Annotated in this window: 66 protein-coding genes and 5 tRNA genes (2 of these 71 cut by a window edge); 8 read left to right on the top strand and 63 right to left on the bottom strand. The window is 42.8% G+C overall.

The features are described from left to right. From gpmI to H9626_RS08575, 43 genes are all read right to left on the bottom strand, one after another. A protein-coding gene (gene gpmI, locus H9626_RS08785; RefSeq protein WP_191710235.1) for a 2,3-bisphosphoglycerate-independent phosphoglycerate mutase crosses the window boundary here: on the bottom strand, positions 1 to 288 show its start. It extends 1,227 nt beyond the left edge of the window; the window shows 288 of its 1,515 coding nt (coding positions 1-288); it begins with the start codon at positions 286 to 288; its stop codon lies off the left edge, out of view. Between the two features lie 378 nt (positions 289 to 666). Beyond that, positions 667 to 2,280 (bottom strand): RagB/SusD family nutrient uptake outer membrane protein, encoded by a 1,614-nt coding sequence (locus H9626_RS08780; RefSeq protein ID WP_191710234.1) that lies wholly within the window; start codon positions 2,278 to 2,280, stop codon positions 667 to 669. 17 nt (positions 2,281 to 2,297) lie between these two features. After that, the gene (locus tag H9626_RS08775; RefSeq protein ID WP_191710233.1) at positions 2,298 to 5,384 is read right to left on the bottom strand and encodes a SusC/RagA family TonB-linked outer membrane protein; all 3,087 of its coding nucleotides are present in this window, start codon (positions 5,382 to 5,384) and stop codon (positions 2,298 to 2,300) included. 396 nt (positions 5,385 to 5,780) lie between these two features. Beyond that, on the bottom strand, positions 5,781 to 6,383 hold the full coding sequence (gene rnhB / locus H9626_RS08770) for a ribonuclease HII (protein ID WP_191710232.1): 603 nt from the start codon (positions 6,381 to 6,383) through the stop codon (positions 5,781 to 5,783). A 98-nt stretch (positions 6,384 to 6,481) separates the two neighbouring features. Beyond that, a complete protein-coding gene (gene rplQ / locus H9626_RS08765; RefSeq protein WP_191710231.1) occupies positions 6,482 to 6,979 on the bottom strand; it encodes a 50S ribosomal protein L17 in 498 nt (165 codons plus the stop codon). A 6-nt stretch (positions 6,980 to 6,985) separates the two neighbouring features. Then, complete coding sequence (locus H9626_RS08760; protein WP_191710230.1) at positions 6,986 to 7,978, bottom strand: DNA-directed RNA polymerase subunit alpha; 993 nt, start codon at positions 7,976 to 7,978, stop codon at positions 6,986 to 6,988. An 11-nt stretch (positions 7,979 to 7,989) separates the two neighbouring features. Next, positions 7,990 to 8,595 (bottom strand): 30S ribosomal protein S4, encoded by a 606-nt coding sequence (gene rpsD, locus H9626_RS08755; protein WP_191710229.1) that lies wholly within the window; start codon positions 8,593 to 8,595, stop codon positions 7,990 to 7,992. 121 nt (positions 8,596 to 8,716) lie between these two features. Further along, on the bottom strand, positions 8,717 to 9,106 hold the full coding sequence (gene rpsK, locus H9626_RS08750) for a 30S ribosomal protein S11 (protein WP_007567382.1): 390 nt from the start codon (positions 9,104 to 9,106) through the stop codon (positions 8,717 to 8,719). Between the two features lie 11 nt (positions 9,107 to 9,117). Next, the gene (gene rpsM / locus H9626_RS08745) at positions 9,118 to 9,498 is read right to left on the bottom strand and encodes a 30S ribosomal protein S13 (RefSeq protein WP_191710228.1); all 381 of its coding nucleotides are present in this window, start codon (positions 9,496 to 9,498) and stop codon (positions 9,118 to 9,120) included. 34 nt (positions 9,499 to 9,532) lie between these two features. Then, on the bottom strand, positions 9,533 to 9,649 hold the full coding sequence (gene ykgO / locus H9626_RS08740; RefSeq protein WP_002558051.1) for a type B 50S ribosomal protein L36: 117 nt from the start codon (positions 9,647 to 9,649) through the stop codon (positions 9,533 to 9,535). Between the two features lie 14 nt (positions 9,650 to 9,663). After that, positions 9,664 to 9,882, bottom strand: coding sequence for a translation initiation factor IF-1 (infA, locus tag H9626_RS08735; protein ID WP_002558052.1), 219 nt, complete (start codon positions 9,880 to 9,882; stop codon positions 9,664 to 9,666). A 1-nt stretch (position 9,883) separates the two neighbouring features. Beyond that, positions 9,884 to 10,681 carry a type I methionyl aminopeptidase gene (gene map, locus H9626_RS08730; RefSeq protein ID WP_191710227.1) on the bottom strand — a complete coding sequence of 266 codons (798 nt, stop codon included), beginning with the start codon at positions 10,679 to 10,681 and terminating at the stop codon, positions 9,884 to 9,886. Between the two features lie 11 nt (positions 10,682 to 10,692). Next, positions 10,693 to 12,039 carry a preprotein translocase subunit SecY gene (gene secY, locus H9626_RS08725; protein WP_191710226.1) on the bottom strand — a complete coding sequence of 449 codons (1,347 nt, stop codon included), beginning with the start codon at positions 12,037 to 12,039 and terminating at the stop codon, positions 10,693 to 10,695. Between the two features lie 4 nt (positions 12,040 to 12,043). Continuing rightward, entirely contained in the window at positions 12,044 to 12,490 is a 447-nt protein-coding gene (gene rplO / locus H9626_RS08720; RefSeq protein WP_191710225.1) for a 50S ribosomal protein L15, read from the bottom strand. A 24-nt stretch (positions 12,491 to 12,514) separates the two neighbouring features. After that, on the bottom strand, positions 12,515 to 12,691 hold the full coding sequence (gene rpmD / locus H9626_RS08715) for a 50S ribosomal protein L30 (RefSeq protein WP_191710224.1): 177 nt from the start codon (positions 12,689 to 12,691) through the stop codon (positions 12,515 to 12,517). A 13-nt stretch (positions 12,692 to 12,704) separates the two neighbouring features. After that, on the bottom strand, positions 12,705 to 13,220 hold the full coding sequence (rpsE, locus tag H9626_RS08710; protein ID WP_191710223.1) for a 30S ribosomal protein S5: 516 nt from the start codon (positions 13,218 to 13,220) through the stop codon (positions 12,705 to 12,707). Between the two features lie 6 nt (positions 13,221 to 13,226). Beyond that, positions 13,227 to 13,568 carry a 50S ribosomal protein L18 gene (gene rplR, locus H9626_RS08705; protein ID WP_191710222.1) on the bottom strand — a complete coding sequence of 114 codons (342 nt, stop codon included), beginning with the start codon at positions 13,566 to 13,568 and terminating at the stop codon, positions 13,227 to 13,229. Positions 13,569 to 13,589: 21 nt separating this feature from the next. Beyond that, entirely contained in the window at positions 13,590 to 14,159 is a 570-nt protein-coding gene (rplF, locus tag H9626_RS08700) for a 50S ribosomal protein L6 (RefSeq protein ID WP_191710221.1), read from the bottom strand. Positions 14,160 to 14,175: 16 nt separating this feature from the next. Beyond that, entirely contained in the window at positions 14,176 to 14,571 is a 396-nt protein-coding gene (gene rpsH / locus H9626_RS08695; RefSeq protein WP_191710220.1) for a 30S ribosomal protein S8, read from the bottom strand. A 55-nt stretch (positions 14,572 to 14,626) separates the two neighbouring features. Next, positions 14,627 to 14,926: a 30S ribosomal protein S14 gene (rpsN, locus tag H9626_RS08690; RefSeq protein WP_191710219.1), complete on the bottom strand. Its 300-nt coding sequence runs from the start codon at positions 14,924 to 14,926 to the stop codon at positions 14,627 to 14,629. A gap of 6 nt (positions 14,927 to 14,932) precedes the next feature. Next, positions 14,933 to 15,490, bottom strand: a complete 558-nt coding sequence (gene rplE / locus H9626_RS08685; RefSeq protein ID WP_007559375.1) for a 50S ribosomal protein L5 — start codon at positions 15,488 to 15,490, stop codon at positions 14,933 to 14,935. 2 nt (positions 15,491 to 15,492) lie between these two features. After that, on the bottom strand, positions 15,493 to 15,813 hold the full coding sequence (gene rplX / locus H9626_RS08680; protein ID WP_191710218.1) for a 50S ribosomal protein L24: 321 nt from the start codon (positions 15,811 to 15,813) through the stop codon (positions 15,493 to 15,495). Between the two features lie 20 nt (positions 15,814 to 15,833). Beyond that, on the bottom strand, positions 15,834 to 16,199 hold the full coding sequence (gene rplN, locus H9626_RS08675; RefSeq protein ID WP_191710217.1) for a 50S ribosomal protein L14: 366 nt from the start codon (positions 16,197 to 16,199) through the stop codon (positions 15,834 to 15,836). 2 nt (positions 16,200 to 16,201) lie between these two features. Further along, positions 16,202 to 16,459, bottom strand: coding sequence for a 30S ribosomal protein S17 (gene rpsQ, locus H9626_RS08670; protein WP_191710216.1), 258 nt, complete (start codon positions 16,457 to 16,459; stop codon positions 16,202 to 16,204). A gap of 11 nt (positions 16,460 to 16,470) precedes the next feature. After that, positions 16,471 to 16,665: a 50S ribosomal protein L29 gene (rpmC, locus tag H9626_RS08665; RefSeq protein WP_191710215.1), complete on the bottom strand. Its 195-nt coding sequence runs from the start codon at positions 16,663 to 16,665 to the stop codon at positions 16,471 to 16,473. Positions 16,666 to 16,671: 6 nt separating this feature from the next. Continuing rightward, the gene (gene rplP, locus H9626_RS08660; RefSeq protein ID WP_191710214.1) at positions 16,672 to 17,103 is read right to left on the bottom strand and encodes a 50S ribosomal protein L16; all 432 of its coding nucleotides are present in this window, start codon (positions 17,101 to 17,103) and stop codon (positions 16,672 to 16,674) included. A gap of 21 nt (positions 17,104 to 17,124) precedes the next feature. After that, a complete protein-coding gene (gene rpsC, locus H9626_RS08655) occupies positions 17,125 to 17,856 on the bottom strand; it encodes a 30S ribosomal protein S3 (RefSeq protein ID WP_191710213.1) in 732 nt (243 codons plus the stop codon). Between the two features lie 6 nt (positions 17,857 to 17,862). Then, positions 17,863 to 18,270, bottom strand: coding sequence for a 50S ribosomal protein L22 (rplV, locus tag H9626_RS08650; RefSeq protein ID WP_191710212.1), 408 nt, complete (start codon positions 18,268 to 18,270; stop codon positions 17,863 to 17,865). Positions 18,271 to 18,312: 42 nt separating this feature from the next. After that, positions 18,313 to 18,582: a 30S ribosomal protein S19 gene (gene rpsS / locus H9626_RS08645; protein ID WP_013618002.1), complete on the bottom strand. Its 270-nt coding sequence runs from the start codon at positions 18,580 to 18,582 to the stop codon at positions 18,313 to 18,315. A 22-nt stretch (positions 18,583 to 18,604) separates the two neighbouring features. Then, positions 18,605 to 19,426 carry a 50S ribosomal protein L2 gene (gene rplB / locus H9626_RS08640; protein WP_191710211.1) on the bottom strand — a complete coding sequence of 274 codons (822 nt, stop codon included), beginning with the start codon at positions 19,424 to 19,426 and terminating at the stop codon, positions 18,605 to 18,607. A gap of 7 nt (positions 19,427 to 19,433) precedes the next feature. Beyond that, positions 19,434 to 19,724 (bottom strand): 50S ribosomal protein L23, encoded by a 291-nt coding sequence (rplW, locus tag H9626_RS08635; RefSeq protein ID WP_178255866.1) that lies wholly within the window; start codon positions 19,722 to 19,724, stop codon positions 19,434 to 19,436. 17 nt (positions 19,725 to 19,741) lie between these two features. Continuing rightward, positions 19,742 to 20,371 carry a 50S ribosomal protein L4 gene (gene rplD, locus H9626_RS08630; RefSeq protein WP_178255865.1) on the bottom strand — a complete coding sequence of 210 codons (630 nt, stop codon included), beginning with the start codon at positions 20,369 to 20,371 and terminating at the stop codon, positions 19,742 to 19,744. Beyond that, complete coding sequence (rplC, locus tag H9626_RS08625; protein WP_178255864.1) at positions 20,371 to 20,988, bottom strand: 50S ribosomal protein L3; 618 nt, start codon at positions 20,986 to 20,988, stop codon at positions 20,371 to 20,373. The genes rplD and rplC overlap by 1 nt, the downstream gene beginning before the upstream one ends. A gap of 20 nt (positions 20,989 to 21,008) precedes the next feature. Beyond that, positions 21,009 to 21,314 carry a 30S ribosomal protein S10 gene (gene rpsJ, locus H9626_RS08620; protein ID WP_002558075.1) on the bottom strand — a complete coding sequence of 102 codons (306 nt, stop codon included), beginning with the start codon at positions 21,312 to 21,314 and terminating at the stop codon, positions 21,009 to 21,011. Positions 21,315 to 21,408: 94 nt separating this feature from the next. Then, complete coding sequence (fusA, locus tag H9626_RS08615; RefSeq protein ID WP_178255863.1) at positions 21,409 to 23,526, bottom strand: elongation factor G; 2,118 nt, start codon at positions 23,524 to 23,526, stop codon at positions 21,409 to 21,411. 38 nt (positions 23,527 to 23,564) lie between these two features. Next, positions 23,565 to 24,041, bottom strand: a complete 477-nt coding sequence (rpsG, locus tag H9626_RS08610; protein WP_178255862.1) for a 30S ribosomal protein S7 — start codon at positions 24,039 to 24,041, stop codon at positions 23,565 to 23,567. 148 nt (positions 24,042 to 24,189) lie between these two features. Further along, complete coding sequence (gene rpsL / locus H9626_RS08605) at positions 24,190 to 24,597, bottom strand: 30S ribosomal protein S12 (RefSeq protein ID WP_013618009.1); 408 nt, start codon at positions 24,595 to 24,597, stop codon at positions 24,190 to 24,192. A gap of 180 nt (positions 24,598 to 24,777) precedes the next feature. After that, a complete protein-coding gene (locus tag H9626_RS08600; RefSeq protein WP_178255861.1) occupies positions 24,778 to 25,698 on the bottom strand; it encodes a sugar phosphate isomerase/epimerase family protein in 921 nt (306 codons plus the stop codon). Positions 25,699 to 25,707: 9 nt separating this feature from the next. Continuing rightward, a complete protein-coding gene (locus H9626_RS08595; protein ID WP_178255860.1) occupies positions 25,708 to 26,583 on the bottom strand; it encodes a 3-keto-disaccharide hydrolase in 876 nt (291 codons plus the stop codon). Between the two features lie 42 nt (positions 26,584 to 26,625). Continuing rightward, on the bottom strand, positions 26,626 to 28,113 hold the full coding sequence (locus H9626_RS08590; protein WP_178255859.1) for a glycoside 3-dehydrogenase: 1,488 nt from the start codon (positions 28,111 to 28,113) through the stop codon (positions 26,626 to 26,628). Between the two features lie 77 nt (positions 28,114 to 28,190). After that, the gene (locus H9626_RS08585) at positions 28,191 to 29,267 is read right to left on the bottom strand and encodes a disaccharide 3-dehydrogenase (RefSeq protein WP_178255858.1); all 1,077 of its coding nucleotides are present in this window, start codon (positions 29,265 to 29,267) and stop codon (positions 28,191 to 28,193) included. Between the two features lie 82 nt (positions 29,268 to 29,349). Then, positions 29,350 to 30,186, bottom strand: coding sequence for a twin-arginine translocase subunit TatC (gene tatC / locus H9626_RS08580; RefSeq protein ID WP_178255857.1), 837 nt, complete (start codon positions 30,184 to 30,186; stop codon positions 29,350 to 29,352). Positions 30,187 to 30,211: 25 nt separating this feature from the next. Further along, positions 30,212 to 30,442, bottom strand: a complete 231-nt coding sequence (locus tag H9626_RS08575; RefSeq protein WP_178255856.1) for a Sec-independent protein translocase subunit TatA/TatB — start codon at positions 30,440 to 30,442, stop codon at positions 30,212 to 30,214. 276 nt (positions 30,443 to 30,718) lie between these two features. On the opposite strand from H9626_RS08575, the gene susR reads away from it, so the two are divergent. Beyond that, positions 30,719 to 32,359, top strand: a complete 1,641-nt coding sequence (gene susR / locus H9626_RS08570) for a SusR family glycan utilization regulator (RefSeq protein ID WP_191710210.1) — start codon at positions 30,719 to 30,721, stop codon at positions 32,357 to 32,359. Between the two features lie 97 nt (positions 32,360 to 32,456). Here the strand turns inward: susR and H9626_RS08565 are convergent, their stop codons facing one another. Beyond that, positions 32,457 to 32,783 (bottom strand): DUF3467 domain-containing protein, encoded by a 327-nt coding sequence (locus tag H9626_RS08565; protein ID WP_178255854.1) that lies wholly within the window; start codon positions 32,781 to 32,783, stop codon positions 32,457 to 32,459. A gap of 405 nt (positions 32,784 to 33,188) precedes the next feature. Between H9626_RS08565 and H9626_RS08560 the strand changes: the two genes are divergently transcribed. Further along, positions 33,189 to 33,830: a hypothetical protein gene (locus H9626_RS08560; RefSeq protein ID WP_178255853.1), complete on the top strand. Its 642-nt coding sequence runs from the start codon at positions 33,189 to 33,191 to the stop codon at positions 33,828 to 33,830. A 437-nt stretch (positions 33,831 to 34,267) separates the two neighbouring features. Here H9626_RS08560 and rpoC read toward each other — a convergent pair whose 3' ends face one another. From rpoC to rpsU, 17 genes are all read right to left on the bottom strand, one after another. Beyond that, complete coding sequence (gene rpoC, locus H9626_RS08555; RefSeq protein WP_178255852.1) at positions 34,268 to 38,554, bottom strand: DNA-directed RNA polymerase subunit beta'; 4,287 nt, start codon at positions 38,552 to 38,554, stop codon at positions 34,268 to 34,270. A gap of 117 nt (positions 38,555 to 38,671) precedes the next feature. Then, the gene (gene rpoB / locus H9626_RS08550; RefSeq protein ID WP_178255851.1) at positions 38,672 to 42,484 is read right to left on the bottom strand and encodes a DNA-directed RNA polymerase subunit beta; all 3,813 of its coding nucleotides are present in this window, start codon (positions 42,482 to 42,484) and stop codon (positions 38,672 to 38,674) included. Between the two features lie 139 nt (positions 42,485 to 42,623). Next, positions 42,624 to 43,001: a 50S ribosomal protein L7/L12 gene (gene rplL, locus H9626_RS08545; protein ID WP_007564160.1), complete on the bottom strand. Its 378-nt coding sequence runs from the start codon at positions 42,999 to 43,001 to the stop codon at positions 42,624 to 42,626. A gap of 81 nt (positions 43,002 to 43,082) precedes the next feature. Further along, a complete protein-coding gene (rplJ, locus tag H9626_RS08540) occupies positions 43,083 to 43,598 on the bottom strand; it encodes a 50S ribosomal protein L10 (RefSeq protein WP_191710209.1) in 516 nt (171 codons plus the stop codon). 14 nt (positions 43,599 to 43,612) lie between these two features. Then, the gene (gene rplA, locus H9626_RS08535) at positions 43,613 to 44,311 is read right to left on the bottom strand and encodes a 50S ribosomal protein L1 (protein WP_191710208.1); all 699 of its coding nucleotides are present in this window, start codon (positions 44,309 to 44,311) and stop codon (positions 43,613 to 43,615) included. Positions 44,312 to 44,328: 17 nt separating this feature from the next. After that, positions 44,329 to 44,772, bottom strand: a complete 444-nt coding sequence (rplK, locus tag H9626_RS08530; protein ID WP_191710207.1) for a 50S ribosomal protein L11 — start codon at positions 44,770 to 44,772, stop codon at positions 44,329 to 44,331. 58 nt (positions 44,773 to 44,830) lie between these two features. After that, positions 44,831 to 45,370 (bottom strand): transcription termination/antitermination protein NusG, encoded by a 540-nt coding sequence (gene nusG, locus H9626_RS08525; protein ID WP_191710206.1) that lies wholly within the window; start codon positions 45,368 to 45,370, stop codon positions 44,831 to 44,833. A 12-nt stretch (positions 45,371 to 45,382) separates the two neighbouring features. Beyond that, positions 45,383 to 45,577 carry a preprotein translocase subunit SecE gene (gene secE, locus H9626_RS08520; protein ID WP_191710205.1) on the bottom strand — a complete coding sequence of 65 codons (195 nt, stop codon included), beginning with the start codon at positions 45,575 to 45,577 and terminating at the stop codon, positions 45,383 to 45,385. A 16-nt stretch (positions 45,578 to 45,593) separates the two neighbouring features. Beyond that, positions 45,594 to 45,666, bottom strand: a tRNA-Trp gene (locus H9626_RS08515). 58 nt (positions 45,667 to 45,724) lie between these two features. Next, a complete protein-coding gene (gene tuf / locus H9626_RS08510; RefSeq protein WP_191710204.1) occupies positions 45,725 to 46,909 on the bottom strand; it encodes an elongation factor Tu in 1,185 nt (394 codons plus the stop codon). A gap of 48 nt (positions 46,910 to 46,957) precedes the next feature. Further along, a tRNA-Thr gene (locus tag H9626_RS08505) sits at positions 46,958 to 47,029 on the bottom strand. 23 nt (positions 47,030 to 47,052) lie between these two features. Next, positions 47,053 to 47,125, bottom strand: a tRNA-Gly gene (locus tag H9626_RS08500). Positions 47,126 to 47,138: 13 nt separating this feature from the next. After that, positions 47,139 to 47,221: transfer RNA gene (locus tag H9626_RS08495), tRNA-Tyr, on the bottom strand. 44 nt (positions 47,222 to 47,265) lie between these two features. Beyond that, a tRNA-Thr gene (locus H9626_RS08490) sits at positions 47,266 to 47,339 on the bottom strand. A 99-nt stretch (positions 47,340 to 47,438) separates the two neighbouring features. Beyond that, positions 47,439 to 47,738, bottom strand: a complete 300-nt coding sequence (gene hpf, locus H9626_RS08485; RefSeq protein WP_191710253.1) for a ribosome hibernation-promoting factor, HPF/YfiA family — start codon at positions 47,736 to 47,738, stop codon at positions 47,439 to 47,441. Between the two features lie 16 nt (positions 47,739 to 47,754). After that, positions 47,755 to 48,636, bottom strand: coding sequence for a tyrosine recombinase XerC (locus H9626_RS08480; protein ID WP_191710203.1), 882 nt, complete (start codon positions 48,634 to 48,636; stop codon positions 47,755 to 47,757). 78 nt (positions 48,637 to 48,714) lie between these two features. Next, positions 48,715 to 48,906 carry a 30S ribosomal protein S21 gene (rpsU, locus tag H9626_RS08475; RefSeq protein ID WP_191710202.1) on the bottom strand — a complete coding sequence of 64 codons (192 nt, stop codon included), beginning with the start codon at positions 48,904 to 48,906 and terminating at the stop codon, positions 48,715 to 48,717. A gap of 171 nt (positions 48,907 to 49,077) precedes the next feature. Between rpsU and H9626_RS08470 the strand changes: the two genes are divergently transcribed. After that, positions 49,078 to 50,859: an aminopeptidase P family protein gene (locus tag H9626_RS08470; protein WP_191710201.1), complete on the top strand. Its 1,782-nt coding sequence runs from the start codon at positions 49,078 to 49,080 to the stop codon at positions 50,857 to 50,859. 21 nt (positions 50,860 to 50,880) lie between these two features. Further along, positions 50,881 to 51,438, top strand: coding sequence for a gamma carbonic anhydrase family protein (locus H9626_RS08465; RefSeq protein ID WP_178255951.1), 558 nt, complete (start codon positions 50,881 to 50,883; stop codon positions 51,436 to 51,438). Between the two features lie 136 nt (positions 51,439 to 51,574). On the opposite strand, the gene H9626_RS08460 is transcribed toward H9626_RS08465, so the two are convergent. Next, complete coding sequence (locus H9626_RS08460; protein WP_178255950.1) at positions 51,575 to 51,913, bottom strand: translation initiation factor; 339 nt, start codon at positions 51,911 to 51,913, stop codon at positions 51,575 to 51,577. A 136-nt stretch (positions 51,914 to 52,049) separates the two neighbouring features. Here H9626_RS08460 and H9626_RS08455 point away from each other — a divergent pair, with 136 nt between their 5' ends. From H9626_RS08455 to ispF, 3 genes are read left to right on the top strand one after another with little or no spacing between them, the layout of a single operon-like run. Beyond that, positions 52,050 to 52,697, top strand: a complete 648-nt coding sequence (locus H9626_RS08455) for a redox-sensing transcriptional repressor Rex (protein ID WP_178255949.1) — start codon at positions 52,050 to 52,052, stop codon at positions 52,695 to 52,697. Positions 52,698 to 52,713: 16 nt separating this feature from the next. Then, positions 52,714 to 53,331 (top strand): fumarylacetoacetate hydrolase family protein, encoded by a 618-nt coding sequence (locus H9626_RS08450; RefSeq protein WP_191710200.1) that lies wholly within the window; start codon positions 52,714 to 52,716, stop codon positions 53,329 to 53,331. Beyond that, complete coding sequence (gene ispF, locus H9626_RS08445; protein ID WP_191710199.1) at positions 53,328 to 53,807, top strand: 2-C-methyl-D-erythritol 2,4-cyclodiphosphate synthase; 480 nt, start codon at positions 53,328 to 53,330, stop codon at positions 53,805 to 53,807. Before H9626_RS08450 ends, ispF begins: the two co-directional genes overlap by 4 nt. A 58-nt stretch (positions 53,808 to 53,865) precedes the next feature. On the opposite strand, the gene H9626_RS08440 is transcribed toward ispF, so the two are convergent. Then, entirely contained in the window at positions 53,866 to 54,930 is a 1,065-nt protein-coding gene (locus tag H9626_RS08440; RefSeq protein WP_191710198.1) for a M20 family metallo-hydrolase, read from the bottom strand. 424 nt (positions 54,931 to 55,354) lie between these two features. On the opposite strand from H9626_RS08440, the gene H9626_RS08435 reads away from it, so the two are divergent. Beyond that, a protein-coding gene (locus H9626_RS08435; protein WP_191710252.1) for a glycoside hydrolase domain-containing protein crosses the window boundary here: on the top strand, positions 55,355 to 56,466 show its 5' portion. The gene runs 856 nt beyond the window's last position; the window shows 1,112 of its 1,968 coding nt (coding positions 1-1,112); it begins with the start codon at positions 55,355 to 55,357; its stop codon lies beyond the right edge, outside the window.

The following is a 56,466-nucleotide window of genomic DNA, read 5'->3' as shown; positions in this document are numbered from 1 at the left end:
GATTTCCTTGTTATTCAAGATACTGCCGTCTGCACAAGCACGGTTAATCTTCACCAAGTCTTGATAAACGATACGTCCGGCACCGATATTCAGGTGACCTACTTCAGAGTTACCCATTTGTCCGTCGGGCAAACCTACGTTTTCACCGCTTGCCTGAAGTTCAGAATGCGGATAAGTAGCCAGCAGAGAGTCCCAGTAAGGAGTCGGAGTGTTGAAGATTACATCGTCTTTCTTGTGGTCGCCACATCCCCAACCATCAAGAATCATTAAAAGAGCTTTCTTAGCCATAGTTATATTGTTTTTAAAAGTTATACTTAGCTGTATGTTTTCCAACATGCAAAAATACAAAATATCCCGCTGAGCGCGAAACTTTTTACTATTTTTAGTAGGCAGGAACAGGCGATGATGCAAAAAATGCAAAAGTCTCGCCTCAACAAGCGCCATGAACCACACGGCGATGTGAAGAGCGAGACTTCTGCATTCTTTCTATACCCGATATTGTGATTTATCCCACAACAATTAGCCGCGCAAAACGCTTCGGTTAGTGTTTGTTGTTTCATGCGGATAAGTTACCTAACTCTACCCATAGAATTCCCCTGTTCTACGGGTAGAATTTTCTAAAAGATAAGCATCTGTTTATCAAACAAATGCAATTACACTTTCAGCTTAATACCCCGGATTCTGCTCCCAGTTGGTATTGGTGTTCATAACGCCCGTAGGTATCGGGAAGATACGGCGGTAGAGCTGTGTTTTGGCAGCCGGATTGATGATGTGTTTCCATCCCCAGTCGTCTTCAAACTTACCGAAACGAATCAGGTCGTTGCGTCGCCAGCTTTCATCGGCAAACTCACGTCCGCGTTCGTCGAGAAGGTCATCGAGCGTTACCGAATCCGTTACTTTTTCTTCTGCTCCCACATAATCGCGAATCTGGTTTATCAACGACATCGGGGTATCGCCGTTTGTGGCAGTAGCTCCGCGCAGGATGGCTTCCGCCTTCATCAGCAACACGTCGGCATAGCGGAAGATAGGCACGTCGTTACTCTGGCTACGCGATTGGGCTGCCGTGGTCTGCAAGTCCATGTAGAATTTGATGGAACGGTAACCCACAGAACGTCCGCCGTGAGGTGTATTGTCTACCCCCATGATTTCGTCTACCGGATTCAAAGGTATGTCGCGCGTCAGAACCACCTGCTGTCCGTCTACCATCCACGGCGTATCGGTTTCTTCGTAAGTGTACGGGTCGCGCACGTAAAGCGGTCCGCCGATAATGGTTTCATTACGCTCATCGTTAGTCAGACAGAACAGGTCGAGAAAATCCGGAGTAACACCGAAGATACCTCCCACGCTGCTGGGCAAATCCACACCGTAGAAACCGATGTTACCCGAACGGTGTGTCCACCAGCGGGCATAAGTCATACCTTGCTGGGTTTCACGGTCGAAAGGCATGGCGTAAATGAAGTCGCGAATCTGATAACCGTTATCAGGATAAAACTTAGAACGGTAATCGTCGCTCAAGTCAAACCGCCCCGAAGCAATAATCTCGTCGCATACTGCCACAAGGTCGTTCAGCTTCTCGTTCGGCAGGTCGGGTGTATATTGGGTTACATCGCCACAAGTATAAACCGCCCAGTTCAGGTACAGTTTGGCAAGCAAGGCATCCGCCATCCAGCGCGTCGGCATTCCGTAGGTAGAAGCATTCACCTCTTCGCTGAGCTGGTCTCTTACCTCCAGCAACTCTTTTTCAATGAAGCGGGCTATGTCTGCACGCGGAGAACGGTCTATCCTTTCATCGTCTGCCAGCTTATGGTCTAACAGCGGAACATCGCCGTAGCTATCCATCAGCACGAAGAAATAGTAAGCACGCACGGCGCGCAGCGATGCGATGGTAGGCGCAACGTTTTCCGCATCTCCGAATTCTGCTATCAGATTGTTACAAGTGGTTATACCTCCCGCCACTGTTTCCCAATAGCCGATGCAGGGGTCGTCCGGCGTCCATGAGTGAAGGAACATGTGGGTATAACGTCCGTTGTCGTAATAATCGTTCGCACCGTATGAGTGTGGAGTTACTTCATCAGACGACAGTGACTGGGCATGGTTATAGTCGCGCGACAACGGGCCACGCATTGCATAATACGCATTGGCAGCTCTTGCCTCACTTGCCAGCTCCGAGTCGGGGAACTCCGTGTATTGTGACTGAATATCCACATCAAGGTCGGTACAGCTTGCGGCGAACGTCAGCAAAGCTGCCGGTAATATTGATTTTAAGTATTTAGTTTTCATAAGACTCTGTTGTTTTATTAGAAGTTGATATTAACACCAAACATGAAAGTACGTGTGCGAGGATAAGTCTGGCGGTTGTCGATACCCGGTTCGATACCTCCCAAGTTTACTTCGGGGTCAAGTCCGTCGTAACCGGTTATAGTAAAGACATTATTACAAGTAGCATACAGGCGAAGCCCCTTTACCCATTCATTGATTCTACCAAAGTCATAACCCAATGAAAGGCTTGATAAACGCAGGTAACTGCCGTTTTCCAAATAACGGTCGGAAGGAGCATGTGCGCCACCGTCGGTGATAGGAATATCTGTGAGGTTAGAAGCCAATACATTCTTTCCGGAAACCACATTACCCACATTGGTCAGATAAGCGCGTGAGGCATTCAAGATTTTGTTGCCGAACACACCTTGAAAGAAAGCTGTCAGAGTCCATTTCTTCCACGTAAACGTATTGTTCCATCCGAGGTTGAGCTTCGGCTGTGCCGAACCCGTAGCTACACGGTCTTTATCTCCCGGAGTGGTTGTGGTTACGTATTCTCCGGTATTCTTGTCTATCCAGCGTCCGTTTTCTTGCTGAACGGCGTTGGCATCGGCACCTCCCGCATCAGCGTAAACCGTTTCTACCGTTGATTTATCGTAGGCGTAGAAGTGAGAACGTCCGTCTTTCACTCCTGCCCACTGCCATGTGTAGAACTGTCCGATGGGATAACCTTCCATGATACGCTGGTTGCAGGCGGTTGAATATCCGGCAGCATCTACATTACCTTTATCCATATATTCGGTAGAATACATTTCGTTTGACAGTTTTACCACCTTATTCTTGTTATGCGACAGGTTCAGAGAGGTAGTCCACGTAAAATCTTTCGTCTGTACCGGTACGGCATTGATGGTAATTTCGATACCCTTGTTGCTGATTTCGCCCACATTAGCCGTCAGCCAGTTATATTGATAGCGGCTTGTAGATACGGCATAATCGGCAATCAGGTCTTTGGTACGCTTGTCATAATATTCGATTGTTCCGCTCAAGCGGTTGTTGAAGAATCCGAAGTCGATACCGACATTCAACATCCCCGTGCGTTCCCACTTCAAATCGGGGTTGGCATTACGGATAGCACCAAGAATGTGGATGTTTTCAATATCGCCCGACGCATTTACATGTTGGAACCAACCCGTTGAGCCATAAAGCTGAGAAGCTGTAAACACATCAAATCCCAATGAGTTTCCGCTGACACCGTAACCCACGCGCAGTTTCAAATCGTCGAACACATTCAAATCTTTAATGAATTTTTCTTCTGAAAGTCGCCATGCAGCAGAGAAAGACGGGAAGGTAGCCCAGCGGTTATTCTTTCCAAAAGCCGAAGAACCGTCGCGACGGACTGTTGCCTGAAGCAAATACTTACTGTTATACGAATAGTTGGCACGGGCGTAGAAAGAAATCATACGCAAGGTAGACAGGTTATAATCGCCAAAGCCATTCAAATCTACTTTATTCGCCATACCCATGTTGTGATAAGTCAGCGCATCGTTATAGAAATCATAGGTAGTCAACTGGAAACCGTCGTTATCATTTCCTTCTTCCCATGAATATCCTGCCATGACTCCCAACTTATGAACATCGTTAAACGTTTTGTCATAATTCAGATAAGTTTCCAGCACTTTTCTGTTATTGGTTACCGAAGCACGCTGGGCTCTACCGTTCATATTATTAGCAATCAGAGAGTTATGCGTATTATACTTATTGTAATTATACTGCTCGTTCTGATAAGCCAAGCTTAAATTATACACCAGACCATCGATTATCTTTAAAGACGCCTTCGCATTTGCCTGAATACGTTTTGACTCGGTCTTGTCGATATTCTCGCTATACAGCGCTACCGGGTTATAGTTTTGAGAGATACCCGGATCTTCGTACCAGCTTCCGTCTTCGTTACGCACCGGAACAAGCGGAGAATAATAGTACATCGCGTCATAGATACTTGAGCCCTGAGCATCGGCAGGATTTCCGCTGGGAACATTATTCTGATTTGTTACACTTGCATTCAAATTGAACGACAGTGTCAAACGGTCTTTCAAGGCTTTCGTTTCAACAAAAGCACGCCCGATTAAACGGTCCATATCCGTACCCCGGATAGTACCTTGCTGATCCATGAAGTTGATGCTGGCGTTATACACCGTATGCTCGTTTCCTCCGCTAATCGAAACATTATGATTATGGCTGAATCCTACACGTTCTACTTCGTCGGCCCAGTTCGTATCATAACCTAAATCGTTGGGCAGCATCGTATTCTCACCCGTCGCAGCGTAACTGCGAAGCTGGTCGGCATTCATCATATCATAATTCTTCATAATCTTATCTATGGCAACATAGCCATTGTAGCTCACTTGGGCGCTTCCTGCCTTGCCTCTCTTGGTTGTGACGATGATAACACCGTTGGCAGCCTTCGAACCGTAGATGGCTGTGGCAGAGGCATCGCGAAGCACATCAATGCTCTCAATGTCATCGGGCGATACCAGCGAAAGCGACATGCCCGGAACACCGTCTATCACGTAGTAAGGTTCTTGGGCAGCTCCCTCACGGATGGTAGACGCACCGCGCAGCGTAATAGAAGGAGTAGCATTCGGGTCACTGCTTTGGGTAATGGTTAATCCCGGCACCTTTCCTTGAAGCAACTGAGCCGGATTTGAATAAACACCGATGTTCAAATCTTCCGACTTCACTGTGGTAATAGAGCTTGTAACGTCTTTACGCTGCATACTACCGTAACCCACTACTACGACTTCATCCAGCGTCTGTGTATCTTCGCTCATCACAACGTTGATTACCCGCTGCGTTACTTTCACTTCTTGTGGCGTAAAGCCAATGAACGAGAATACAAGCGTTTTGCCATTCTGTACGTCGATAGAATACTTTCCGTCGACATCGGTAATATTACCATTCGTAGTACCTTTTTCTACCACGTTGACACCTATCAACGGCATTCCCGACTTATCGGTCACAACTCCAGTCACCTTGTTTTGCGCGAAAATCAAGGTACTGCTCAGCAGAAACATTACGAAGAACAGTTTCCTCATAATTTTCCCCTCCTGTAATAAATGTACATTCAGCATAGAATTCAGTTTTCGTTAATTAATAATAAGGATTTGATTATCTAATTCGGTTACTTTGGTTTCAAACAGAGTTTTTTAAACTTCTTTTTCGGAAGCCCTTAACGCAAATTTGGAATTTTTTATTGATGATAAGGGAGAAAATAGTTCAAAATAAGGGGAAAATAGTAAAGCCCCGCCGTATAGAACTCCTGTGGGGAAGAAATCTGTTACAATATTATTACATGTAATGGAATTGAAATATCCGGGATGGAAGAATGTTTTTCTCCATCAAAACAATAAAGACAACGGCAAGATTACGGCACTGTCCGTCTTTTTTCCACCGCATAAAAAGCAGAAAGGTTGCCGCAAGAATATGCAACAACCTTAAACAAAAGAAATGTCTTTACCAACGGGGTATTAGAAATCGAAAGAGAGCTGACCGTCACCCAACAAGTTGAAACTCATCCGATGATAAGGAGTGACACCGTAACGGTGAATGGCATCGCGGTGTTTCTTTGTAGGATATCCCTTGTTGTCCTTCCAGTCGTACATGGGATATTCTTCATGAAGCCGATTCATATAATCATCACGATAGGTCTTGGCGAGAACCGATGCCGCAGCTATGGAGAGATATTTGCCATCGCCTTTAACAACCGTGGTGTGTGGGATATCCGGATAGGGATTAAATCGGTTTCCGTCAATTAACAAGTGTTGGGGACGCAAAACAAGCCGATCTATCGCACGGTGCATAGCTAAAAAAGAGGCATTCAGGATATTAATCTTATCTATCTCCTCCGGCAAGACAACACCTACCGCCCAAGCTAAAGCATCACGCTCAATAACCTCACGGAGTTTATAACGCTGATTCTCTGTCAGCTTTTTCGAATCGTTTAACAATTCATTCTTATAGTCGGCAGGCAAAATAACAGAAGCCGCATATACAGCACCTGCCAAACATCCTCGTCCGGCTTCATCACATCCGGCTTCAATCAACTCTTTATGCAAATACGGTAATAACATCTCACACTCTTTTACCGGCAAAGATACGACAGTTTAAGCAATAAAAAAACCGAAGCCCGTTTCGAGCTTCGGTTTTTATCATATAGTGTTTTACAGAATTATTCAGCTTTAGGGGCTTCCTCTGTAACAGTAGCTTCTGCAACAGGTGCTTCAGTAGCTTCAGCAGCAACAGCAGATGCAGATTTCTTAGAACGACGGGTGCGAGTTGCTTTCTTAGCAGCAGTCTTAGCCATGTTCTCATTATAGTCAACCAATTCGATGAAACACATTTCAGCGTTGTCTCCCAAACGGTGACCGGTCTTGATAATACGAGTGTAACCACCCGGACGATCTGCAACCTTTACAGAGATTTCTTTGAACAGTTCAGTAACAACAAACTTGTCTTGCAAGTAGCTGAATACAACACGGCGTGAGTTCGTGGTATCATCCTTCGATTTTGTAATCAGCGGTTCAACGAACTTTTTCAAAGCTTTAGCCTTCGCAACAGTCGTAGTGATTCTTTTGTGCTTAATCAAAGAACATGCCATGTTTGACAGCATTGCATTTCTGTGAGAAGCAGTACGACCTAAATGGTTAAATTTCTTATTATGTCTCATTAGTTTTTATTCTTTATCTAATTTATACTTAGAAATATCTGTTCCAAACGACAGATTCAGACTCTCGAGCAAATCATCAAGCTCCGTGAGCGATTTCTTACCGAAGTTACGGAATTTCAACAGGTCGGTCTTATTGAACTGAACCAAATCGCCAAGTGTTTCCACATCGGCAGCCTTCAAACAGTTCAACGCACGCACTGACAAATCCATATCAACCAATTTGGTCTTCAGCAACTGGCGCATGTGCAATACTTCTTCATCGAATTCTTCATTGCCGTCTGCATCTGCAGTTTCCAACGTAATCTTTTCGTCAGAGAAGAGCATGAAGTGATAAATCAATATCTTAGCAGCTTCTTTCAGTGCTTCCTTCGGGTGAATGGAACCATCCGTCGTAATTTCAAGTACCAACTTTTCATAGTCAGTCTTTTGCTCTACACGGTAATTTTCTACCGCATATTTCACGTTACGAATCGGAGTGTAAATAGAATCAATAGGAATTACATTCACATCGGTGCAGAATTCACGGTTTTCATCAGCCGGAACATATCCGCGACCTTTGTTGATTGTAACATCCATTTGAAGAGTTGTTTTTGAATCTAAATGGCAAATAACTAATTCAGGATTTAACACTTCAAATCCGGTCAAATATTTACCAATATCACCTGCCTTAAATTCAGTAGAATTTTCAACGGTAATGCTTACTTTTTCGTTTTCAAATTCTTCAACTACTTGCTTGAAGCGTACTTGCTTCAGGTTCAAGATAATGTTAGTAACATCTTCTTTTACTCCCGGAATGGTAGCAAACTCATGTTCTACACCATCGATACGAATCGTATTGATAGCATAACCTTCCAATGAAGAAAGAAGAATACGGCGCAAAGCATTACCTACGGTAATACCGAAACCGGGCTCCAGCGGACGAAATTCAAATTTACCGAATTTGGAATCCGCTTCCAACATTAATACTTTATCAGGTTTTTGAAATGCTAATATCGCCATGAAATTAATTATTATTTAGAGTACAATTCAACGATCAAGTGTTCTTTAATGTTTTCAGGAATGTCGGCTCTTTCAGGAACATGCAACATTTTACCCGTCTTAGAGTTTTCATCCCATTCCAACCAAGGATATTTGCTGTGATTGAAACCAGCCAATGAGTTTGCGATAACTTCCAAAGACTTTGATCTCTCACGAACACCTATCAACTGTCCCGGTTTTACTGCGTATGAAGGAATATTAACCACTTTACCATCTACAGTAATGTGCTTATGTCCGACCAATTGACGGGCAGCAGCACGTGTCGGAGCAATACCCAAACGGAACACAACGTTGTCTAAACGAGATTCAAGGCCCTGCAACAAAAGTTCACCGGTAATACCGTTCATTCTTGCAGCCTTTTCAAACATGTTACGGAATTGTTTTTCCAATACTCCGTAAGTATATTTTGCTTTCTGCTTTTCAGCCAGCATGACACCGTATTCAGAAGTTTTTCTACGGCGGTTATTTCCATGCTGTCCGGGAGGATAGTTTTTCTTAGATAAAACTTTATCTGCTCCAAAGATTGCTTCACCAAATTTACGTGCAATTCTTGTTTTTGGTCCAGTATATCTAGCCATTTCTTTTTAATGTTTAATTGTTACTCATGAACTCAATTTGTTGCAGCCGCGATTACAGAAAGGAAATGCAATCCATTATTAACAAAATCAAGTTACATCTAATTAAAATAGGTTACCTTTATTATACTCTTCTTCTCTTCGGAGGACGACAACCATTGTGCGGCAACGGAGTTACATCGATAATTTCAGTAACTTCAATTCCTGCACCGTGCACAGTTCTGATAGCAGACTCACGTCCGTTACCCGGTCCTTTTACGTAAGCCTTCACCTTTCTCAGGCCAAGATCATACGCTACTTTTGCACAATCCTGAGCGGCCATTTGCGCTGCATAAGGAGTATTCTTCTTAGAACCTCTAAATCCCATCTTACCTGCTGAAGACCATGAGATAATCTGACCTTCACTGTTTGCTAAAGAAACGATGATGTTATTGAATGAAGAATGAACGTGCAACTGTCCATTAGCATCAACCTTCACATTTCTTTTTTTAGCTGCGACTGTTTTTTTTGCCATATTAACAATTATTATTTAGTAGCTTTTTTCTTATTTGCAACGGTTTTCTTTCTTCCCTTACGTGTACGAGCATTATTCTTGGTGCTCTGACCTCTAACGGGCAGACCCAAACGGTGGCGTATGCCACGATAACAGCCAATATCCATCAAACGTTTGATGTTCAATTGGATTTCTGAACGAAGATCACCTTCCACTTTATATTCAGCACCAATGATTTCACGGATTTTAGCTGCCTGATCATCAGTCCATTCCATAACTTTCAGGCTACGGTCAACACCTGCTTTATCCAAAATTTTTGCTGAACTACTGCGTCCGATACCATAAATGTATGTCAACGCAATCTCGCCTCTCTTATTCTGAGGCAAATCTACACCAACTATTCTTATAGCCATATACTAAGATTATTTTTTTTGCAAAAATAATAAATTATCCTTGACGTTGTTTATACTTAGGATTTTTCTTGTTAATAACATACAAACGGCCATTACGTCTAACGATTTTGCATTCCGGCGTACGTTTCTTTAATGATGCTCTTACTTTCATATCTTATATTTCTTTTATTTATATCTAAAAACAATTCGTCCCTTTGACAAATCATAGGGAGACATCTCTACCCTCACCTTATCTCCGGGTAATATTTTAATGTAATGCATTCTCATTTTGCCAGAAATATGAGCGGTAATCTCATGTCCGTTTTCCAGCTCAACACGAAACATTGCATTCGACAATGCTTCAACGATAACTCCATCTTGTTCTATTGCAGATTGCTTTGCCATATTAAATTGCTTTATCTCCTAATACTTGTTCTATAAATTCAAATGATGACAATATATCAGCTTTATCCAAACCAATAGCCACCGTATGTTCAAAATGGGCAGCCCACTTACGGTCACGTGTACGTACCGTCCAATTATCACTTTCCATTACAATTTGACGATTACCTTGTGTAATCATCGGCTCAATGGCGATGCACATTCCTTTTTTCAACATCGTTCCTGTTCCTCGCTTTCCATAGTTAGGCACTTGAGGGTCTTCATGCATTTCTTTACCAATACCATGACCGACAAATTCACGTACCACACCATAAGAATGAGCTTCACAATGCTGCTGAACGGCATACCCAATATCACCTAAACGCTTGCCATGAACAGCTTGTTCAATTCCCTTATAAAGAGCTTCTTTGGTTGTTTTCAACAGTTCCAATATCTCCGGAGCAACCTCTCCTACACAAAAAGTATAGGCGGAATCACCACAGAAACCATTCATATACGTGCCACAATCAACAGAGATAATATCACCCTCCTTTAAAGGAATATCATTGGGGATTCCGTGAACAACTTGTTCATTAACCGAAGCACAAATCGAACCCGGAAAAGGACCGCCATAAGGATTAGGAAATCCCTTGAAAGTAGGAACAGCACCATGATCGCGAATAAATTCTTCCGCTACCTTATCCAACTGTTTCGTTGTTACACCCGGCTTTATCATTTTAGCCACTTCGGCCAAAGTTCTCCCCACGAGGAGATTACTTTGGCGAAGCAACTCTATTTCATCATCTGTCTTAAGAAATATCATTCGATATTATTTTAATATGCACCTATATTTCCTGAACGTCCTCTTATTCTTCCCGAACTCAAGAGACCGTCATAGTGACGCATCAACAAGTGGCTTTCAACTTGCTGCAGCGTATCAAGAACAACACCTACAAGAATCAGCAACGATGTTCCGCCGAAGAATTGAGCAAACTCGGCCTGAACTCCGAAGACTCCTGCAAATGCAGGTAAAATAGCAATAATAGCCAAGAAGATAGATCCCGGTAACGTAATGCGTGACATGATCGTATCAATGTAATCGGCAGTACTTTTACCCGGCTTTATCCCCGGAATGAAACCGTTATTTCTCTTCATATCTTCCGCCATCTGATTAGGATTAATCGTAATAGCTGTGTAGAAATAGGTAAATACAATAATAAGAATTGCAAAAATCAGATTATACCAAAAGCTGGTATGGTCAATCAAAGCACGAGCCACACCCGTTGCACTTTCCATGTTAGAAAATCCAACAATCGTAATAGGAATAAACATAATTGCCTGAGCAAAAATAATAGGCATTACGTTTGCAGCATTTACTTTCAGCGGAATGTACTGGCGAGCACCTCCATATTGTTTATTACCTACAATTCTTTTTGCGTACTGTACAGGAATCTTGCGAACTCCCTGAACCAATAAAATTGCAGCAGCTATTACAGCAAGCAAGCAAACAAGTTCAATCAAGAACATGATGATACCACCCGCTCCCGGAGAAGCTAAGCGTGATACAAATTCACCGGAAAATGATTGAGGCAAACGGGCAATGATACCCACCATAATTATCAATGAAATACCATTACCAATTCCTTTATCCGTGATTCGCTCACCAAGCCACAAGATGAACATACTACCTGCTGCCAAAATGATGGTAGAAGTAATAATAAAGAATGTCCAATCTAATGAAGCATTAAGGGCAGGACCTGCTTGCATTTTCAAATTTATCAAATAAGAAGGAGCCTGGAAAATCAGAATAATAATCGTCAAGATACGTGTATACTGATTAATCTTACGACGTCCACTTTCTCCTTCACGCTGAAGTTTCTGGAAATAAGGAACAGCAATAGCCAGCAACTGAATCACAATAGACGCAGAAATATAAGGCATAATTCCCAATGCAAAGATGGAAGCATTAGAGAAAGCTCCACCGGAAAACATATTCAGCAAAGCAAGAAGACCTTCACTCGTTTGTTCATGCAATCTTGTTAACATAGTAGGATCAATACCGGGCAAAACCACGTACGAACCAAACCTGTAGATTGCAACAAACAATATAGTAATGAGGATCCGCTTTCTCAGATCCTCAATATTCCATATATTCTTTAATGTTTCAATAGATTTTCTCATTGAATCAGAGTTTTACTGCATTACCACCAACGGCTTCGATTGCAGCTACCGCACTTTTAGAGAAAGCGTTTGCTTCCACTTCAAGTTTGGCAGTTAAACTACCGTTACCAAGAACTTTCACTAATTGATTAGAAGAAATGAAACCAGCTTCAATAAAGTCTTTCAATCCGACCTTAGACAGATTTTTAGCTTCTGCTAACTTCTGTACCACATCAAGATTAATGGCTTTGTATTCAACACGGTTAATATTCTTGAAACCAAACTTCGGAACACGACGCTGAAGAGGCATCTGACCACCTTCAAAACCGATTTTCTTAGAATAACCCGATCTTGACTTTGCGCCTTTATGACCTCTCGTAGAAGTACCGCCTAAACCAGAACCAGCACCACGACCAATTCTTTTTCTTGTTTTGACAGCACCTTTTGCAGGACGTAAACTATTTAAATTCATATTGCAAAATTCTTTAAATAACTATTACTTAACGATGGTAACCAAGTGTCTCACCTTTTCAACCATACCTAAAATTGAAGGATTCTCTTCGTGTTCAACCACACGATTCATCTTACGAAGTCCCAATGCATCCAAAGTCTTCTTCTGATCTTTCGGAGCACCAATTCTACTTTTTATCTGTTTGATCTTAATAGTTGACATGTGTTTATCCTCCTTATCCTCTAAATACTTTTTCTAAACTTACACCTCTATTTTGAGCAATCATGCGAGCATCTCTCATTTCACTCAAAGCCAAGATGGTAGCTTTAACAAGATTATGCGGGTTTGACGAACCTTTTGATTTTGCCAAAACGTCAGTAATACCTACACTTTCCAAAACGGCACGCATTGCACCACCAGCAACAACTCCAGTACCGGTAGAAGCCGGTTTAATGAAAACCTTTGCACCACCGAATTTTGCAGATTGTTCATGAGGAACAGTTCCTTTCAAAACCGGAACACGAGTCAGATTTTTCTTTGCAGATTCTACACCCTTTGCAATAGCTGCTGTAACTTCACCTGCCTTACCAAGTCCCCAACCAATGATACCATCTTCATTACCAACTACTACAATAGCAGAGAAACTGAAAGTTCTACCACCTTTAGTAACTTTAGTAACACGGTTGATTGCAACCAATCTATCCTTTAATTCTATATCATTAGTGATCTTAACTCTATTATAAACTGCCATAATTCATTAAAATTTAAGTCCACCGTTACGAGCGGCATCAGCCACTTCTTTTACTCTCCCATGATACAAGTAACCGTTACGGTCGAATACGACAGTCGTAATACCGGCTTCCTGAGCTTTTTTTGCGATCAGTTCGCCAACTTTAGCAGCTTGTTCTTTTTTCGGCATAACTTCCATGCCCAAAGAAGATGCAGCAGCCAACGTTCTACCGCTCAAATCGTCAATAAGCTGAACATAAATCTGCTTATTACTTCTAAACACACTCATACGCGGACGTTCAGACGTTCCTGAAATCTTATTGCGTACTCTATATTTAATCTTGATTCGTCTTTCTATTTTTGTTGTCATAATTATACGATTTTATGTGAATTACTTAGCGCCAGCTGATTTACCAGACTTTCTACGAATCTCTTCACCAACAAATTTAATACCTTTTCCTTTATAAGGTTCCGGCTTACGGAAAGAACGTATTTTTGCACAAACCTGACCAAGCAACTGTTTGTCACAAGATTCCAATATAATAAGTGGGTTTTTGTTTCTTTCTGATTTTGTTTCGACCTTGATTTCAGGCGGTAACTGCATAAAGATATTATGCGTATAACCCAATGCGAAATCAATAACATTACCATTATTTGAAGCACGGTAACCAACACCTACCAACTCCAATTCTTTCTTGTAACCTTCAGAAACACCTACTACCATGTTGTGAATCAAAGCACGATACAAACCATGATAAGCATGACGCTGTTTCGGGTTATCAAGCATTGCATTTTCATCTTCTTTCAACACCACATGACCGTCTGCAACCTCTACTGATATCGCGGGATTTACAAACTGGCTCAATTCACCTTTAGGGCCTTTAACGTTTACTACGTTATCCTTCAGAGTAACTGTTACTCCAGCAGGAATACTAATGGGTAATTTACCTATTCTTGACATTGCTTATCCTCCTACATTAATATACATAGCAAAGAACTTCACCACCTATCTTCAAAGCTGAAGCCTCTTTGTCTGTCATCACACCTTTGGAAGTAGATATAATAGCAATACCTAATCCATTAATAACTCTCGGCATGTCTTTGTAGCCGGTATACTTACGCATACCCGGAGTAGATACTCTTTCAAGTTTCTTGATAGCGTTAACTTTATTAACGGCATCATACTTCAAAGCAACTTTGATAGTACCCTGAGGACCATCTTCTACAAATTTGTAGTTCAGAATATAACCTTTTTCAAACAAGATTTTAGTGATCTCCTTTTTCAAGTTTGAAGCAGGTACTTCCACTACTCTGTGCTTAGCACTAATTGCATTTCTCAATCTAGTGAGATAATCTGCGATTGGATCTGTCATATATTTAACTGTTAAATTAATCAGGACTACCCTGACAATATTTAATAATAAAAAATTACCAGCTTGCTTTCTTTACCCCCGGAATCAAACCATTAGAGGCCATTTCACGGAACTGAATACGTGAAATTCCGAACTGACGCATATAACCTTTCGGACGTCCAGTCAACTTACAACGGTTATGCAAGCGAATCGGATTAGCGTTCTTAGGAATAGACTGCAATTTCTGAGCAGCTTCAAAAGCTTCTGCAGGATCCCCTGTCCGTACAATCTTCTTCAGCGCAGCACGTTTTTCAGCATATTTGGCTACCAGCTTAGCTCTCTTGACTTCGCGAGCTTTCATTGATTCTTTTGCCATATCTTATCAATCTTTTTTAGCGTTTTTAAACGGTAAACCGAACTCTTTCAACAAAGCATAACCTTCTTCGTCTGTTTGCGCAGAAGTTACAAAGGTAATGTTCATTCCGAGAATCTTCGTAATGCTATCAATATTGATTTCAGGGAAAATTATTTGCTCCTGAATACCCAACGTATAATTACCTCTTCCGTCGAATTTGCTTTCGATACCTTTGAAGTCACGAATACGCGGCAAAGCTACACGAACCAATTTTTCAAGGAATTCGTACATTCTCTCGCGACGCAAAGTTACCATCACGCCGATAGGCATTTTTTTACGCAACTTGAAATTCGCGATATCTTTACGAGATACTGTCGCAACAGCTTTCTGACCCGTGATTGCAGTCAATTCATTGATAGCAACATCTATAATCTTCTTATCAGCCACAGCCATACCCAAACCCTGATTAATAACAATTTTTTTCAAAACAGGGATCTGCATAGATGAAGAGTATTGGAACTGATTCTTCAACGCAGGAGCAATGCGCTCTGCATATTCTTTCTTAAGGCTTGCAGTATTACTCATTATTAAATCTCCTCTCCTGATTTTTTAGCATAACGAACAAATGTTCTTCCATCAGAACTTTCTCTTCTACCTATACGAGTCGGTTTTCCCGTTTTCGGATCAACCGGATTCAAGTTGGAAATGTGAATAGGAGCTTCCTGCTTCACAATACCGCCCTGAGGATTTTTAGCATTAGGTTTGGTATGCTTTGATACCATATTAATACCTTCTACCAGAGCACGTCCTTCTTTAACGAGAACTTTCAACACACGGCCAGTTTTCCCCTTGTCTTCACCGGAGTTTACATAAACTGTATCGCCTTTTTTAATATGTAATTTACTCATTACTTAAATCTTTTACAAAATTAAAGTACTTCAGGTGCAAGTGAAACCACTTTCATATTGACAGCACGCAATTCTCTCGCTACCGGGCCAAAGATACGACTTCCCCTAATTTCGCCTGCGTTGTTCAACAGAACACAAGCATTATCATCAAAACGAATATAAGAGCCGTCAGCACGACGAATCTCTTTCTTTGTACGCACGATCAAGGCCTTAGATACCGCACCTTTTTTAATATCACTTGAGGGGATAACGCTTTTTACAGCAACAACAATAACATCCCCAACAGAGGCGTAACGTCTTTTTGTACCGCCCAAAACACGAATACAAAGAGCTTCTTTTGCGCCGCTGTTATCACATACTGTAAGTCTGGATTCTGCTTGTATCATAATTACTTAGCTCTTTCGATAATTTCAACCAATCTCCATCTCTTCATTTTGCTCAAAGGACGAGTTTCCATAATGCGAACGGTATCACCCATCTGACATTCATTCTTTTCGTCATGAGCATAGTATTTCTTCGTTTTAGAAACGAACTTTCCATAAATAGGGTGTTTCTCTTTAAACTTAGCAGCAACAGTAATGGTCTTGTCCATTTTATTGCTAACCACAACACCCGTTCTTTCTTTTCTTAAATTTCTAGCTTCCATGAGGACCATTATTATTTGTTAAGTTCTCTCCGACGCAACTCACCCTTCATACGCGCAATCGTCCGACGCAACTTCGCAATCTGCATAGGATTTTCCAACGGAGAGATCGCATGATTTAAAACCATCTGATTGTAATTGGCGATTTCAGTTTGAACTCTTTCTGCCAATTCGTTGGTAGCTAATTCTCTAATTTCTGCAATCTTCATAATTCATTAAGCATTTTGACTTGCGTCGTAATCACGTCTAACAATAAACTTAGTAGTAACAGGAAGTTTCTGAGCTGCAAGACGCAGAGCTTCTTTTGCTACATCAAAAGATACACCTTCTACTTCGATCAATATACGACCCGGAGTTACAGGAGCCACAAAACCTTCCGGAGCACCTTTACCTTTACCCATACGTACGTCTGCCGGCTTACGAGTAATAGGTTTATCCGGGAATATACGGATCCAAATCTGACCTTGACGTTGCATATATCTTGTTACAGCAATACGAGCTGCTTCAATTTGGCGACCTGTGATCCATTTCGTTTGCAATGACTTAATACCAAATGAACCAAAAGCCAACTGATGACCTCTCTGGGCATTGCCTTTCGCGCTACCTTTCTGCTGTCTTCTGAATTTTGTCTTTTTCGGTTGTAACATAATTCCTAAAATTCAAATTCGTTAGCGATTGTTGTTTTTCTTTCTACGGAAATTCTTTCCGCCATTGTTACCGTTTCCGCCACGGCCATTGTCTTTTGTTTGAGTAAAGTTTGGAGCCAATTCACGTTTTCCATAAACCTCACCACGACAAATCCAAACCTTAATACCTAACAAACCAACTTTAGTCAACGCTTCTGCATGACAATAGTCGATGTCAGCACGGAAAGTGTGCAGCGGAGTACGTCCTTCCTTATACATTTCAGAACGCGCCATTTCTGCTCCGTTCAAACGACCAGAAATAAGCACCTTGATACCCTCAGCACCCATACGCATGGTATTCGCAATAGCCATCTTAATAGCACGACGATAAGCAATCTTGCCTTCAACCTGACGCGCAATATTATTAGCAACAATCACTGCGTCAAGTTCCGGTCTTTTTACTTCAAATATATTAATTTGGATATCCTTATCGGTGATCTTCTTCAACTCTTCTTTCAACTTATCAACTTCTTGACCACCTTTACCAATGATAATTCCCGGGCGAGCAGTACAAACAGTAATTGTCACCAATTTCAGCGTACGTTCAATAACAATTCTTGAAACGCTGGCTTTTGCAAGTCTGGCGCTCAGATACTTACGAATCTTGCTATCTTCAACCAAAGCATCGCCATAATTTTTGCCACCGTACCAGTTAGAATCCCATCCTCTGATAATTCCTAAACGGTTGCTTATCGGATTAACTTTCTGTCCCATCTACTCTTAATTTTTATCATTAGTATTTTTAGAATCAACGAACAAAGTCACATGATTTGAACGTTTGCGAATTCTGTAACCTCTACCCTGCGGAGCCGGTCTCATTCTTTTCAGAGTTGCTCCTCCATCAACAAAAATCTTAGATACAAACAATTCGCCGTCTTCAGCTTTACGTTCGTTTTTCTGTTCCCAATTAGCAATAGCAGAGCGCAACAGTTTTTCCACTCTTGCAGAAGCCTCTTTTGAAGAGAATTTCAAAACGCCAAGTGCACGGTTTACTTCCATACCGCGAATCATGTCAGCCACGAGACGCATTTTACGCGGAGAAGTAGGCACATTTCGCAATTTTGCAAAATACATGGTTTTAAGGGCTTCTTTTCTTTTTTCAGCCGATATTCTTTTTCTTGCTCCCATTATATTTATTACTTTATTATTTCAATTTAAAGTATCCTGCTATTATTTTTTCTTGTTACCAGCATGACCACGGAATGTACGTGTTGGAGCAAACTCACCCAACTTATGTCCAACCATGTTTTCAGTAACGTAAACAGGAATAAATTTGTTTCCGTTATGAACTGCAATAGTATGCCCTACGAAATCAGGCGAAATCATTGAAGCTCGAGCCCAAGTCTTAACAACTGATTTCTTGCCGCTTTCATTCATAGCCAGCACCTTCTTTTCCAGTTTTACATTAATATATGGACCTTTTTTTAATGAACGACTCATAATTTACTCAATTAATCAGTTATTACTTTCTTCTCTCAATAATATACTTAGAAGATTGCTTCTTAGGTGCTCTTGTCTTCAAGCCCTTAGCATACAAACCTTTGCGTGATCTCGGGTGTCCTCCAGAAGCACGTCCTTCACCACCACCCATCGGGTGATCAACAGGGTTCATAACCACACCACGGTTGTGCGGGCGACGTCCTAACCAGCGAGAGCGTCCAGCCTTACCTGAAGCTTCCAAAGCATGGTCAGAATTACCAACACTACCGATAGTAGCCTTACAAGAGCTCAAGATTTTTCTTACCTCACCAGAAGGCAATTTAATCACACAATACTGACCTTCACGAGAAGTCAACTGAGCAAAATTTCCAGCCGATCTTACCAAAGCAGCACCTTGTCCCGGACGCAATTCAATATTATGAATCACCGTACCTACAGGGATATTCTCCAAAGGAAGAGCGTTACCAATCTCAGGCGCCGCATCTGCCCCAGACAATATTGTGCTACCTACCTGTAATCCATTAGGAGCAATAATATATCGTTTTTCACCGTCAGCATAAAACAACAAAGCGATACGAGCCGAACGATTCGGATCGTATTCAATTGTTTTAACCACTGCCGGAACACCGTCTTTATTTCTCTTAAAATCAATAACACGATATTTTCTCTTGTGACCACCACCGATATAGCGCATGGTCATTTTTCCTACATTGTTACGGCCACCCGTAGAACGTTTTCCATATACAAGAGATTTTTCTGGTACCGATGCAGTAATTTCTTCAAAAGTACCAATAATTTTGTGTCTCTGCCCCGGTGTCGTGGGCTTAAATTTACGTACTGCCATCTTCTACTTAAATATTGCTATAAAAATCAATAGTATCACCTTCTTTCAACGTAACAATCGCTTTCTTATAAGCATTTGTACGTCCTTTGATAAGACCCGATTTTGTATAACGAGTCTTATTCTTGCCTGCATAACGCATCGTATTTACAGCAAGAACAGTCACATTATATAAAGCCTCGATTTCACGCTTAATTTCCAATTTGTTAGCGTCAGGACGAACAATAAACCCAAAACGATTGAGTTTATCGGTCAACTTCGTCATTTTCTCCGTAACCAACGGTTTAATAATCATTCCCATATTACTTCTGCCTCCTTTTATTTAACTAAGGTTTCCTCGATAGCTTTCAAAGCACGTTCTGTAACGACAAGAGTTTCCGCATTCAATACAGCGTATGTATTCAGTGCAGAAGCTATCGCCAAATTAGTGCGCTCCAAATTACGAGCCGACAAATATACGTTTTTATTTGCTTCAGGCAAAACCATAAGCAGCTTTTTGCCAGCTACTTTAAGATTATTCACAACATTTACAAAATCTTTTGTTTTAGGAGCTTCAAAAGAGAAGTCTTCAACAACTACGATGTTATTAGCCTGAGCCTTATAAGACAATGCTGACTTACGAGCCAAAACTTTAACTTTCTTGTTAAGTTTGAAGCCATAGTCACGAGGTTTCGGACCAAAAACACGAGCACCGCCTACCAACAACGGAGAATTAATATCACCGCGACGTGCGCCGCCGCCACCTTTCTGACGTCCTAATTTACGCGTAGACCCGCTGATTTCGCTTCTTTCTTTAGACTTATGAGTTCCTTGACGTTGGTTAGCCATGTACTGCTTTACGTCCAGATAGATAGCGTGGTCATTCGGAGCGATTCCGAAAACAGCTTCATTCAAAGCCACTTTTCTTCCGGTATCTTCACCCTTGATATTTAATACGTTAACTTCCATTATTTCTCAATTAATACGATTGAACCTTTGCAACCCGGAACAGAACCCTTAATCAACAGCAAGTTATGTTCAGGAATTACTTTTAATACCTGCAAGTTATGAGTTGTTACTCTGTCGCCGCCCATGTGACCTGCCATACGCATTCCTTTGAATACTTTTGCAGGGTATGAACATGCACCGATAGAACCCGGTTTACGGGCACGGTTGTGCTGACCGTGAGTAGTCTGACCCACACCACCGAATCCATGACGTTTTACTACGCCCTGAAAACCTTTACCTTTAGAAGTACCAACAACATCAACATAAGCTGCATCGTTGAACAGTTCTACGGTAATAGTGTCACCTAAATTCAATTCCTCTGAGAAATCTTTGAACTCGGCCAAGTGTCTCTTAGGAGTTACTCCTGCCTTTTTAAAATGACCCATCAACGGTTTGGTAGTATGTTTCTCTTTCATGTCTTGGAAACCTACCTGAACGGCAGCATAGCCATCTTTTTCTACAGTCTTAATCTGAGTAACTACACAAGGACCAGCTTCGATAACAGTGCATGGCACATTTTTGCCATCAGCACTGAAAACGGATGTCATTCCGATTTTCTTTCCTAATAATCCTGGCATTTCAATTAAATTTTAATTCATTAAACTTTAATTTCTACTTCTACTCCACTCGGCAATTCCAATTTCATCAAAGCATCTACTGTTTTTGCAGTTGAGCTATAAATGTCGATCAGCCGTTTGTAAGAAGACAATTCAAACTGTTCACGTGACTTTTTGTTAACGAAAGTCGAACGGTTTACGGTAAAAATACGCTTGTGTGTAGGCAATGGAATCGGACCACTTACAATAGCACCCGTAGCCTTCACAGTTCTTACAATCTTTTCAGCTGACTTGTCTACCAAGTTGTGATCGTAAGATTTCAGTTTAATTCTGATTTTCTGACTCATGTGTTATTTATTAAATAATTAAATGTTATAAATAAATGAAGCATGAGGGTTAAGAGTCATTCGCTAACCCTCATCAGCTTCAAATTTTCTATTGTTATACCAAGTCTACGCGACCTTTAACTTCTTCCAACACAGTCTTAGCGATAGAGCTTGAAACCTGTGAATGATGATCATAAGTCATTGAAGACGTAGCACGACCTGAAGTAATCGTACGCAAAGCTGTTACATAACCGAACATTTCTGCCAGCGGAACCATTGCTTTAACGATACGAGCACCAGAACGGCTGGTTTCCATACCTTCTACCTGACCACGGCGTTTGTTCAAGTCACCGATAACATCACCCATGTTTTCTTCCGGAGTTACAACTTCCAGCTTCATAATGGGCTCCATCAATACCGGTCCTGCCTTCACGCACGCATTCTTGTAGGCTTGGATTGCACAGATTTCGAAAGACAACTGGTCAGAGTCTACCGGGTGGAAAGAACCATCCTTCAACACAACCTTCAATGAATCGAGCGGGAAGCCTGCCAAAACACCATTCTTCATAGCTGTTTGGAAACCTTTCTGTACAGAAGGAATAAATTCCTTAGGCACATTACCACCCTTCACTTCATCAATGAATTGCAGACCACCTTGCTTCCAGTCTTCATCAACCGGACCTACGGTTACAATAATATCGGCGAACTTACCGCGACCACCAGACTGCTTCTTATAAACCTCGCGCAGTTCAACAGTCTTCGTAATTGCCTCCTTATAGTTAACTTGCGGACGACCTTGATTACATTCTACCTTGAACTCACGTTTCAAACGGTCAATGATGATATCCAAGTGAAGCTCACCCATACCAGAGATAACCGTCTGACCTGTCTGTTCGTCGGTACGAACTGTAAATGTCGGGTCTTCTTCTGCCAATTTAGCCAAACCGTTAGAAAGTTTATCAAGGTCTTTCTGAGTCTTAGGCTCAACAGCGATACCGATAACCGGTTCAGGGAAGTCCATAGATTCAAGAACGATAGGAGCTGTTTCATCACACAGCGTATCGCCTGTACGGATATCCTTAAATCCAACACCGGCACCAATATCTCCTGCTCCGATTACTTCTACCGGATTCTGTTTGTTTGAGTGCATCTGGAACAAACGAGAAACACGTTCTTTTTTACCAGAGCGAGAGTTGTAGATATAAGAACCAGCTTCAACCTTACCTGAATAAACACGGAAGAATGTCAAACGTCCTACATACGGGTCAGTGGCAATCTTAAATGCCAAAGCCGCAGTTTTTTCGTTTTCATCCGGTTTGCGGTCTTCTTCAGCACCTGTATTCGGATTTGTACCGACAATGTTCGGAGTATCCATCGGCGACGGCAAGAATGCACACACATAATCCAGCAAAGTCTGAACACCCTTGTTCTTGAATGAAGAACCACACAACATCGGAACGATTTCCATCTTCAAAGTTCCGGCACGCAACGCACGCAAGATTTCTTCTTCGGTAATCGTTTCAGGATCTTCGAAGTATTTTTCCATCAGCGCATCGTCGAACTCGGCAACTTTTTCCAACATTTTGCCTCTCCACTCTTCTGCTTCAGCCAACAGATTTGCCGGGATTTCCTCTACGTCGTAATCAGCACCCATCGTTTCATCGTGCCACAGGATAGCTTTCATCTTAATCAGGTCTACTACCCCTTTGAAGTTTTCTTCTGCACCGATAGGAATTACTACAGGACACGGATTAGCGCCTAACACGTCTTTCATCTGGCGAACCACTTCAAAGAAGTCGGCACCTGAACGGTCCATCTTATTTACATAACCGATACGAGGCACATTATATTTATCAGCCTGACGCCATACGGTTTCTGACTGAGGTTCAACGCCACCTACCGCACAATAAGTTGCCACTGCACCGTCAAGCACGCGCAATGAACGTTCAACTTCTGCAGTAAAGTCCACGTGTCCCGGAGTATCAATCAAGTTGATTTTATACTTATTACCTGCATAGTTCCAATATGTGGTTGTAGCAGCCGAAGTAATGGTAATACCACGCTCTTGTTCCTGCTCCATCCAGTCCATCGTAGCCGCACCATCATGAACTTCACCGATTTTATGAGTCAAACCGGTATAGAACAGAATACGTTCAGAAGTCGTAGTCTTACCGGCGTCGATGTGCGCCATGATACCGATGTTACGGGTCAAATGCAAATCATGTTTAGCCATTTTGTTTCCTTCTTTAATTTATTGTTATACTTGATTGATTAGAATCTGAAGTGAGCGAATGCACGGTTAGCTTCAGCCATACGGTGCATGTCTTCCTTACGTTTAAATGCTCCACCCTGTTCGTTGTAAGCGTCAAGAATTTCAGCACACAATTTGTCTGCCATTGACTTACCGCCACGTTTGCGGGCAAAAGAAATCAAGTTTTTCATTGAAATCGATTCCTTACGTTCAGGACGAATTTCAGTCGGAACTTGGAAAGTTGCACCACCGATACGGCGAGATTTAACTTCCAGTTGCGGAGTTACATTATCCAAAGCTTTTTTCCAAACATCCAAAGCTGATTTTTCTTCACCCGGAAGTTTGTTTTCAATTGCTTTCAGTGCATTGTAGAAGATTTCGTAAGCAGTATTCTTTTTACCGTCATACATCAGATGATTCACGAATTTTGAAACCTTCTGTTCATTGAATACCGGATCCGGCAGGATCACACGTTTTTTAGGTTTTGCTTTTCTCATTTTGTTTGATAATAATGTTTAAGTTTGGGGCTGCATTTTTGTTTTCTTCAACGCTTCCTCCGAAGCATTTACTCAACCTTAAAGCCTTTCCTGCAAACCAAAACGAATTAATAAAAGTCTTTTCTAAAGGATTGACTCGGCAGGTTTATTATTTCTTACCCTTTCCTGCCGGAGCTGCTTGTCCCGGTTTCGGACGCTTAGCGCCGTATTTTGAACGTCTTTGCGTACGTCCTGCTACACCGGCAGTATCCAATGTACCGCGAACGATGTGATAACGTACACCCGGAAGGTCTTTCACACGACCACCGCGTACCAATACGATTGAGTGCTCCTGCAAGTTGTGACCTTCTCCCGGAATATAAGAGTTCACTTCCTTAGAGTTTGTCAGACGTACACGGGCAACTTTACGCATTGCTGAGTTCGGTTTTTTCGGAGTTGTAGTGTAAACACGCACGCACACACCACGTCTCTGCGGACATGAATCCAGCGCCGGAGATTTACTCTTGTCAACCAAAACCTTTCTTCCTTTTCTTACTAACTGTTGAATAGTAGGCATTTTGTTTGATTTTTAATTATTATTATATTGTTTATTGTTTTTCCAATCCTTGTCGAAACTATACATTTCGGGCTGCAAAATTACAAATAACTTTTTAATTGACAAACAGTTTTCTAACAAAAAAGTCCATCATCCCATTTTTTGGAATGATGGACTTCTTTTTATAGAGCTTTTATGAGGTTATTTGCGATAAGATGCCTTTACAAACGGAGCTTCCAGCAAATAATCCAAACTTTCTTTAACACTTTTCAGGACATCAGAAGTGCTGTAATTTTCTATTTCGGCTACAAGATCTTGTGTTCCTGCCACATCGGTATTCCCGAATATGGCATCATAACCTACCATGCCGCTCTGCCCGATTTCCCGATGGTCTTTGATGTGGAGCATCTTAAAGCGTCCGGGATATTGATGGAAATAATCTACCGGACTGTTTTGCCCACGCACGGTCCAATACACATCCATTTGAAAGAATACGTATTCGGGATTGGTGTGTTGAAGCATGTAGTCGTACATCACCTCTTTATCTTCTACTTTCTGAAACTCATGTGCGTGGTTATGATACCCGAAAAGGATTCCTGCCTCTTTACAACGCTTGCCGATTTCATCAAAATAACGACAATACAGAGCCAAGTCTTTTACTGTCTCAGGTACGCCGAGCCACGGAAACACGATGTACTTCATTCCTGCGGTTTTATGGTCAGCAATGCATGTATCCCACCATTTCAAGGCTTCGGTCAAGTCTCCGGAAGTCAGTTCTTCGGCTGTCAACATACGACTGCAATGAGAAGACAAGACTTCCATTCCGGTACTTTCAACATCTTTCCGGAAATTTTCCGGACTTCTCCCGTAAAACTTTCCGTCAGCATAATTGGCTGCCTCCACGCTGGTATATCCCATTTGAGCCAATTTGTTCAGCACGTCCATGTATTCAGATGAAGGTTGCCCATCCTTATTCACCCCATCCAACAGACTTCTGACTGAATAAAGTTGGATGGACACTTCCTTTTTAGTCACTTTTTCACTTTGTTCTACCTTTGTACATTGAGAGCATATCACTCCCAAAGCAACAAACAGGCATAGATAAAGAAGACGACTTTTCATAGGCTATGATTAATCCAAGATTTTCACACGAATGTTGCGATACCAAACATCATCGCCGTGGTCTTGCAATCCGATGAAACCTTCATGATTTTCACCGCCGCAATTATTCAGCAATTCGAATGCCAACGGCCATTTTTCTTTACTGAACTTACTGTTTTCAAGCATCTCCGTCCATTGCGGAGTCCACAAATGGTATTCCAAAACGTTTTCTCCATTTTGTCCGTGCACTACCGTACCTTTATATACCATGATTTTAGCCGTGTTCCATTCTCCGAAAGGTTTTGCGTTTTGCGGAACAGCCGGAATCATGTCGTATAATGAAGCTGCCTGACGGTTATTATCCTTACCTAATTTCGCATCAGGATGGTTTGCATTATCCAATACCTGAAACTCCGGAGCTGAAATGTAAATCGGTTCCAAAACTTCCTTTCCGTCTTTATCTGTGGATGTGACTTCCTGAGCCAAATACAAGATACCGGAATTACCGCCTTTAGAGATTTTCCATTCCAATTCCAACTCAAAGTTTTTGAACTTGTGAGCGAAAATCAAGTCGCCACCTTCCGCAGTCTGAGCTTCACCGCCTCCGCTGCCGTTAAATTTGATGCAACCATCTTCGATAACCCAGCGAGAAGGCACATTGTCTTTTCCGTAGCCTCTCCATCCGTTGAAAGTCTTACCATCGAAAATCGTGATATACCCGTCTTTATCTACCGGCAGTGACAAGCTGTCTGTTTCAGCAGCTTTCATTGATTTAGAGTAAGACAACATTTGAGTTGTGGGTGCTTCTTCTGCAGTTGTTTCAGCAGCTTTCTTGTTTCCTCCGCCACATGCGGTCAATGCACCTGTAATAGCCAAACAGGTCAATGTGTAAAATACTTTTTTCATGATATTGTTATTTTTAATGATGAATTATACTTCTGTGTTATTTTATCGGGGCATATCCGGCAAATTCCAACCGGTACGATACTGATGCTTAATCAATTCTTCAGCGAAAGCACGCGCATTAACCGGCTCCGTCCATGTTTTGTTGAATGAAGGATGTCCATCGTGAATCGTAAAGCCGTCTTTAATGCAAGTCTTTATGGTTTCATCATCACCGATATTCGTGAATCTCATATTCTCGCCGTCCCATTCCAACGTGCGGTTCAATGCCTGAAGACGTACAGCCAATACACCCATTACTACCATTTCATTCAACGGACCTGCTTCCGAGAAGTCGGATTTGGTCTTTACACGCGATTCGGGACTTTCTTTACATGCACGCACCCAATCTTTTTCATGACCACCCGACATCGCATTCGGTACACGACGGCATACTTTCGGCGCATTCGGTACACGACCGGAAAGCAAGAACGGATGTTCACCGTAGCAACCGCATATCAGCGTGTCTTTGGTTCCGTGGAAAATAGTCAGACCGCCACCGCTTTGCATCAGCTGCATGGTAGCCGGGAAACCTTTCGGACGTTCGGGCATCATGCCTCCATCGTACCAATGTATTTCTACTTCCGGCATGGCTACTTTCGGCATATTGTCACGAGCCGGGAAAATCATTTTCACATGTTGTGCCTGTGGAGCACAAGCGTTCAGCAACAAGGTGGAAGACGCTTCTACCTTTGTCGGGTATTTCAAATGCAAGGCTTTAAACGGTTGGTGCAGAATATGACACGCCATGTCGCCCAGCGCACCGGTTCCGTAATCCCACCATCCACGCCAGTTCCACGGTGTATAAATCGAGCTATACGGATTCATCTTTGCAGGGCCGGTAAACAAATCCCAGTTCAGGGTTTTGGGGATACGCTCTTCTTTTTCGGGAGCATTCAACCCCTGCGGCCAAATCGGACGGTCGGTAGCACATTCTACTTTCGTCACCTCACCTATTTCTCCGTTCCAAATCCATTCGCAAACCAAATCGGTTCCTTCATCCGATGAGCCTTGATTACCCATTTGCGTAGCCACACCCGTAGAAGCGGCGAGCTTGGTCAGCAAACGTGATTCATATACCGAGTGTGTCAGCGGTTTCTGGCAATATACGTGTTTACCCATCGTCATAGCATCAGCGGTAATGATGGCATGTGTATGGTCGGCCGTTGCTACGATAACCGCATCAATCGACTTGCCCATTTCGTCGTACATCTTCCGGTAGTCCCAATATCTTTTTGCATTCGGAAATTCATCAAATACACCTTTGGCATACTTCCAGTCAACGTCACACAACGCTACGATATTTTCCGTATCTTTCACATGCAAAATGTTGGCATGACCCATTCCACCGATACCGACAGCCGCAATGTTCAGCTTGTCTGAAGGTGCTACATGCCCGAAACTCTTACCTAAAATTGAACTGGGAGCAATGGTTATGCCGGCAAGCGCCGCAGCTCCCGTTTTCAGAAAATCTCTTCTTGAAACGTTTGACATAATCTTACATTTAAAGTTAATATAAAAAGTTAATGATTGCCTATATCTTTATTTTATGTGTCCCCCGATTGATTCATCTATCTGTTTGGCAACAGGCCATAGCCGTTTTTCATCGTACGCCTGCGTTCGCGAATTTCTTCTAAGGTCTCCAAAGTGCCAATGGCAGGCAGGTCGTGCGATTTGGCGTCCGCCAAGAACTTCCATGCATATTCCGATGCAAGTGCAGAATCACGCATCTTGGGAAGCAGCGGAGACGCTTCGCCTGCCAAAATGCTATCGGCAAACCGATTACACAATACATCAATGTTTTTCCCACCAAAGGGTTTCTCTATCCGCAAAGTCTGATTAACCCCATGAAGTTCGACAACCGCCGTCTTAAAATCGTGCGTCATACGGGCGATTCCTTTCGTCCCTATCAAGTCAACGTATGAATTATGAGTCTGGTCTTTAGAAAGTTGTCCGTAGACGAAACCTTGCGTGATATCGAACACAATGCCATTCTGGAACGTGCCGTGGCATTGCAGCCACCACGGTTCCTTGTAGCTCCACATGTCGATAGCCTGTGCGTGCCATGTCTTATAATCGCATCCGGCATACCAGCGGGCGATATCTACATAGTGCATACCGCAATCGTGGAAAGCAGGTCCTTCGTACTCGTGTCCTTCGCCGGGAGCCAAACCGGGTGTCATGTGACAAACACGAATAATAGCCAGCTCACCCAATTCGCCTGCCTCGACAAATGCTTTCAACTGCTGATGATACCATGAATTACGGAGATACAAGTTAACCGTAGATATTCGGTCTGAATGTTCAGTCATGCCGACAACTTCCCATTCGCGTTCAATGGTGTCGGCTATCGGTTTCTCCGACAAAATGTGTTTCCCGTAACGGAGTGCCTTTTCTATCTGCTCTTTCCGGTTATTAGCCAGCGTAAACAGTCCCACTGCCTGAACGCTTTCATCCTCGAACACAATATTTTCATCGTCTACTATCCGAGATTCGGGCGAAAGTTCCTTCGCCACTTCACGTGAACGGGGACTGATGTCGCAAATGTATGCCACATCCCATCTGCCGCTCTTTTTCATTTCGTCCAGATAAAACCTGCCCATTCTGCCGAAGCCTATAAGCCCTACCCTAATTTTTGTATTTTTCATAATTTAACAAAGAAGATTGTTTGTGCCTCAGAGCCCATTTAAACGAAATTACTTTATCAGAAAATTCAAACAGGCTCTTATATTAATTTTCGGTTTTTACTTCTGGCTTGACCAGAAATGCGCTTATTTCCCATAATATATATATAGGTATAAATACAGCCATAAGTGTAAAAGGATCTGACGAAGGCGTTATGACAGCCGCCACCACCATCAGTACCACCACGGCATGGCGACGGTACTTCTTGAAAAAGCTGCGGTTTAAAATGCCAAGTTTCGACAGCAACATCGACAGCAATGGCAATTCGAACATAATACCCATCATAAAAATCAGCATCAGGAAATAACTCATATACGAATCCAACGACAACTGATTGGAGATATTCGGACTCAACTCATACGAGTATAAAAAACGCAGCGTCAAGGGAAACACCACAGAATAGCCTACCACACAGCCTATGAAAAACATGACCGTCCCAAACACGAACGCCCATCTCACCCCTTTCTTTTCATTGTCGTACAGAGCCGGACAAACAAATTTCCACACCTCATAAACAAGATAAGGGAAGGTGATGAGCAACGCCAGCCAGAACGACAACGACATGTGAATAAAAAATTGTGAAGCCAGCTTGATGTTTATCACATCTACGCGGAAAGGTTTGCCGATAAAATCAGGCAACATCGAAAATGCAACTCCTGTTTCCTGTTCCGTCCAATGGCTGAAAGCCGTTCCCGCTTCTGCAATCCAACGGTAAAGAAAAAAATCATTGCTACACGGAGCCATCACCACGTGGTCGAACAAATAGGGTATAAACATGAATCCCAGCAACATAAAGATTCCCCATGCCACCAATACCCTTATCAACATCCACCGGAGGGCTTCCAGATGATCCCAAAAAGACATTTCCGACTGCTCTGCCATACCTAATCTCCTCTACACTGAAATATTATTTCTTTTCCACGCCTTGCGTCGTTCCCGGATTCGGTTCGTCAACGTTGATGTCTTTGTTAATGTCTTTTTCTATTCCATTCACGCCTTCTTTAAAACTTCTTACGCCTTTACCTATTCCGCGCATTAATTCCGGTATTTTTTTACCGCCGAACAGCAACAGTACGATAAAAACAATCAGAAGAATCTCCGATGTTCCGATAGAACCCAAAAAGAGTAGTGTATTCATAATAAAATCTTTTTAAATAAAACAATGTGTTTACGGTTCCCGAAGGCTTTTATTGCAAAAATAAGAAACAAAAGCCTATCTCTTCAAACTAAATACAAAGTAGTAGATTGTTGAGAGAAAAAACAAGCTGACACACAATATTTTAATAAAAATTACAACAAAAAAAGAGTAGATTGCTTAAAAGATATTTTGCAGACTTTTCCGGATTATAGCTTACATATAAACAAAATAATTCGTACTTTTGACAGCGGACATCTTTGTTAAAAATCAAGAGCTATGATAAAGCAATACTTATTGGCAATACTACTATTATTTCCGCTATGCGCTTCGGGAGAGAACGACCTGAAAACGCTATCGGATTCGCTCAACGCCATACTCGAACAGAAGCAATATTACGTTGCACTGAAAGAAAAGCAGATAGAAAGTATCAAGCAGACGCTAAAAGATTCTACGCTTTCTATCGGAGAAGAATACGAGATAAACGCAACCCTCTACGAAAAATACCAGAAATTCAATACTGATTCGGCCGCACGATACATTCAAAGGAATATCGAAATAGCTGTGGCGTTAGGGAAAGAACATGCTGAATACGACTCCTGCCTGAAACTCTCATTGCTTTACTCAATGTGCGGGAAATACCGCGAAGCAGAGGAAATCTTAAAACGACTTCAGGCGATAAAACTTCCTGCCGACCTGAAGGCTGCATACTATAATGCCTACTACCGCTTTTGGGAATATTATGCCATCTCGACGGGAAACACCCCTTACGCCCGCCAGCAATGCAGGATATATCAAGACTCGATACTGACGGCATCCCAGACCACATCGGTTAACGCCAGATTAGAACAGGGGTTCAGACTCATGGAAACGAATCCGGAAAAAGCAGAAAAGCTACTGACTAACTTACTTGCGACTGAACAGGTGGGAACTCCCGAGTATGCGATGATAACTTGTGGTATCGCATACGCTTACCGGGGATTGGGGAACCGAGAGGAAGAAAAAAAATATTTCATGTTATCTGCCATTGCCGACATTCAAAACGCCACACGTGAAACGGTCTCACTTCAATCGCTTGCCATGATAGCTTACCAAGAAAATAACTTAGACCAAGCTTTCCGTTTCAGTCAATCGGCCATAGAAGATGCAGCCGCCTCCGGCATCCATTTCCGTGCCCTCCAGATGCACCCGTTCTACTCTATCATCACCTCTGCTTATAAAACGGAACAGACCAAAGTGCGGACAAACCTCACCATATATCTTACAGTGGTGTGCTTGCTCGCCGGCGCACTGGCCATATTGGTTTGTCTTACTTACAAGCAAATGAGAAAGACTTTGCGGATGAAAGAAGAACTGACCCAAAGTAATGACAAACTGAAAGAGTTAAGTCGCTCGCTGAAGGAAACCAACCAAATGCTGAACGGCCGCAATCAGCAACTGCAGGAAATCAATACCATCAAAGAACGATATATCGCCCAGTTCTTCGACCTCTGTTCTAACTACATCGACAAGATGGGGCAATATCAGAACGAAATCTATAAACTTGCCATCAACCGCCATTACGAAACATTAATCAAACAGACCAAATCGACTACGGTTATCGATAAAGAATTGAACTCGCTTTACGAACATTTCGACAGTATATTTCTCAACCTCTACCCTACGTTTGTAACCGACTTCAATGAACTACTGCGTGAAGGCGAACAAATCACCCCGAAAGCCGGCAGCCTGATGAACAAGGAACTGCGCATATATGCCCTGCTGCGACTGGGTATCAACGATAGCGGGAAGATTGCCAGTTTCCTGCGGTGTTCGGTAAGCACCATCTATAACACGCGCACCAAGTTGAGGAACAAGGCACGATGCCCGCGCGATGAATTTGAGGACCAAGTGCTGCAAATAGGAAACACCTCTGAGTAGCACCGGAACACCCCTTACCCATAAAAAAAGCCATTCCGCTTTCTTTGCATCCAAAGAAAACGGAATGGCAAATACCTCATATTCTATAAGCAAAACGTTATGCTTCACCCTTGAAATCGCTCAAAGGCGGAACAAAAGTCTTACCGCCCTGTTGCTGTTCTTCCGGCATACGAATCGGACCAAAATTCTTTTCGTACTTGTTAACGTTATCTTGCAACGCATACATCAAGCGTTTTGCATGTTCGGGAGTCATCACGATACGTGACTGCACGTTGGCTTTCGGCAATCCCGGCATAATACGTACAAAGTCGATAACAAACTCTGAAGTAGAGTGAGTGATTATCGCGAGATTAGCATACGTTCCTTGAGCCACTTCTTCTTTCAGCTCAATCTGGAGCTGGTTATTTTTGTTTTCGTTTTCCATGATATTTGATATGTTTTTTTTGTTAGCGGAAGCAAATGTAAAAAAAAAGTCGATACGGCAAACATATAAGCCTTGAAAATATTTCAAACCTGTTCAAATTTTGTCCTAACATTCTTATGGCAGTCAATCAAACCGTCTCCCAAAATAACAGAATGTAGCATTTGCCATGAGTTCATTAATAATATCCTCATATTTTTACTGCTCGGCCAACAAATTCATGTAAACAATCTTTTATTTTACAAATATTTTTATAATTTTGCTACAAGGATTATGTAAACGTATAAGGTCTTGCCAGCCTTTGCACACCATAATGCAGATTCAAGAATGTTTATTAATAAAATCAAGATGGCAAAACCTTCGTTCTAACGAAAGTCAACATATTTTTTATTAACCTTAAAATTAGTCATGAGAAAGTTTCGTTTATTATTAGCTCTGTTCTTCTTAAGTTTGTGCATGACGGTTCATTCACAAGAGCAAGAACGCTTTTCGTTTTCGGTAAGCGCAGGTAAAGGTAATTTATTTGGTAAGTCCAATCTCTCAGTAATGGGCTGCGAATATCGTTCGGCATACGACAAAGGTTTCGATGCGAATATGAAAGCGGCTTATTTGGTTAACCGGATTTTCCAGATTGGAGTCAAATATGATTTCTTTCAATCTGCCGGAGATTTTACCCTTTCTAACGGATCGATGGTGGTCAGTGATGCGGAGTTGAACTATATCGCCCCGCAGGTTGGCATCCGGAAAAATATAACGAATAAGTTACTGTGCGAATTCATGGTGGGAGCCGGCTATGTGCACTACAAAAATTCAGGTGAATATGGCGGCAACGAATATAAAGCCACTAAGGGATTCTGTGCAAGCAATTTTGATGCTTCCTTTTTCTACCGCATTTACAACCATGTGTATTTGGGCATAGGTGCTTCGTTTATGGGAGGCAATGCTTCTTCGTTCGATATGGATGGAGCAGGCACTGTGGATTTGGAAGGGCGCGACAAGTTAAAACTGCGCAAGGGCGATGTTTTCGTCACTGTTCGTTGTCAACTTTGATTCAGGTGAAAGTCGTAGTACAAATTTGCGACAGGCTCTAAGACAATGTATCTAGTTGTTGCAACTTTAGAGCCTGCCGCTTAAATTTTCTTCTTTCTCTTTGTATTCAAAGCCTATATAGCTCAATCAATACATGCTTATGGCAGCAAGTCTTCCATGATTGTCAAACCATGAGAAAATTCGTTCTACCACCCCTCTCTTCCCTATTGACTCAAAACCTTTAGAAGTAAGCATTAACGATAGAAGAAACTCATGCGGATAAACTGCTCAACTCATGCGGATGCTTTGATGAAAATAACCGCATGGGTTGATGAGTCTTTCCGTATGTTTTTCAAACCGAATCGCAGACATCTTTTATCCCTCCCCATATACAAACAAAAAAAGCTGCACCAGCGAACTGGCACAGCTTTTCATTATCGTTCAACAGCAAGGAAAGATTATTCTACCTCACTATAATCAAGTACATTCTTCTTGTTTGCCATGATGCGATCGTACTCTTCTTTCGAGCCTACCACAATCTTGTCAAACTCGCGCTGACCCGTACCGGCAGGAATCAAGTGACCGCAGATTACGTTTTCTTTCATACCTTCCAGTTTGTCAACCTTTCCGTTGATAGCGGCTTCGTTCAAGACCTTCGTAGTTTCTTGGAATGACGCTGCCGACATGAAACTTGAAGTTTGCAGAGCCGCACGGGTAATACCTTGCAGAATCTGTGTTGACGTTGCAGGAACGGCATCGCGTGCTTCAACCGGTTTCAGGTCGCGACGTTTCAACATACTGTTTTCATCGCGTAACTTGCGGGCTGTAACAATCTGTCCCGGCTGCAAGTTCTGAGAATCTCCGGCATCTACAACTACCTTCTTACCCCAAATACGGTCGTTCTCTTCGTTGAACTCGATACGGTCTACCACTTGTTGTTCCAAGAAGCGAGTATCACCCGGTTCGTCGATTTGAACCTTACGCATCATCTGACGTACGATAATCTCAAAGTGCTTATCGTTAATCTTTACACCCTGCAAACGGTATACGTCTTGGATTTCGTTTACGATATACTCTTGTACTGCCGTAGGACCCTTGATTGCAAGAATATCGGCCGGAGTAATCGCACCGTCGGACAACGGAGTTCCGGCACGTACGTAGTCGTTTTCCTGCACCAGAATCTGTTTTGACAATGCAACCAAGTATTTACGCACATCGCCTGCCTTAGAGGTTACAATGATTTCACGGTTACCACGCTTAATCTTACCCATTGTTACCTCACCGTCAATTTCAGAAACCACTGCCGGATTCGACGGATTACGTGCTTCGAACAACTCGGTAACACGGGGAAGACCACCCGTGATATCGCCCGCCTTACCTACGGCACGCGGAATCTTAACCAAGATATCACCAGCCTTAACGGTTTGCTTGTCTTCTACCACAACGTGACCGCCCACCGGTAAGTTATAAGTACGGATAATATTACCGTTTTCATCGTTAATGTGGAGCGACGGAACTTTGGTCTTGTCTTTCGATTCAGTAATGATGATTTCACGCAAACCGGTAGCTTCATCTGATTCTACTTTATAGGTTACGTTTTCAATTACTGCTTCGAAATCAATCTTACCCGCAGCTTCGGTAACAATTACGGCGTTGAAGGGATCCCACTTTGCAATCAGTTTACCCTTTTCAACCACATCACCGTCGGAAGCATAGAGCTTAGAACCGTAAGGAACGTTATGGGTAGAAAGAATAATACCTGTATTCACATCGACAAAACGAACTTCAGCCAAACGTCCTACCACAATCTTAACCGGTTCGCCTGTTTCTTCCACAGCATCTACCGTACGCAATTCTTCAAACTCCAGACGGGCATCGTTTTTAGCCACGATGCTTGCATTGGCAGCCATGTTACCCGCGATACCTCCGGCGTGGAAAGTACGCAAAGTCAACTGAGTACCCGGCTCACCGATTGACTGTGCAGCAATGACACCGACAGCCTCACCTTTCTGAACCATACGGCTGGTAGCCAAGTTACGTCCGTAACATTTTGCACAAACGCCTTTCTTCGATTCACAGGTCAATACAGAACGGATTTCAACGCTTTCAATCGGTGATTTTTCGATTTCTTCAGCAATATCTTCCGTAATTTCCTCTCCGGCAGCAACAAGAAGTTTGCCGGTAGTAGGATGTATAACGTCGTGTACAGATACGCGCCCTAAAATACGTTCGTACAGTGTAGCGATAACTTCATCGTTATTCTTCAACGCCGTACAAACCAGACCACGCAATGTACCACAGTCTTCTTCATTGATAATTACATCGTGAGAAACGTCAACCAAACGACGAGTCAAATATCCGGCATCGGCTGTCTTCAACGCAGTATCGGCAAGACCTTTACGCGCACCGTGAGTAGAGATAAAGTACTCCAACACAGACAACCCTTCTTTAAAGTTTGAAAGAATCGGGTTTTCAATAATCTGTGCTCCTTCAGCTCCTGCTTTCTGAGGTTTAGCCATCAAACCACGCATACCAGACAACTGACGAATCTGCTCTTTAGAACCACGGGCTCCAGAATCAAGCATCATGAATACAGAGTTGAATCCTTGATCATCGTTCTTAATAGTCTTATACAAGATGTCTGACAAATCGCTGTTAACGTGTGTCCAAGTATCAATTACCTGATTATAACGTTCGTTGTCGGTAATGAAACCCATGTTATAGTTCATCATGATTTGTTCCACTTCCTCATTTCCACGCTTAACCAGTTCTTCTTTTTCTTTCGGGATAATAATATCTCCCAAGTTGAATGACAGACCACCTTCGAATGCCATCTTATATCCTAAGTTCTTGATACCATCCAAGAACTCGCAGGCACGAGCCACTCCGACTGCCTTAATTACGTCGCTGATGATATCACGCAAAGATTTCTTAGATATGATAGTATTCAAGTAACCACATTCATCAGGAACCAGTTCGTTGACAATAACACGTCCTACAGAAGTTTCTTTGATCATCTTCTTGACGATATTGCCGTTCTCGTCCAAATCGTTCGTAACCACACTTACGATGGCGTGAATATCTACTTTTCCTTCATTATAAGCAATCAAGGCTTCTTCCGGTCCGTAGAAAATCAAACCTTCACCTTTTGCTCCCTTACGCAACTTGGTGATATAGTACAAACCGAGTACCATATCCTGTGCAGGCACAGTAATAGGCGCACCGTTAGCAGGATTCAATATATTGTGTGACTGAAGCATCAACATCTGAGCTTCCAAAACAGCTTCGTTACTTAAAGGCAAGTGTACTGCCATCTGGTCACCGTCGAAGTCGGCATTAAATGCTGTACAAGCCAACGGATGGAGCTGAATAGCCTTACCTTCAATCATCTTAGGCTGGAATGCCTGAATACCCAAACGGTGAAGTGTCGGGGCACGGTTCAACAGTACCGGATGACCTTTCATTACGTGTTCAAGGATATCCCAGATAACCGGTTCTTTACGGTCGACAATCTTTTTGGCAGACTTCACGGTTTTTACAATACCGCGTTCAATCAACTTACGGATAATAAACGGTTTGTAAAGCTCTGCCGCCATCAGCTTCGGAATACCACATTCACCCATCTTCAACTCAGGTCCGACAACGATAACCGAACGTGCAGAATAGTCAACACGTTTACCCAACAAGTTCTGACGGAAACGTCCTTGTTTACCTTTCAAACTATCAGACAATGACTTCAACGGACGATTGGCATCGGTCTTCACTGCGCTCGATTTACGAGAATTATCGAACAATGAATCAACAGCTTCCTGCAACATACGCTTTTCATTACGCAAGATTACTTCCGGAGCTTTGATTTCAATCAATCGTTTCAAACGATTATTACGAATGATAACGCGACGATATAAGTCGTTCAAGTCGGAAGTTGCGAAACGACCTCCATCCAGCGGAACCAACGGACGAAGTTCAGGCGGGATAACCGGTACGATACGTACAATCATCCATTCCGGCTTGTTGCGTCCACGCGAAGCACGGAACGATTCGACAACCTGCAAACGTTTCAAAGCTTCGTTTTTACGCTGCTGTGAAGAATCATTATTTGCTTTATGACGAAGTTCATAAGAAAGCGCATCAAGGTCAAGACCAATCAACAAGTCATAGATAGCTTCCGCTCCCATCTTGGCAATAAACTTGTTCGGGTCGCTGTCTTCAAGGAACTGATTCTCTTTCGGAAGCGTATCCAAGATATCCAAATACTCTTCTTCCGACAGTAAATCATATTTATTAATGCCATCTTCAGCCTTTACACCCGGCTGAATAACAACATAACGTTCATAATAAATAATGGCATCCAGTTTCTTTGTAGGCAATCCTAACAAATAACCGATTTTATTCGGCAATGAACGGAAATACCAGATATGTGCAACCGGAACTACTAATTGGATATGCCCACTGCGCTCACGGCGTACTTTCTTTTCAGTAACCTCTACACCACAACGGTCGCAAACAATTCCTTTATAACGGATGCGCTTGTATTTACCACAATGGCACTCATAATCTTTCACCGGTCCGAAGATACGTTCGCAGAACAAACCGTCGCGCTCCGGTTTATAAGTACGGTAGTTGATGGTTTCGGGTTTCAGCACCTCACCATAAGAGTTTTCCAGAATTTCTTCCGGTGATGCCAGTCCGATAGTAATCTTCGAGAAATTACTCTTTATCTTAGTATCTTTTCTAAAAGCCATACTTTATGTTTTATATAATGAAGTATTAAGAATGGAGAATGGAGGAAGTTGAAAAAACAGCCAATCGGGTTTTATCCACAATAAGATTTTATCTCCTTCACTCTCCATTAAAAAGATTTATTCTAAAGTAATGCTCAAGCAGAGACCTCTCAATTCATGAAGCAATACATTCAGAGATTCAGGTATACCCGGAGTAGGCATAGGATCGCCCTTCACAATAGCTTCATAAGCCTTAGAACGTCCTACTACATCATCCGACTTAATGGTCAAAATTTCCTGAAGTACATGAGCTGCACCAAATGCTTCAATAGCCCAAACCTCCATTTCTCCGAAACGCTGACCACCGAACTGCGCTTTACCACCCAAAGGTTGCTGAGTAATCAATGAATACGGACCGATAGAACGTGCGTGCATCTTATCTTCAACCATGTGACCAAGTTTCAACATGTAAGTAACACCAACTGTTGCCGGCTGGTCGAACTGCTCACCCGTTCCGCCATCATAAAGATACGTCTTACAATAGCGTGGCAATCCGGCTTTATCTGTCCATTTATCCAAATCTTCCAGTGTTGCACCGTCAAAAATAGGAGTTGCAAATTTTACACCTAATTCTTTACCCGCACGACCCAAAACGGCTTCGAATATCTGACCAATGTTCATACGAGAAGGCACACCCAACGGATTCAAAACGATATCTACCGGAGTTCCGTCTGCCAAGAACGGCATATCTTCTTGACGAACCACACGCGATACAATACCCTTATTACCGTGACGACCTGCCATTTTATCACCAACGCCAATTTTACGTTTCTTAGCAATGTATACTTTCGCCATCTGCATGATGCCTGAAGGTAATTCATCACCAATAGTCAAGGCAAATTTCTTACGTTTCAACTCGGCTTCCAACTCTTTGTATTTCTTCAAATAGTTCATAACCAAGTCGCGAATCATATCGTTTTTATGAGCATCTGCCGTCCATTTACTCAACTGGATAATTGTATAATCCAATGATTCTAAATCGCGCTTCATAAACTTAGCTCCTTTAGCGATAACTTCCGTTCCCAAATAGTCTTTCACTCCTTGAGAAACTTTTTCATCGGTAAGAACCAACAGTTTATTAACCAATATCTCTTTCAGTGCAGCTGCTTTTTCTTCAAATTCTTCATTCAGTTTTGGCAAGATAGCCTTATCTGCATTCTTTTCACTACGAGTCTTGATAACACGTGAATACAATTTCTTATCAATAACCACACCTCGTAATGACGGAGAAGCTTTCAATGAAGCATCTTTCACATCACCTGCCTTGTCACCGAAGATAGCGCGCAACAATTTTTCTTCAGGAGACGGATCAGACTCGCCTTTCGGAGTAATCTTACCAATCAAGATATCTCCCGGCTCAATACGAGCACCAACACGAACGATACCGTTTTCATCCAAATCTTTAGTAGCTTCTTCGCTGACATTCGGAATATCTGAAGTCAATTCTTCCATACCACGTTTCGTTTCGCGAACTTCAAGCGTATACTCGTCAACGTGCACAGAAGTTAGAATATCTTCACGGACTACTCGTTCATTCAACACAATAGCGTCCTCATAGTTATATCCCTTCCACGGCATGTAAGCTACCAGCAAGTTCTTACCTAAAGCTAACTCGCCATTTGCGGTAGAATAACCTTCCGTCAAAATATCGCCTTTCTTCACCCGCTGTCCTTTCTCACAAATCGGACGCAGGTCTATTGTCATGCTCTGATTCGTTTTGCGGAACTTCGGTATACGATATTCTTTCAATGCCGGTTCGAAACTTACAAATTCCTCATCGTCGGTACGGTCATACAGGATACGAATGGTAGTAGCATCAACAAACTCGATAACACCGTCTCCTTCTGCAGTAATTTGTGTACGAGAGTCTTCACACAACTGCTTTTCGATGCCGGTTCCTACGATCGGAGCTTCCGTTCTCAACAAAGGTACTGCCTGACGCATCATGTTAGAACCCATCAGCGCGCGGTTAGCATCGTCATGTTCCAAGAACGGAATCAATGAAGCCGCAATAGAGGCAATCTGCTGAGGAGAAACGTCCATCAATTCTACCTGATCGGGAGTTACAACCGGATAGTCAGCATCACGACGTGCCTTTACTTTGTCTCGTACAAATGTTCCATCATCATTCAGCGGAGCATTACCTTGCGCAATAATCTTATCTTCTTCCTCTTCTGCCGATAAGTATTCAATTCCCTCAGGTGACAAATCTACCACTCCGTTTGCTACTTTACGATAAGGAGTTACGATAAATCCAAGTTCATTAATCTTAGCATATACGCACAAAGAAGAAATCAAACCGATGTTCGGACCTTCAGGAGTTTCAATCGGGCACAAACGTCCATAATGAGTATAGTGAACGTCTCGCACCTCAAATCCGGCACGGTCACGTGACAAACCACCCGGTCCCAATGCAGATAAACGACGTTTATGCGTAATTTCTGCCAACGGGTTTGTCTGATCCATAAATTGTGACAAAGCGTTTGTTCCAAAGAATGAGTTAATAACCGACGAAATCGTTTTAGCATTAATCAAATCAATCGGAGTAAACACTTCGTTATCACGCACATTCATACGTTCACGAATTGTACGAGACATACGAGCCAAACCAATAGCAAATTGGTTAGAAAGCTGTTCGCCTACCGTACGTACACGACGGTTACTCAAGTGGTCGATATCATCCACATCTGCTTTCGAGTTAATCAACTCAATCAGATATTTGATGATTTCGATAATATCTTGTTTTGTCAATACCCGCACATCCATCGGCGTATCCAAATTCAACTTCTTATTGATACGATAACGCCCAACATCTCCCAAATCATAACGTTTTTCAGAGAAGAACAGGTTATTGATAACCTCACGCGCACTGGCATCATCGGCAGGGTCTGCATTACGCAACTGACGATAAATATACAATACGGCTTCTTTCTCCGAATTACTCGGGTCTTTCTGGAGGGTATTGAAAATAATAGAATAATCAGAAGAGTTTGCTTCTTCGTTATGAACAAGAATATTCTGAACACCCGATTCAATAATCAAATCAATATGTTCAGGCTCAATAATCGTTTCACGATCGATTACTACCTCATTACGTTCAATAGAAACAACCTCACCGGTGTCTTCATCAACGAAATCTTCTGTCCATGTCTTCAAGACACGAGCAGCCAATTTGCGACCAACAATTTTTTTCAGATTAGTCTTTGTTACCTTTACATCTTCTGCCAGATTAAAAATTTCAAGGATATCCTTATCATTTTCAAATCCTACCGCTCTCAGAAGTGTAGTAACAGGCAATTTTTTCTTACGGTCGATGTACGCATACATCACATTGTTGATATCCGTTGCAAACTCAATCCATGAACCTTTGAACGGAATAATACGTGCCGAATACAACTTGGTACCGTTAGCATGGATGCTTTGTCCAAAGAATACACCCGGCGAACGATGAAGCTGAGAAACAACCACACGTTCCGCACCATTGATAACAAAAGTACCTTTAGGAGTCATATACGGGATTGGTCCCAAATAAACGTCCTGAATAACAGTGTCAAAGTCTTCGTGATCGGGATCGGTACAATAAAGTTTCAGTTTGGCTTTCAAGGGAACACTATATGTCAATCCGCGCTCCAAACAATCATCAATAGAATAATGAGGCGGATCTATATAGTAATCAAGGAACTCGAGCACGAAGTTGTTACGTGTATCAGCAATAGGGAAATTCTCTGCAAATACCTTGAACAAACCGTCGTTCTTACGTTTTTCGGGCGGGGTATCCAACTGTAGGAAGTCTTGAAATGACTTCAATTGCACTTCCAGAAAATCCGGATACTGCATCGGATTCTTAATGGAAGCAAAGTTAATTCGTTGATTTTGAGTATTTGAAGACATCTATCTTAGAATTGAATTTTTAAAATTGACAATTAATAATCAGTGGCATCCAAATTTGTCAACTTAATATAGACGCAAAAAGGTTAAGAATCCTCCTGACAGAGGACTCTTAACCGAACTACCTGATAAACAGGATATTTTATTTAAGTTCAACTTCAGCTCCAGCTTCTTCCAAAGTTTTCTTCAAAGATTCAGCTTCGTCTTTAGCCAAACCTTCTTTTACTGTGCTGGGTGCACCGTCAACCAAGTCTTTTGCTTCTTTCAAGCCAAGACCACATGCTTCTTTAACGGCTTTAACAACCTGCAATTTAGCAGCACCTGCGCTCTTCAAAACTACATCGAATGAAGTTTTTTCTTCAGCAGCAGCTGCACCAGCAGCAGCAGGACCAGCAGCAACAGCTACAGCTGCAGCAGCAGGTTCAATACCATATTCTTCTTTAAGGATAGTTGCAAGTTCATTAACTTCTTTTACTGTCAAGTTAACTAATTGTTCTGCAAAAGCTTTCAAATCTGCCATTTTTGTATGAATTTAATTGTTTGTTACTAATTTGTTTATTAAGTTGTAAGAATTGCCTTTTCAAGTGAAATACCCTTCAAATTATTCAGCACGTTCACCCAAAGTCTTAAGCAATCCATGAATGGTGTTACCACCTGATTGAAGAGCAGAAACAACATTTTTCGCAGGAGATTGCAACAAAGCAATGATTTCTGCAATAACTTCGTTCTTGCTCTTGATAGTAGCGAGAGCTTCCAATTGATCAGCACCAACATAGAAACCTTCTTCTGCATAAGCAGCTTTCAAGGTCGGAACCTCGTCTTTGTATTCTTTCAGCAATTTAGCAGGAGCATTAGCCACTTCGCTAAACATTACTGAAGTCATACCTTTCAGAGAATCAAACAACGGTGAATAATCAACATCCAAGCTCAACAGAGCTTTGTGAAGCAAAGAGTTCTTCACAACTACCAGCTTGATACCAGCCTTAAAACATTTTGCACGCAAAGCACTTGTTTTCGCTGCATCCATTGCAGTCGTATCAACCAAGTAAAAATGTCCGTATTGCTTAATGGTATCAGCCAACTGACTTATAATTACGCCTTTATCTTCCTTTCTCATGATACTTCCTAATTTTAGATTTCGTCTACTGATTTGGGATCAATCTTAATACCCTTACTCATAGTACTTGAAAGATAAATACTCTTAATATAAGTACCCTTAGCTGCTGTCGGTTTCAACTTAATGATAGTAGCGATAAATTCTTTCGCGTTCTCACGAATTTGGTCAGCAGTGAAAGAAACCTTACCGATTGATGTATGAACGATACCGCTCTTATCAACCTTAAAGTCAATCTTACCTTGCTTAACTTCCTTAACAGCCTTAGCCACGTCCATAGTCACAGTACCACTCTTCGGGTTCGGCATCAATCCACGAGGACCTAACACACGACCCAAAGCACCGATCTTACCCATGATAGACGGCATAGTGATGATTACATCAATATCAGTCCATCCACCTTTGATCTTTTCAATATATTCATCAAGACCAACATAGTCAGCACCAGCTTCTTTTGCAGCAGCTTCAGCATCCGGCGTACACAGAACAAGCACACGAATCTGCTTACCTGTACCATGAGGCAAAGAGACAACGCCTCTCACCATTTGGTTAGCCTTACGCGGATCCACACCTAAACGTACGTCAATATCTAATGAAGCATCAAACTTAGTATAAGTAATTTCTTTCACTAATTCAGACGCCTCTTTCAGTGAGTATGCTTTCCCTGCTTCAATTTTTTCTGCAGCTAACTTTTGATTTTTTGTCAGTTTACCCATTATTCAATTGAAGTTAATTAATTATTACCCGGGAAGTCACCTTTTACAGCGATACCCATACTTCTAGCTGTGCCTGCTACCATTGTCATAGCAGCTTCAACAGTAAAGCAGTTTAAGTCAACCAATTTGTCTTGAGCAATAGCACGAATCTGATCCCATGTAAGTTCCGCAACTTTTTTACGGTTAGGTTCAGCAGAGCCGCTCTTAATCTTGGCAGCCTCAAGCAACTGAATAGCTACAGGAGGAGTCTTGATTACAAAATCGAAAGACTTATCCGTATAGTAAGTAATGATTACAGGCAATACCTTACCTGCCTTGTCCTGGGTTCTGGCGTTGAATTGCTTGCAAAATTCCATGATATTAATACCCTTAGAACCCAAAGCAGGTCCAACGGGAGGTGATGGATTTGCAGCGCCTCCTTTAATCTGTAATTTGATTAGTCCAGCAACTTCTTTAGCCATTTTCTTTAATTTTTATAAGTGTTTTAACGAATAGAATGAATGCACGTAACAAAATACATCATTCCTTTTCAACATCCGTAAAGCCTAATTCAAGCGGAGTTTTACGCCCGAATATTTTGACCATCACTTTCAGTTTGCGTTTTTCTCCGTTTACTTCTTCAATGATTCCACTAAAGCCGCTAAACGGTCCGACGCTTACTTTCACTGTTTCTCCAACGGTGTAAGGAATGCTTTCTTCACTTACTTCCTGAAGTTCATCCACCGTACCCAAAATACGATTCACTTCCGACTGGCGCAAAGGAACCGGATGATCCTGTCCTCCTAAAAAGCCGATTACATTCGGTGTGTTTCTCAAATGATGAGCAACTTCACCAACCAATGCAGCTTCAACCAATACGTAACCAGGAAGATAACTTCTTTCTTTCACAATTTTCTTACCATTGCGAACCTGATAAACTTTTTCGGTAGGAATCAATACCTGAGATACATACTCGCCAAGTTCACTATGCTTGATGTCAGCATCAAGATATTCTTTAACTTTGCTTTCTTTTCCACTTACGGCACGCAATACGTACCATTTCTTTTCAATCTCAGACATTTTATTATCGTTTTAGCGCGGATAGATAACATCTTCCATAATAAACTGGAAGGCAGAATCCATAAGGAAAACAACGAGTGCAATGAGAAGGGAAGCAGTTAAAACAACCACTGCACTACTTGAAAGTTCTGAACGAGTAGGCCATGATACTTTATGGACCAGTTCGTCATAAGATTCTTTACAATAATTCGTTATCTTTTTAAACATATTCTTTTCAATTTAGCACGGGAAGAGAGGCTCGAACTCCCGACACTCGGTTTTGGAGACCGATGCTCTACCAACTGAGCTATTCCCGTAAAAATAGTTCCCGAAAAGATTCGGGAACTATTAATTTTATTTGTCGGTTATAAAATATTAGTCAAGAATTTCAGTAATCTGACCAGCACCTACCGTACGTCCACCTTCACGGATAGCGAAACGCAAACCTACGTTCAATGCAACCGGGTAGATCAATTCTACAGTGATAGTTACGTTATCACCCGGCATTACCATATCAGTTCCTTCCGGCAAAGTGATTTCACCTGTACAGTCCATAGTACGCAAGTAGAACTGAGGACGGTATTTGTTGTGGAACGGAGTGTGACGTCCACCTTCTTCTTTCTTCAAGATATAAACCTCTGCTTTGAATCTTGAGTGAGGTTTAACCTGTCCCGGGTGGCAAAGAACCATACCACGTTTGATTTCGTTCTTATCAACACCACGGAGCAACAGACCTACGTTGTCACCAGCTTCACCTTGATCCAACAATTTGCGGAACATTTCAACACCAGTTACAACAGTTTTCTTGTCTTCACCCAAACCAAGGATTTCAACTTCGTCGCCAACCTTAACAACACCAGCTTCGATACGACCTGTAGCAACAGTACCACGACCAGTGATTGAGAATACGTCTTCAACCGGCATCAAGAAAGGTTTATCAACATCACGCGGAGGCAGCGGAATCCAAGTATCAACAGCGTCCATCAATTCCATGATTTTTTCTTCCCACTGAGGAACACCGTTCAAAGCGCCCAATGCAGAACCACGAATAATCGGAGTGTTGTCGCCGTCGAAGTCATAGAATGACAACAGTTCGCGCATTTCCATTTCAACCAATTCCAACATTTCTTCGTCGTCTACCATGTCGCACTTGTTCAAGAATACAACCAAACGAGGAACGTTTACCTGACGAGCCAACAGGATGTGTTCGCGAGTCTGAGGCATCGGACCGTCAGTTGCAGCAACTACGATGATAGCACCGTCCATCTGAGCAGCACCAGTTACCATGTTCTTCACATAGTCGGCGTGTCCCGGACAGTCAACGTGTGCATAGTGACGATTAGCAGTCTGATATTCTACGTGAGAAGTATTGATAGTGATACCTCTTTCTTTTTCTTCCGGAGCGTTATCGATAGAATCGAAAGAGCGCATTTCAGACAGACCCTTCTTTGCCAACACAGTAGTGATAGCAGCGGTCAAAGTTGTTTTACCATGGTCAACGTGACCAATAGTACCGATGTTAACATGCGGTTTTGAACGTTCAAATTTCTCTTTAGCCATAGCTTTACTTATTTATTTTTGATTAGTAATCAGCTTTACAAATTCACGAGCTGTTACCGGGACTTGAACCCGGGACCTCTTCCTTACCAAGGAAGTGCTCTACCGCTGAGCTATAACAGCAAAAGAAGAAATATCAGAAGAAGAGCGGAAGACGGGACTCAAACCCGCGACCCTCAGCTTGGAAGGCTAATGCTCTATCAACTGAGCTACTTCCGCAACTTTTTTTAAGTGGGCAAAGATGGATTCGAACCACCGAAGGCGTAAGCCAGCAGATTTACAGTCTGCCCCATTTGGCCACTCTGGTATTTGCCCAACTTCAAAGATTAAAAAGAAGTATCTTCTCCTTTCTCTCTTCGAGCCTCTTGTCGGATTCGAACCAACGACCCCGAGATTACAAATCACGTGCTCTGGCCAACTGAGCTAAAGAGGCAATTTCAAAATTTACAGCCGCTAATCATCACACAGAGGCGGCTTAGCGGCTGCAAAGTTAGATATAATTTTTTAATCACAAAACTTTTCCGTGATTTTTTTATTTACCCTGTTGTTTTTCTTTTGCTTTCAACAGTTGTTTAGAGAGTGCTTCCATGCACACATCTATCGATTCTTCGAATGTATCACTTACTTTTTCTGCGTAAAACTCTGAATTTAACGCCAATACGCGAACTCCAGCCTCTTTATTCATTGCTGTTTCAGGTTTTACTACTTTCAAAGACACCTCTACTTTCTTTATATTATCGCAAAACTTCTCGAGCTTCTCTGCTTTCTTCTGAATGAAAGCCTGTAATTTTTCGGATGCATCAAAATGAATTGATTGAATTCTTACTTCCATAAAAACCTCCTTTTCTTTACGCTCTGGGATGAGCTTGTTCATAAACTTTTTTCAATTCTTCAAAAGTTGTATGCGTATAAATCTCCGTTGTCTTCAAACTTTCGTGTCCCAACAATTCTTTCACTGCCTCCAGTCCTGCATGGTTATTCAGCATCGAAGTCGCAAAAGAATGGCGCAACACGTGAGGACTCCTTTTCTTCAACGTAACAACTTTCGACAAATTTCGTCTTACCAAAACATAAACGGCGGCACGAGTCATTTTCCTTCCGTTCTCCTGAACGAAAAAGGCTTCACACCCTTCCGCACAATGTTCATCTCTCACTGAAAGATAGTTCCGCATATCCTCCTTCAGCTCTTCGCCAAAAGGAATCAAACGTTGTTTATTTCTCTTTCCTGTCACTTTTATCGTAGAAGCAAAAAAGTCTACATCCGCATCTGCCAACCCGATCAATTCAGAAACTCGCATCCCTGTTTCATAAAACATTTCCAGAATCATACGATCACGAACTCCTTTAAACCCGCTTCCCAAATCCGTAGAGTCAAGCAAGCGGTTCATATCGGCTTCTTTCACAAAAACGGGCAACGGTTTTTTCCGCTTCGGACCAATTACTTTCAGTGTCGGGTCTGCCGTCACCTCGCCTTTACGAAGCAAATAGCGATAAAAAGCTCTCAGCGAACTTAACTTCCGATTCACCGAAGCAGACTCGTATCCGTTTTCCATGAGCTTCAGCACCCACGAGCGAACCAGATCTCCGTCTACATTCGTAAAATCAAGCGTTTCGTCCACACTCTTAAAGTATTCTTCAAAAGCAGCAATATCCGCACCGTAGCAAGCTACCGTCTGCTTGGAATAATTGCGCTCCAGCAAGAGATACTTCAGGAAAGATTCTTTCAGCATAAAAACATCGCTTTTATTATATTCTGCAACGAATTTATGAAAAAGAATTCAATAATTCAAGAGTTTTGCCGTAAATTATTATTCTTCTGTTTGGCGGATTTTCTGAACGTAAATAGCACGTTCCATCTTAAGTCTCTTCAATACAGACGGTTTGTCGTATTGTTGTCTCTTTCTTAATTCTTTTACAACACCTGTTTTTTCAAATTTTCTTTTGAATTTCTTCAGCGCTTTTTCAATGTTTTCGCCTTCTTTTACTGGTACTACAATCATGTTTTTGTTTATTAAAATATAGTTGTTATTAAAAATATTTACAGTCGAAATGCGCCGCAAAATTACACATACTTTCTTTATTCACAAAACTTTCCGGCAGATTTTATCAAGAATTACATAGAAATTGTAACTTTGTCTGCCGATATTATCTCTAATAATCAATCTTATCCTATGAAACAAGAAATAACTAACAGATTAGCTTCGCTCCGTGCCTTTATGCGCGATAAAGGTATTGCTGCTTTTATCGTCCCCAGCACCGATCCGCATTCAGGAGAATATGTACCGGCCCATTGGGAGTCTCGCAAGTGGATTTCGGGCTTTACGGGTTCGGCGGGAACGGTTGTCGTTACTGCTGATAAAGCCGGATTATGGACAGATTCACGGTATTTTTTACAGGCTGCCGACCAACTGCAAGATACGGGCATCGAATTGTTTAAAGACCGTCTGCCCGAAACGCCTTCCATTCCCCAATGGCTGGGAAGTGTACTCGAAACCGGATGTAAAGTAGGTATCGACGGATGGGTGAATACTACTGCCGATGCAGAAAGCCTGAAGGCGTATTTACATACGTATGGTCTGCAATTAGTGGCTGTGGAAGACCCTTTCCGCACGTTATGGACTGACCGTCCGTCGCTTCCGCTGAATCCTCCATTCGTTTTACCGTTACGGTACGCCGGCGTGTCATGCCGTGATAAAATCGGTCAAATCCGGGAAGAAATCCACCGGAATGGTGCTGATGGCATTTTGATTTCCGCCCTCGACGAAATTGCTTGGACGCTTAACTTGCGTGGAAGCGATGTTCATTGCAATCCGGTTTTCGTCAGCTACCTGCTGGTTACCGACTATGCTTGTACATTATATATATTACCCGAAAAATTAACTCCGGAAATAGCTGATTACTTAAAGGAGAATGATATACAGACAAAGCCTTACGAAAATGTGGAGGCAGACCTGAATACGTATGCCGGCAAGTGTCTCCAGCTTTCTGCGGATACGAATTATGCGCTCTATGAAACAGCCTCAGTTGCTACACGGGTAGTCCGTGCCGAGTCTCCGGTTCTTTACCTGAAATCTATCAAGAACGAAACCGAAATCAACGGTTTCCGCGAGGCTATGAAGCGCGACGGGGTGGCGATGGTAAAATTCCTGATTTGGCTCAAAGAGGCCGTTAAAAGTGGAAAAGAAACCGAGCTGACTATCGACAACAGGCTCTATGAGTTCCGTGCCGAACAACGGGATTTCAAGGGTATCAGCTTCGACACCATTGCCGGCTATCAGGAACATGGGGCGATAGTTCATTATGAAGCTACGGAAGATACGGCCGTAACGCTGCACCCCGAAGGTTTGTTGCTGTTAGACAGTGGTGCACAATATTTAGACGGAACCACCGACATTACCCGTACCATTGTGCTTGGCGCACTGACAGACGAACAGAAACTCGACTATACTTTGGTATTGAAAGGGTTTATCCAGCTCTCTATGGCTGAGTTCCCTTACGGCACGTGTGGCACACAGTTGGACGTGCTTGCCCGACAATTTATGTGGAAAGCAGGAATCAATTACGGACACGGCACCGGCCACGGCGTGGGACATTTCCTGAATGTTCATGAAGGGCCTCATCAATTCCGCATGAATCATGTACCTGCTCTGCTTCTGCCCGGCATGACCGTCACCAACGAACCGGGTATTTACCGGAGCAACAAGCACGGTGTACGTACCGAAAACACCATGCTGATTGTGAGAAGCAAGGAAACGGAGTTCGGCGATTTTTATAAATTTGAGCCGCTTACGCTTTGCCCGATTGACAAAGAAGCCATCTTGACCGAAATGATGAGTCCTGAAGAAACAAACTGGCTGAACGATTATCACGCACTGGTGTACAAGCAGCTTAGCCCGATGCTTGGCTCTGATGAACAAGCGTGGCTGAAAGAAGCTACCGCTCCCCTCAAATGATAACCTTCAAACGATACATTTATGGCATTAATCAAATCGGTACGGGGATTTACCCCGAAAATTGGAGAGAATTGTTATCTTGCCGACAATGCTACGATAATCGGCGACGTGACGATAGGGCGCGATTGCAGCATCTGGTTTAATGCGGTTTTGCGCGGCGATGTCAACACCATCCGGATTGGCGACCGCGTGAACATCCAAGACGGCTCGGTTCTTCACACACTTTACGGCAAATCGGTCGTTGAAATCGGAAACGATGTATCCGTGGGACATAACGTTACCCTTCACGGAGCGCGTGTGGACGACTGTGCACTCATCGGCATGGGGTCTACCCTGCTCGATAATGTAGTAGTGGGCGAAGGAGCCATTGTTGCGGCAGGAGCTTTGGTTTTGGCAAACACCGTCATCGAACCTTACACGATGTGGGGAGGCGTACCGGCACATTTTATTAAGAAAATCGACCCGCAACAAAGCAAAGACCTGAACCAACGCACCGCAAACGGCTATTTAATGTATGCCGATTGGTTTAGAGAAGAAGACAGCAAGCAGCCGTCTCCCCGCTCAAGAGTAAACATCTGATTATCTTACGGATACATTATTCGCTTGACGGCTAAGAAATTCATGCTGATGAACGGTCCAACGCTTCCGCATGGAAGCAGGAGTTCATCAGCATGAATTTCGTCTTTCTACCCATAGCGTTTTTCACCCCTTGAAATCACTTCGTCTGCGTATATCCTTCGGCTTTCAGCAAGTCGATGACACGCTGTTTCAGCTCTCCCTGAATCAGCACCTCGTTATCTTTCGCCGAACCTCCCACGCCGCATTTTGTTTTCAGAAACTTTCCTAAGTCTTTCAGGTCGTCTTCCGTTCCCACAAAACCACTCACTACGGTTACGGTCTTGCCTCCCCTGCCCTTTTTCTCCACAGACACCCGTAGTTTCTGTTGGTTTTTAGGCAAGGTTTCCACCTCGTTATCACGCTCTGTTTCGTACGCAAAATCAGGATTCGTAGAATACACAATATTCAAACGGTCTTTCCAGTCATTCTTTTTCATATCACTCCAAGTTCAATAAATAATCAGGTCAAAGATAGCGATTCCACGGGATTATATAAAATTAAATCTCAGCGTTCGGTATTACCGAATAAATAGCTTAATTTTGCAAATGTGAAGAAACAGAGCGAACCCTACAATGACAACACGGATAAACAAGCATACAGATAAAATCCCCGAACCTACCCTACGGAGATTGCCGTGGTATCTTTCAAACGCCAAGCTGATGAAAGAGCGGGGCGAAAAGTATGTGTCTTCTACTCAAATATCAAGACAAATCAATATCGATGCTTCTCAAATAGCCAAAGACCTGTCTTTTGTTGACATATCGGGACGTACGCGCGTAGGATATGAAATTGATTCGCTTATCCGGGTGCTCGAAGACTTCTTGGGATTCACCAACCTGCACGAAGCCTACCTCTTCGGAGTGGGAAGTTTGGGAGGAGCTTTATTGCGCGATTCCGGTCTGGAGCATTTCGGATTGAAAATCATAGGGGCTTTCGACGTAAAGCCGGAATTGGTGGGAACAACCATCAACGGTGTTCCGGTTTTCCACAGCAATGAATTTGAAAGTCTCATGAAAGAGAACCGTGTAAATATCGGCGTATTGACCGTGCCCATCAATATCGCACAGGAGATTACCGACAAAATGATTGCGGGAGGTATCAAAGCGGTATGGAACTTTACTCCTTTCCGTATTCGCGTCCCGGAGTACATCGTGGTACAGAATACGTCACTCTACGCTCATCTTGCCGTGATGTTTAACCGTTTGAACGAAAAACTATAAGAATAATATAAGTAGCATGAAGATTATAGCCGTTGGCATGAATTATCCTCAGCATTGCCGTGAACTCCACGCCAGCGAACCGCTGCCCGAAGAACCGGTTATTTTTATGAAACCGGACTCTGCACTGCTGAAAGATAGCAAACCTTTTTTTATCCCTGACTTTTGCAATCAGGTAGATTATGAAACCGAATTGGTGGTACGCATTAACCGTTTGGGAAAAAATATTGCCGAACGTTTTGCCCATCGCTATTACGATGCGGTAACAGTGGGTATCGACTTTACTGCACGCGACCTGCAACGCCGTTTCCGTGCCGAAGGCAAGCCGTGGGAGCTTTGCAAAGGATTCGACAACTCGGCTGCCATCGGCGACTGGAGTCCGATAGAACAGTTTTCCGACATCCAACAGATTGGATTCCACTTAGACATTGACGGGAAAACGGTTCAAACCGGAAATACCGGAGACATGCTTTTCCGCGTAGACGAAATTATAGCCTATGTCAGTCAATTTTGTACGCTGAAGATAGGCGACCTCCTTTTTACCGGAACTCCGGTGGGCGTAGGACCGGTATCCATCGGCAATCATTTGGAAGGATATTTAGAAAGTAATAAAGTTTTGGATTTTTACGTAAGATGAAAATAAGAGTTGGTTTCGGATTCGATGTCCACCGCTTAGTGGAAGGACGCGATTTATGGCTGGGAGGAATCAAGTTAGAACACGAAAAGGGGCTGTTGGGCCATTCGGATGCCGATGTATTGATTCATGCGATTTGCGATGCCTTACTGGGAGCGGCAAACATGCGCGACATTGGTTATCACTTCCCCGATACGGCAGGAGCTTACAAGGATATAGACAGTAAGATTCTACTGAAAAAAACGGTAGACCTCATTGCAACGAAAGGATACAGGATAGGAAATATCGACGCCACGGTATGTGCCGAACGTCCGAAGCTGAAAGCGCGCATCCCCGACATGCAGGAAACGCTTGCCCGCGTGATGGGTACTGACTCCGACGATGTTTCTATCAAAGCAACGACTACTGAAAAATTAGGATTTACCGGACGCGAAGAAGGTATCTCTGCCTATGCCACGGTATTGATAGTAAAAGAATAAAGACGGGAACTGCATCCAAACAACCGTCTTCCGTTATTTGGATGCAGTTCTCCCTCAATCACAGTTTCAGCCCGTCTAACAGACGGATATATAAACCGATTGCTTCTTCTATTTCATTCAACAGGATGTATTCGTCTGCCGTATGCGAGCGTGAAGATTTTCCCGGCCCTATTTTTACTGACGGGAATTTCATCAGAGCTTGGTCGGACAGCGTGGGAGAACCGAACGGCACTTTTCCCAACTCCACAGCCCGCTTTACGAAAGGATGATCGGCAGGGATACTCGATGAGTTCAAGCGGAACGAACGAGCTTTCGCCTCGCAACTGATGTGCTTGGTGATTTCCTCGAATAATTCTTCGTTAGAGTAACACTCATTGCTACGTATATCCACTACCGCCGTACATATATCCGGTATCACATTATGTTGCGTGCCGGCGTTAATCTGCGTCACACTCATCTTTACCGTTCCCAGCAACGGAGATTCTTTTGAAAAGCGGAACGAACGAAACCACTCAATATCGGGCATCAGCTTATAAATCGCATTCTCGCCGTCGTTTCGGGCTGCATGTCCGGCTTTCCCGCGCGCTGTCAGGTCTAATACCATCAAACCTTTCTCGGCTATCGCCGGATTCATTTCGGTAGGCTCGCCTACTATGCCTAACGTAATCGGAGGCAACTTAGGCAATACACTCTCTATCCCATTCTTGCCTGAGACTTCTTCTTCACACGAAGCCAAATAAATCAGATTATAGCTTTGCTGAGTTGCGCTCAAATGACGATAGACTTGAAAGAGAGAAACCAAACTTGCTCCCGCATCGTTACTCCCCAAACCATACAGTTTGCCATTTTCTATTTTAGGAGTAAACGGCTGTCTGCGCCACCCTGTAACCGGCTTTACGGTGTCGATATGCGAATTTAACAGAATAGTCGGCTTGTTTACATCAAACATCGGACTGATACACCAGATGTTATTTCCCGACCTTCCTGTCATAATGCCGCTTTCTTCTATATAATTCTGTAAAAAATCAGCTGCCGTATCTTCTTCGCGGCTCAGAGAAGGAATTCCTATTAATGCTTGAAGCAGTGTTATTGCCTCGGATGTATAAATACTGGTCTCTGTCATACATTTTATCTTGTTTGCGTAGCAAATATAATGAATCTTGATAAATCATGAAAAGAGAGAAACAGATTTTACATTAAAACTTGTTCAAATTCTTAGAGTCTGTTTAAATTTTCCGATAACGTTATTTCATCCGGCTCCATGCTGAGGGGCGAAAAAACGCTACCCATAGGACTTGCCTGCACTATGGGTAGCGCGGGGCAACACTACCGCTTGGAATGGATAACGCTAACGGTAGTATTTTCCTCGGCAAACGGGTAGTGAAGACCACTCTAATTATCAATACATTACACGCTCGACGATGAATAAACAGCCGATTGTAACAATTATGAAACCCTAATCAGTTATTTTTGTATCGTGAAACTTAATAAAACATGATATGAAAGCTATTTCCTGTTTACTTATTGCTTTTCTTCTTCAAACGTGTATGCTCTCCGCTCAAAGCCTGCTGCCGGAAGTTAATTTGTTTTTAGGAACATCGGGCGACCACGGACAGCTTGCACCTGCCGCCAATGTTCCGTTCGGGATGGTACAAGTATGTCCGGACAGCCATCCGCGCCAACATGCGGGGTACGACTATGCCGTTCCTACCATTTCGGGCATTTCCGTCAACCGCCTTTCGGGAGTGGGCGGACAAGGTTGTGGAGGAAACTTGAGCCTGATGCCCGATACTGCTGGGGTGGATGTCCGCATCGTCAAATCGACGGAAAAGGCACAGCCGGGATATTATCACGCAAAGCTGAGCAACGGAGTGAACATCGAACTAACGGCCACACGCACTACGGCTGTCGAACGCTTCACATGGCAGCCGGGACTGCAACCTGTTTTGCTCTTTGCTCCTGCTTCTGCTTTCGAACGGGTTTTCCATTCCGACTATCAGACTTTGTCGTCCAACGAAATCGGCGGAACGATTGCGGCAGCCAATACGTGCGGAAACGGACGCTATACATTATATTATTACCTGCATACCGATGTGCCATTTCATCTTGAGCCGGCAGGTAATCGGCAAAAGCTGACCTTTACAGAGGATTCGCCTGTAGAAGTACGCATCGCCGTTTCGCCTTTAAGCATAGAAGAGGCCCGCCGGTGTTTTTTGGAAACAAGCGAAAACGATTTTCAGACCATACGCCAACAAGCTGCCGAGGCTTGGGAAAGCATCTTATCGCGTGTAGAGATAAAGGGTGGAGATAAAGACGAGCGGACGCTGTTTTACACTTCACTATTTCGTACCTGTCAAAGTCCGCTTCAGGTAACAACCGGGAAAAACGGAGAATATCCCGGCACAGACGGAAAGCTCCACCGCACAGAGGGATTCGATTATTACAGCTCATGGTCGCTGTGGGATACGTATCGCACCAAGTTTCCCTTGCTTACTCTAATTGTCCCCGAACGGATGTCGGACATGATGCAGTCGCTCGCCGTACTTTATACCACGGGAAAAAGAGACTGGTCTACCGATGCTGAATGTGTGCCTACCGTGCGTACAGAACATGCCATCGCACTTTTACTTGACAGCCGTTTAAAGGGCATCGAAATACC

Origin of the sequence: Phocaeicola faecium (genome assembly GCF_014837055.1) — a bacterium.
Classification (GTDB): domain Bacteria; phylum Bacteroidota; class Bacteroidia; order Bacteroidales; family Bacteroidaceae; genus Phocaeicola; species Phocaeicola gallinarum.
Note: the sequence above shows the minus strand (reverse complement) of the source record. Positions and strands in the feature narration are given on the sequence as shown.

Bases quoted from the DNA above. Each gene is read 5' to 3' on its own strand.
- rpsH (WP_191710220.1), bottom strand. From the start codon at position 14,571: ATGACAGATCCAATCGCAGATTATCTCACTAGATTGAGAAATGCAATT.
- rplP (WP_191710214.1), bottom strand. From the start codon at position 17,103: ATGTTACAACCGAAAAAGACAAAATTCAGAAGACAGCAGAAAGGTAGC.
- rpmC (WP_191710215.1), bottom strand. From the start codon at position 16,665: ATGAAGATTGCAGAAATTAGAGAATTAGCTACCAACGAATTGGCAGAA.
- rplL (WP_007564160.1), bottom strand. From the start codon at position 43,001: ATGGCAGATTTGAAAGCTTTTGCAGAACAATTAGTTAACTTGACAGTA.
- rpsM (WP_191710228.1), bottom strand. From the start codon at position 9,498: ATGGCTATAAGAATAGTTGGTGTAGATTTGCCTCAGAATAAGAGAGGC.
- rplB (WP_191710211.1), bottom strand. From the start codon at position 19,426: ATGGCAGTACGTAAATTTAAGCCCACGACACCGGGGCAGAGACACAAA.
- H9626_RS08460 (WP_178255950.1), bottom strand. From the start codon at position 51,913: ATGAAAAAGAATGACTGGAAAGACCGTTTGAATATTGTGTATTCTACG.
- H9626_RS08600 (WP_178255861.1), bottom strand. From the start codon at position 25,698: ATGAAAAGTCGTCTTCTTTATCTATGCCTGTTTGTTGCTTTGGGAGTG.
- rpoC (WP_178255852.1), bottom strand. From the start codon at position 38,554: ATGGCTTTTAGAAAAGATACTAAGATAAAGAGTAATTTCTCGAAGATT.
- H9626_RS08575 (WP_178255856.1), bottom strand. From the start codon at position 30,442: ATGAATACACTACTCTTTTTGGGTTCTATCGGAACATCGGAGATTCTT.
- H9626_RS08470 (WP_191710201.1), top strand. From the start codon at position 49,078: ATGAAACAAGAAATAACTAACAGATTAGCTTCGCTCCGTGCCTTTATG.
- rpsL (WP_013618009.1), bottom strand. From the start codon at position 24,597: ATGCCTACTATTCAACAGTTAGTAAGAAAAGGAAGAAAGGTTTTGGTT.
- rpsS (WP_013618002.1), bottom strand. From the start codon at position 18,582: ATGAGTCGTTCATTAAAAAAAGGTCCATATATTAATGTAAAACTGGAA.
- H9626_RS08440 (WP_191710198.1), bottom strand. From the start codon at position 54,930: ATGACAGAGACCAGTATTTATACATCCGAGGCAATAACACTGCTTCAA.
- tatC (WP_178255857.1), bottom strand. From the start codon at position 30,186: ATGGCAGAGCAGTCGGAAATGTCTTTTTGGGATCATCTGGAAGCCCTC.
- H9626_RS08450 (WP_191710200.1), top strand. From the start codon at position 52,714: ATGAAGATTATAGCCGTTGGCATGAATTATCCTCAGCATTGCCGTGAA.
- nusG (WP_191710206.1), bottom strand. From the start codon at position 45,370: ATGTCTGAGATTGAAAAGAAATGGTACGTATTGCGTGCCGTAAGTGGA.
- rpsN (WP_191710219.1), bottom strand. From the start codon at position 14,926: ATGGCAAAAGAATCAATGAAAGCTCGCGAAGTCAAGAGAGCTAAGCTG.
- H9626_RS08590 (WP_178255859.1), bottom strand. From the start codon at position 28,113: ATGTCAAACGTTTCAAGAAGAGATTTTCTGAAAACGGGAGCTGCGGCG.
- secY (WP_191710226.1), bottom strand. From the start codon at position 12,039: ATGAGAAAATCTATTGAAACATTAAAGAATATATGGAATATTGAGGAT.
- H9626_RS08480 (WP_191710203.1), bottom strand. From the start codon at position 48,636: ATGCTGAAAGAATCTTTCCTGAAGTATCTCTTGCTGGAGCGCAATTAT.
- rplR (WP_191710222.1), bottom strand. From the start codon at position 13,568: ATGACAACAAAAATAGAAAGACGAATCAAGATTAAATATAGAGTACGC.
- H9626_RS08760 (WP_191710230.1), bottom strand. From the start codon at position 7,978: ATGGCGATATTAGCATTTCAAAAACCTGATAAAGTATTAATGTTGGAA.
- H9626_RS08560 (WP_178255853.1), top strand. From the start codon at position 33,189: ATGAGAAAGTTTCGTTTATTATTAGCTCTGTTCTTCTTAAGTTTGTGC.
- rpsE (WP_191710223.1), bottom strand. From the start codon at position 13,220: ATGGCAGTTTATAATAGAGTTAAGATCACTAATGATATAGAATTAAAG.
- H9626_RS08455 (WP_178255949.1), top strand. From the start codon at position 52,050: ATGACAACACGGATAAACAAGCATACAGATAAAATCCCCGAACCTACC.
- rplC (WP_178255864.1), bottom strand. From the start codon at position 20,988: ATGCCAGGATTATTAGGAAAGAAAATCGGAATGACATCCGTTTTCAGT.
- rplD (WP_178255865.1), bottom strand. From the start codon at position 20,371: ATGGAAGTTAACGTATTAAATATCAAGGGTGAAGATACCGGAAGAAAA.
- rplV (WP_191710212.1), bottom strand. From the start codon at position 18,270: ATGGGAGCAAGAAAAAGAATATCGGCTGAAAAAAGAAAAGAAGCCCTT.
- rpoB (WP_178255851.1), bottom strand. From the start codon at position 42,484: ATGTCTTCAAATACTCAAAATCAACGAATTAACTTTGCTTCCATTAAG.
- rpsQ (WP_191710216.1), bottom strand. From the start codon at position 16,459: ATGGAAGCTAGAAATTTAAGAAAAGAAAGAACGGGTGTTGTGGTTAGC.
- rplF (WP_191710221.1), bottom strand. From the start codon at position 14,159: ATGTCAAGAATAGGTAAATTACCCATTAGTATTCCTGCTGGAGTAACA.
- rpsC (WP_191710213.1), bottom strand. From the start codon at position 17,856: ATGGGACAGAAAGTTAATCCGATAAGCAACCGTTTAGGAATTATCAGA.
- ykgO (WP_002558051.1), bottom strand. From the start codon at position 9,649: ATGAAAGTAAGAGCATCATTAAAGAAACGTACGCCGGAATGCAAAATC.
- rpsG (WP_178255862.1), bottom strand. From the start codon at position 24,041: ATGAGAAAAGCAAAACCTAAAAAACGTGTGATCCTGCCGGATCCGGTA.
- rplO (WP_191710225.1), bottom strand. From the start codon at position 12,490: ATGAATTTAAATAGTTTACGTCCTGCAAAAGGTGCTGTCAAAACAAGA.
- rpsU (WP_191710202.1), bottom strand. From the start codon at position 48,906: ATGATTGTAGTACCAGTAAAAGAAGGCGAAAACATTGAAAAAGCGCTG.
- map (WP_191710227.1), bottom strand. From the start codon at position 10,681: ATGATATTTCTTAAGACAGATGATGAAATAGAGTTGCTTCGCCAAAGT.
- rplJ (WP_191710209.1), bottom strand. From the start codon at position 43,598: ATGAGAAAGGAAGATAAAGGCGTAATTATAAGTCAGTTGGCTGATACC.
- rplW (WP_178255866.1), bottom strand. From the start codon at position 19,724: ATGGGAATGATTATTAAACCGTTGGTTACGGAGAAAATGACGAAGTTG.
- H9626_RS08585 (WP_178255858.1), bottom strand. From the start codon at position 29,267: ATGAAAAATACAAAAATTAGGGTAGGGCTTATAGGCTTCGGCAGAATG.
- H9626_RS08565 (WP_178255854.1), bottom strand. From the start codon at position 32,783: ATGGAAAACGAAAACAAAAATAACCAGCTCCAGATTGAGCTGAAAGAA.
- ispF (WP_191710199.1), top strand. From the start codon at position 53,328: ATGAAAATAAGAGTTGGTTTCGGATTCGATGTCCACCGCTTAGTGGAA.
- rpmD (WP_191710224.1), bottom strand. From the start codon at position 12,691: ATGTCAACTATTAAGATCAAACAGATAAAAAGTAGAATTGGTGCTCCG.
- H9626_RS08465 (WP_178255951.1), top strand. From the start codon at position 50,881: ATGGCATTAATCAAATCGGTACGGGGATTTACCCCGAAAATTGGAGAG.
- rplE (WP_007559375.1), bottom strand. From the start codon at position 15,490: ATGAGTAATACTGCAAGCCTTAAGAAAGAATATGCAGAGCGCATTGCT.
- susR (WP_191710210.1), top strand. From the start codon at position 30,719: ATGATAAAGCAATACTTATTGGCAATACTACTATTATTTCCGCTATGC.
- rpsJ (WP_002558075.1), bottom strand. From the start codon at position 21,314: ATGAGTCAGAAAATCAGAATTAAACTGAAATCTTACGATCACAACTTG.
- rplA (WP_191710208.1), bottom strand. From the start codon at position 44,311: ATGGGTAAACTGACAAAAAATCAAAAGTTAGCTGCAGAAAAAATTGAA.
- rpsK (WP_007567382.1), bottom strand. From the start codon at position 9,106: ATGGCAAAAAAAACAGTCGCAGCTAAAAAAAGAAATGTGAAGGTTGAT.
- rnhB (WP_191710232.1), bottom strand. From the start codon at position 6,383: ATGTTATTACCGTATTTGCATAAAGAGTTGATTGAAGCCGGATGTGAT.
- H9626_RS08595 (WP_178255860.1), bottom strand. From the start codon at position 26,583: ATGAAAAAAGTATTTTACACATTGACCTGTTTGGCTATTACAGGTGCA.
- rplQ (WP_191710231.1), bottom strand. From the start codon at position 6,979: ATGAGACATAATAAGAAATTTAACCATTTAGGTCGTACTGCTTCTCAC.
- H9626_RS08775 (WP_191710233.1), bottom strand. From the start codon at position 5,384: ATGCTGAATGTACATTTATTACAGGAGGGGAAAATTATGAGGAAACTG.
- rpsD (WP_191710229.1), bottom strand. From the start codon at position 8,595: ATGGCTAGATATACTGGACCAAAAACAAGAATTGCACGTAAATTTGGT.
- rplK (WP_191710207.1), bottom strand. From the start codon at position 44,772: ATGGCTAAAGAAGTTGCTGGACTAATCAAATTACAGATTAAAGGAGGC.
- fusA (WP_178255863.1), bottom strand. From the start codon at position 23,526: ATGGCTAAACATGATTTGCATTTGACCCGTAACATCGGTATCATGGCG.
- H9626_RS08780 (WP_191710234.1), bottom strand. From the start codon at position 2,280: ATGAAAACTAAATACTTAAAATCAATATTACCGGCAGCTTTGCTGACG.
- infA (WP_002558052.1), bottom strand. From the start codon at position 9,882: ATGGCAAAGCAATCTGCAATAGAACAAGATGGAGTTATCGTTGAAGCA.
- rplN (WP_191710217.1), bottom strand. From the start codon at position 16,199: ATGATACAAGCAGAATCCAGACTTACAGTATGTGATAACAGCGGCGCA.
- hpf (WP_191710253.1), bottom strand. From the start codon at position 47,738: ATGGAAGTAAGAATTCAATCAATTCATTTTGATGCATCCGAAAAATTA.
- secE (WP_191710205.1), bottom strand. From the start codon at position 45,577: ATGTTTAAAAAGATAACGAATTATTGTAAAGAATCTTATGACGAACTG.
- tuf (WP_191710204.1), bottom strand. From the start codon at position 46,909: ATGGCTAAAGAGAAATTTGAACGTTCAAAACCGCATGTTAACATCGGT.
- rplX (WP_191710218.1), bottom strand. From the start codon at position 15,813: ATGAGTAAATTACATATTAAAAAAGGCGATACAGTTTATGTAAACTCC.